At 59.1% G+C, this 57,671-nt stretch carries 47 protein-coding genes, 3 tRNA genes and 1 pseudogene (2 of these 51 running past the window's edge); 16 read left to right on the top strand and 35 right to left on the bottom strand.

The genetic code is table 11. The features are described 5' to 3' along the window. The 3 genes in view from J2Y86_RS21940 to J2Y86_RS21930 are tightly spaced (at most 10 nt apart) and all read left to right on the top strand, a layout consistent with a single transcriptional unit that may run on beyond the window. Positions 1-876 carry the 3' portion of an ABC transporter permease subunit gene (locus tag J2Y86_RS21940; RefSeq protein WP_253440398.1) on the top strand. It extends 48 nt beyond the left edge of the window, so the window shows 876 of its 924 coding nt (coding positions 49-924); its start codon lies beyond the left edge, outside the window; it ends in the stop codon at positions 874-876. Between the two features lie 10 nt (positions 877-886). Continuing rightward, positions 887-1,855, top strand: coding sequence for an ABC transporter ATP-binding protein (locus J2Y86_RS21935; RefSeq protein ID WP_084318076.1), 969 nt, complete (start codon positions 887-889; stop codon positions 1,853-1,855). Then, positions 1,855-2,835, top strand: a complete 981-nt coding sequence (locus J2Y86_RS21930; RefSeq protein ID WP_253436275.1) for a peptide ABC transporter ATP-binding protein — start codon at positions 1,855-1,857, stop codon at positions 2,833-2,835. The genes J2Y86_RS21935 and J2Y86_RS21930 overlap by 1 nt, the downstream gene beginning before the upstream one ends. 128 nt (positions 2,836-2,963) lie before the next feature. Here the strand turns inward: J2Y86_RS21930 and J2Y86_RS21925 are convergent, their stop codons facing one another. Together J2Y86_RS21925 and J2Y86_RS21920 are read right to left on the bottom strand one after the other, a co-directional pair. Beyond that, positions 2,964-3,218: a hypothetical protein gene (locus tag J2Y86_RS21925; RefSeq protein WP_253436273.1), complete on the bottom strand. Its 255-nt coding sequence runs from the start codon at positions 3,216-3,218 to the stop codon at positions 2,964-2,966. A gap of 344 nt (positions 3,219-3,562) precedes the next feature. After that, complete coding sequence (locus J2Y86_RS21920; RefSeq protein WP_253436270.1) at positions 3,563-5,146, bottom strand: peptide chain release factor 3; 1,584 nt, start codon at positions 5,144-5,146, stop codon at positions 3,563-3,565. Between the two features lie 510 nt (positions 5,147-5,656). Here J2Y86_RS21920 and J2Y86_RS21915 point away from each other — a divergent pair. From J2Y86_RS21915 to J2Y86_RS21895, 5 genes are all read left to right on the top strand, one after another. Further along, a complete protein-coding gene (locus J2Y86_RS21915; protein WP_253436267.1) occupies positions 5,657-6,373 on the top strand; it encodes an ABC transporter permease in 717 nt (238 codons plus the stop codon). Between the two features lie 20 nt (positions 6,374-6,393). Next, complete coding sequence (locus J2Y86_RS21910) at positions 6,394-7,287, top strand: glycine betaine ABC transporter substrate-binding protein (protein ID WP_253436264.1); 894 nt, start codon at positions 6,394-6,396, stop codon at positions 7,285-7,287. 12 nt (positions 7,288-7,299) lie between these two features. Continuing rightward, positions 7,300-7,953 carry an ABC transporter permease gene (locus J2Y86_RS21905; RefSeq protein ID WP_007942812.1) on the top strand — a complete coding sequence of 218 codons (654 nt, stop codon included), beginning with the start codon at positions 7,300-7,302 and terminating at the stop codon, positions 7,951-7,953. Continuing rightward, positions 7,950-9,107, top strand: coding sequence for an osmoprotectant ABC transporter ATP-binding protein OsmV (locus tag J2Y86_RS21900; protein ID WP_253436261.1), 1,158 nt, complete (start codon positions 7,950-7,952; stop codon positions 9,105-9,107). Before J2Y86_RS21905 ends, J2Y86_RS21900 begins: the two co-directional genes overlap by 4 nt. 463 nt (positions 9,108-9,570) lie before the next feature. After that, positions 9,571-10,734 (top strand): type III PLP-dependent enzyme, encoded by a 1,164-nt coding sequence (locus J2Y86_RS21895; RefSeq protein ID WP_008024420.1) that lies wholly within the window; start codon positions 9,571-9,573, stop codon positions 10,732-10,734. A 50-nt stretch (positions 10,735-10,784) separates the two neighbouring features. Here J2Y86_RS21895 and J2Y86_RS21890 read toward each other — a convergent pair whose 3' ends face one another. The 4 genes from J2Y86_RS21890 to J2Y86_RS21875 all read right to left on the bottom strand — a co-directional run bounded on the left by J2Y86_RS21890 (position 10,785) and on the right by J2Y86_RS21875 (position 15,739). Continuing rightward, positions 10,785-11,690, bottom strand: a complete 906-nt coding sequence (locus tag J2Y86_RS21890) for a hypothetical protein (protein WP_253436258.1) — start codon at positions 11,688-11,690, stop codon at positions 10,785-10,787. Positions 11,691-11,787: 97 nt separating this feature from the next. Then, a complete protein-coding gene (locus tag J2Y86_RS21885; protein WP_253436255.1) occupies positions 11,788-14,061 on the bottom strand; it encodes an alpha-xenorhabdolysin family binary toxin subunit A in 2,274 nt (757 codons plus the stop codon). A gap of 233 nt (positions 14,062-14,294) precedes the next feature. Further along, the gene (locus tag J2Y86_RS21880) at positions 14,295-15,062 is read right to left on the bottom strand and encodes a tetratricopeptide repeat protein (RefSeq protein ID WP_253436251.1); all 768 of its coding nucleotides are present in this window, start codon (positions 15,060-15,062) and stop codon (positions 14,295-14,297) included. Then, positions 15,059-15,739, bottom strand: coding sequence for a Fe2+-dependent dioxygenase (locus J2Y86_RS21875; RefSeq protein ID WP_253436248.1), 681 nt, complete (start codon positions 15,737-15,739; stop codon positions 15,059-15,061). Before J2Y86_RS21875 ends, J2Y86_RS21880 begins: the two co-directional genes overlap by 4 nt. A 207-nt stretch (positions 15,740-15,946) precedes the next feature. Between J2Y86_RS21875 and J2Y86_RS21870 the strand changes: the two genes are divergently transcribed. Both J2Y86_RS21870 and J2Y86_RS21865 read left to right on the top strand, forming a co-directional pair. Further along, a complete protein-coding gene (locus tag J2Y86_RS21870; RefSeq protein ID WP_253436245.1) occupies positions 15,947-18,208 on the top strand; it encodes a TonB-dependent receptor in 2,262 nt (753 codons plus the stop codon). Between the two features lie 131 nt (positions 18,209-18,339). Next, on the top strand, positions 18,340-20,865 hold the full coding sequence (locus J2Y86_RS21865) for a PepSY domain-containing protein (protein WP_253436241.1): 2,526 nt from the start codon (positions 18,340-18,342) through the stop codon (positions 20,863-20,865). A 130-nt stretch (positions 20,866-20,995) separates the two neighbouring features. On the opposite strand, the gene J2Y86_RS21860 is transcribed toward J2Y86_RS21865, so the two are convergent. Further along, positions 20,996-22,537: an alkaline phosphatase D family protein gene (locus tag J2Y86_RS21860; RefSeq protein WP_253436237.1), complete on the bottom strand. Its 1,542-nt coding sequence runs from the start codon at positions 22,535-22,537 to the stop codon at positions 20,996-20,998. Positions 22,538-22,756: 219 nt separating this feature from the next. Between J2Y86_RS21860 and J2Y86_RS21855 the strand changes: the two genes are divergently transcribed. After that, the gene (locus tag J2Y86_RS21855; protein ID WP_253436234.1) at positions 22,757-22,999 is read left to right on the top strand and encodes a hypothetical protein; all 243 of its coding nucleotides are present in this window, start codon (positions 22,757-22,759) and stop codon (positions 22,997-22,999) included. A 275-nt stretch (positions 23,000-23,274) separates the two neighbouring features. On the opposite strand, the gene J2Y86_RS21850 is transcribed toward J2Y86_RS21855, so the two are convergent. From J2Y86_RS21850 to ptsP, 3 genes are read right to left on the bottom strand one after another with little or no spacing between them, the layout of a single operon-like run. Next, positions 23,275-25,014 (bottom strand): PTS fructose-like transporter subunit IIB, encoded by a 1,740-nt coding sequence (locus J2Y86_RS21850; protein WP_253436229.1) that lies wholly within the window; start codon positions 25,012-25,014, stop codon positions 23,275-23,277. 11 nt (positions 25,015-25,025) lie between these two features. Continuing rightward, positions 25,026-25,967: a 1-phosphofructokinase gene (gene pfkB / locus J2Y86_RS21845; protein WP_253436226.1), complete on the bottom strand. Its 942-nt coding sequence runs from the start codon at positions 25,965-25,967 to the stop codon at positions 25,026-25,028. Then, entirely contained in the window at positions 25,967-28,828 is a 2,862-nt protein-coding gene (gene ptsP, locus J2Y86_RS21840) for a phosphoenolpyruvate--protein phosphotransferase (protein WP_253436223.1), read from the bottom strand. The genes pfkB and ptsP overlap by 1 nt, the downstream gene beginning before the upstream one ends. A 283-nt stretch (positions 28,829-29,111) precedes the next feature. On the opposite strand from ptsP, the gene cra reads away from it, so the two are divergent. Further along, positions 29,112-30,107, top strand: a complete 996-nt coding sequence (gene cra, locus J2Y86_RS21835) for a catabolite repressor/activator (RefSeq protein WP_253436220.1) — start codon at positions 29,112-29,114, stop codon at positions 30,105-30,107. A gap of 3 nt (positions 30,108-30,110) precedes the next feature. Then, a complete protein-coding gene (locus J2Y86_RS21830; RefSeq protein ID WP_253436216.1) occupies positions 30,111-30,887 on the top strand; it encodes a TatD family hydrolase in 777 nt (258 codons plus the stop codon). A gap of 120 nt (positions 30,888-31,007) precedes the next feature. Here the strand turns inward: J2Y86_RS21830 and J2Y86_RS30545 are convergent, their stop codons facing one another. The 5 genes and pseudogenes from J2Y86_RS30545 to J2Y86_RS21810 form a co-directional block, all read right to left on the bottom strand. Further along, positions 31,008-31,712, bottom strand: coding sequence for a methyl-accepting chemotaxis protein (locus tag J2Y86_RS30545; RefSeq protein WP_437180693.1), 705 nt, complete (start codon positions 31,710-31,712; stop codon positions 31,008-31,010). A 153-nt stretch (positions 31,713-31,865) separates the two neighbouring features. Beyond that, positions 31,866-32,069, bottom strand: a pseudogene (locus J2Y86_RS30540) (HAMP domain-containing protein); the annotation flags it as partial. Positions 32,070-33,284: 1,215 nt separating this feature from the next. Further along, a complete protein-coding gene (gene ampE, locus J2Y86_RS21820; protein ID WP_253436210.1) occupies positions 33,285-34,121 on the bottom strand; it encodes a regulatory signaling modulator protein AmpE in 837 nt (278 codons plus the stop codon). Then, positions 34,118-34,678, bottom strand: coding sequence for a 1,6-anhydro-N-acetylmuramyl-L-alanine amidase AmpD (gene ampD, locus J2Y86_RS21815; protein ID WP_253436207.1), 561 nt, complete (start codon positions 34,676-34,678; stop codon positions 34,118-34,120). The genes ampE and ampD overlap by 4 nt, the downstream gene beginning before the upstream one ends. A gap of 64 nt (positions 34,679-34,742) precedes the next feature. After that, the gene (locus J2Y86_RS21810) at positions 34,743-36,959 is read right to left on the bottom strand and encodes a DUF1631 domain-containing protein (protein WP_253436204.1); all 2,217 of its coding nucleotides are present in this window, start codon (positions 36,957-36,959) and stop codon (positions 34,743-34,745) included. A 349-nt stretch (positions 36,960-37,308) separates the two neighbouring features. On the opposite strand from J2Y86_RS21810, the gene nadC reads away from it, so the two are divergent. Beyond that, a complete protein-coding gene (gene nadC / locus J2Y86_RS21805) occupies positions 37,309-38,157 on the top strand; it encodes a carboxylating nicotinate-nucleotide diphosphorylase (protein ID WP_253436200.1) in 849 nt (282 codons plus the stop codon). Between the two features lie 51 nt (positions 38,158-38,208). Here nadC and J2Y86_RS21800 read toward each other — a convergent pair whose 3' ends face one another. Next, entirely contained in the window at positions 38,209-38,514 is a 306-nt protein-coding gene (locus J2Y86_RS21800) for a DUF6388 family protein (RefSeq protein ID WP_140664060.1), read from the bottom strand. 316 nt (positions 38,515-38,830) lie between these two features. Between J2Y86_RS21800 and J2Y86_RS21795 the strand changes: the two genes are divergently transcribed. Continuing rightward, positions 38,831-39,493, top strand: coding sequence for a hypothetical protein (locus J2Y86_RS21795; RefSeq protein WP_253436197.1), 663 nt, complete (start codon positions 38,831-38,833; stop codon positions 39,491-39,493). Between the two features lie 7 nt (positions 39,494-39,500). Here the strand turns inward: J2Y86_RS21795 and J2Y86_RS21790 are convergent. The 16 genes from J2Y86_RS21790 to rlmE form a co-directional block, all read right to left on the bottom strand. Next, positions 39,501-39,576 (bottom strand) — tRNA-Thr (locus J2Y86_RS21790). A 136-nt stretch (positions 39,577-39,712) separates the two neighbouring features. Then, positions 39,713-41,818 (bottom strand): polyribonucleotide nucleotidyltransferase, encoded by a 2,106-nt coding sequence (pnp, locus tag J2Y86_RS21785; protein ID WP_154996547.1) that lies wholly within the window; start codon positions 41,816-41,818, stop codon positions 39,713-39,715. Positions 41,819-42,013: 195 nt separating this feature from the next. Further along, on the bottom strand, positions 42,014-42,283 hold the full coding sequence (gene rpsO / locus J2Y86_RS21780) for a 30S ribosomal protein S15 (RefSeq protein ID WP_003176135.1): 270 nt from the start codon (positions 42,281-42,283) through the stop codon (positions 42,014-42,016). Between the two features lie 117 nt (positions 42,284-42,400). Next, the gene (truB, locus tag J2Y86_RS21775; RefSeq protein ID WP_253436194.1) at positions 42,401-43,318 is read right to left on the bottom strand and encodes a tRNA pseudouridine(55) synthase TruB; all 918 of its coding nucleotides are present in this window, start codon (positions 43,316-43,318) and stop codon (positions 42,401-42,403) included. Between the two features lie 3 nt (positions 43,319-43,321). Further along, positions 43,322-43,723 (bottom strand): 30S ribosome-binding factor RbfA, encoded by a 402-nt coding sequence (gene rbfA / locus J2Y86_RS21770; RefSeq protein WP_008149016.1) that lies wholly within the window; start codon positions 43,721-43,723, stop codon positions 43,322-43,324. Between the two features lie 159 nt (positions 43,724-43,882). Further along, a complete protein-coding gene (gene infB, locus J2Y86_RS21765) occupies positions 43,883-46,411 on the bottom strand; it encodes a translation initiation factor IF-2 (protein WP_084321850.1) in 2,529 nt (842 codons plus the stop codon). 27 nt (positions 46,412-46,438) lie between these two features. Further along, complete coding sequence (nusA, locus tag J2Y86_RS21760) at positions 46,439-47,920, bottom strand: transcription termination factor NusA (RefSeq protein ID WP_008024459.1); 1,482 nt, start codon at positions 47,918-47,920, stop codon at positions 46,439-46,441. Between the two features lie 47 nt (positions 47,921-47,967). After that, complete coding sequence (rimP, locus tag J2Y86_RS21755) at positions 47,968-48,426, bottom strand: ribosome maturation factor RimP (RefSeq protein ID WP_010463487.1); 459 nt, start codon at positions 48,424-48,426, stop codon at positions 47,968-47,970. Positions 48,427-48,564: 138 nt separating this feature from the next. Next, positions 48,565-48,641: transfer RNA gene (locus tag J2Y86_RS21750), tRNA-Met, on the bottom strand. A gap of 96 nt (positions 48,642-48,737) precedes the next feature. After that, positions 48,738-48,823 (bottom strand) — tRNA-Leu (locus J2Y86_RS21745). A 21-nt stretch (positions 48,824-48,844) separates the two neighbouring features. Further along, positions 48,845-49,228: a preprotein translocase subunit SecG gene (gene secG / locus J2Y86_RS21740; protein ID WP_017336473.1), complete on the bottom strand. Its 384-nt coding sequence runs from the start codon at positions 49,226-49,228 to the stop codon at positions 48,845-48,847. A 4-nt stretch (positions 49,229-49,232) separates the two neighbouring features. After that, positions 49,233-49,988: a triose-phosphate isomerase gene (gene tpiA, locus J2Y86_RS21735; RefSeq protein ID WP_253436191.1), complete on the bottom strand. Its 756-nt coding sequence runs from the start codon at positions 49,986-49,988 to the stop codon at positions 49,233-49,235. A gap of 66 nt (positions 49,989-50,054) precedes the next feature. Beyond that, positions 50,055-51,392: a phosphoglucosamine mutase gene (glmM, locus tag J2Y86_RS21730; RefSeq protein ID WP_253436187.1), complete on the bottom strand. Its 1,338-nt coding sequence runs from the start codon at positions 51,390-51,392 to the stop codon at positions 50,055-50,057. A 16-nt stretch (positions 51,393-51,408) separates the two neighbouring features. Continuing rightward, a complete protein-coding gene (folP, locus tag J2Y86_RS21725) occupies positions 51,409-52,260 on the bottom strand; it encodes a dihydropteroate synthase (RefSeq protein WP_253436184.1) in 852 nt (283 codons plus the stop codon). A gap of 8 nt (positions 52,261-52,268) precedes the next feature. Further along, complete coding sequence (gene ftsH, locus J2Y86_RS21720; RefSeq protein WP_017336469.1) at positions 52,269-54,179, bottom strand: ATP-dependent zinc metalloprotease FtsH; 1,911 nt, start codon at positions 54,177-54,179, stop codon at positions 52,269-52,271. A gap of 202 nt (positions 54,180-54,381) precedes the next feature. After that, complete coding sequence (gene rlmE, locus J2Y86_RS21715; RefSeq protein ID WP_007900501.1) at positions 54,382-55,011, bottom strand: 23S rRNA (uridine(2552)-2'-O)-methyltransferase RlmE; 630 nt, start codon at positions 55,009-55,011, stop codon at positions 54,382-54,384. A gap of 101 nt (positions 55,012-55,112) precedes the next feature. Here rlmE and J2Y86_RS21710 point away from each other — a divergent pair, with 101 nt between their 5' ends. Beyond that, complete coding sequence (locus J2Y86_RS21710; protein WP_007942889.1) at positions 55,113-55,421, top strand: YhbY family RNA-binding protein; 309 nt, start codon at positions 55,113-55,115, stop codon at positions 55,419-55,421. 9 nt (positions 55,422-55,430) lie between these two features. Here the strand turns inward: J2Y86_RS21710 and J2Y86_RS21705 are convergent, their stop codons facing one another. The 3 genes in view from J2Y86_RS21705 to carB are tightly spaced (at most 28 nt apart) and all read right to left on the bottom strand, a layout consistent with a single transcriptional unit that may run on beyond the window. Further along, the gene (locus J2Y86_RS21705) at positions 55,431-55,835 is read right to left on the bottom strand and encodes an MFS transporter (protein ID WP_253440395.1); all 405 of its coding nucleotides are present in this window, start codon (positions 55,833-55,835) and stop codon (positions 55,431-55,433) included. Between the two features lie 28 nt (positions 55,836-55,863). Continuing rightward, positions 55,864-56,340 carry a transcription elongation factor GreA gene (gene greA, locus J2Y86_RS21700; RefSeq protein ID WP_150633542.1) on the bottom strand — a complete coding sequence of 159 codons (477 nt, stop codon included), beginning with the start codon at positions 56,338-56,340 and terminating at the stop codon, positions 55,864-55,866. Further along, positions 56,337-57,671, bottom strand: partial view of a carbamoyl-phosphate synthase large subunit gene (gene carB / locus J2Y86_RS21695; RefSeq protein ID WP_253436181.1) — the 3' portion only. 1,887 nt of this gene lie beyond the right edge of the window; only the last 1,335 of its 3,222 coding nucleotides appear in the window; its start codon lies beyond the right edge, outside the window; its stop codon occupies positions 56,337-56,339. The genes greA and carB overlap by 4 nt, the downstream gene beginning before the upstream one ends.

Below are 57,671 nucleotides of genomic sequence, written 5' to 3'. Positions count from 1 at the left end.
AGCCTGCTGTACCCGTCCCCGTACAAAGAATTCTGGCAAGCCTTTTCCAAGAACAAAGGCGCCGTTGCCGGCCTGATGTTCATGCTGCTGGTGATTTTCTGCGCGATCTTCGCGCCGTGGGTTGCCCCGCATAACCCGAGCGAGCAATACCGCGACTTCCTGCTGACCCCGCCGTCCTGGCTGGAAGGCGGGCAGATCCAGTTCCTGCTCGGCACCGATGAACTGGGTCGCGACCTGCTGTCCCGGTTGATCAACGGTTCGCGCCTGTCCCTGCTGATCGGCTTGTCGTCGGTGGTGATGTCGCTGATTCCGGGCATCCTGCTGGGTCTGTTCGCCGGGTTCTTCCCGCGCGTGCTCGGCCCGACCATCATGCGTCTGATGGACATCATGCTGGCCCTGCCGTCCCTGCTGCTGGCCGTGGCGATTGTCGCCATCCTCGGCCCTGGCCTGATCAACACCATTATCGCCATCGCCGTGGTTTCGTTGCCGTCCTATGTTCGTCTGACCCGCGCCGCGGTGATGGGCGAATTGAACCGCGACTACGTGACCGCTGCGCGCCTGGCCGGTGCCGGTCTGCCACGCCTGATGTTCGTCACCGTGCTGCCTAACTGCATGGCACCACTGATCGTTCAGGCGACCCTGAGCTTCTCCTCGGCGATTCTCGATGCCGCGGCACTGGGCTTCCTCGGCCTTGGCGTTCAACCGCCAACCCCTGAGTGGGGCACCATGCTGGCTTCGGCTCGCGACTACATCGAACGCGCCTGGTGGGTCGTCAGTCTGCCTGGTTTGACCATTTTGCTCAGCGTGCTGGCAATCAACTTGATGGGCGACGGCCTGCGCGATGCGCTGGACCCGAAACTCAAGAACGCCGCCTGAGGAGATTCAAATGTCACTGTTAGAAATCAAGAATCTCAACGTTCGCTTCGGCGACAAAAACGCCGTTCCGGTGGTCGACGGGCTCGACATCTCCGTGGACAAGGGCGAAGTGCTGGCCATCGTTGGCGAGTCGGGTTCCGGTAAATCCGTGACCATGATGGCGCTGATGGGCCTGATCGAGCATCCGGGGATCGTCACCGCCGACGCCCTGAATTTCGACGGCAAGAACATGCTCAAGCTCAGCAACCGTCAGCGTCGGCAAATCGTCGGCAAAGACCTGGCGATGGTCTTCCAGGACCCGATGACCGCGCTGAACCCGAGCTACACCGTCGGCTTCCAGATCGAAGAAGTGCTGCGCCTGCACCTGAAAATGTCCGGCAAGCAAGCCCGCGCCCGCGCCATCGAACTGTTGGAAAAAGTGGAAATCCCGGGCGCCGCCAGCCGTATGGATGCTTACCCGCATCAATTGTCCGGCGGCATGAGCCAGCGTGTCGCGATCGCCATGGCGATTGCCGGCGAGCCGAAACTGCTGATCGCCGACGAACCGACCACTGCCCTCGACGTAACGATTCAGGCGCAGATCATGGACCTGCTGTTGGCGTTGCAGAAAGAGCAGAACATGGGCCTGGTGCTGATCACTCACGACCTCGCGGTCGTGGCAGAAACCGCCCAGCGTGTGTGCGTGATGTACGCCGGCCAGGCCGTCGAAGTCGGTCAGGTGCCGCAACTGTTCGACATTCCGGCGCACCCGTACAGCGAAGCACTGCTCAAGGCGATTCCGGAACACAGCCTCGGCGCCACCCGCCTGGCCACGCTGCCGGGCATCGTTCCCGGTCGTTACGACCGCCCGCAAGGTTGCCTGCTGTCGCCGCGCTGCCCGTATGTGCAGGATAACTGCCGTGCGCAACGTCCGGCCCTTGACCCGAAAAGCAACAGCCTCGCCCGCTGCTTCTACCCGCTGAACCAGGAGGTGGCGTAATGGCCGTCGTACTTACCGCCCGCGACCTCACCCGTCACTACGAAGTGTCTCGTGGCCTGTTCAAGGGTCATGCGACCGTACGCGCCCTGAACGGTGTGTCGTTCGAACTGGAAGCCGGCAAGACCCTCGCCGTCGTAGGCGAATCGGGTTGCGGTAAATCCACCCTGGCCCGTGCCCTGACGCTGATCGAAGAGCCGTCCTCCGGCTCCTTGAAAATCGCCGGGCAGGAAGTTGCCGGCGCTGACAAGGCCCAACGCAAGCAATTGCGCAAAGACGTGCAGATGGTGTTCCAGAGCCCGTACGCCTCGTTGAATCCTCGGCAGAAAGTCGGTGATCAGCTGGCCGAACCGTTGCTGATCAACACCCAGCTGAGCGCCGCCGAACGTCGCGAGAAAGTGCAGGCGATGATGAAGCAGGTGGGTTTGCGCCCCGAGCATTATCAGCGTTATCCGCACATGTTCTCCGGCGGTCAGCGCCAGCGGATTGCCCTCGCTCGCGCAATGATGCTGCAGCCCAAAGTGCTGGTGGCGGACGAACCGACCTCGGCGCTGGACGTGTCGATCCAGGCGCAGGTGCTGAACCTGTTCATGGATTTGCAGCAAGAGTTCAACACCGCCTACGTGTTCATTTCCCACAACCTCGCGGTGGTGCAACACGTTGCCGATGACGTGATGGTGATGTACCTCGGCCGCCCGGTGGAAATGGGCCCGAAGAACGACATCTATGAACGCCCGCTGCACCCGTACACCCAGGCGTTGCTGTCGGCCACCCCGACCATTCACCCGGACCCGAACAAGCCGAAGATCAAGATCGTCGGCGAGTTGCCCAACCCGTTGAACCCGCCGTCGGGCTGCGCTTTCCACAAACGCTGTCCGTATGCGACCGAGCGTTGCAGCACGGAAGAGCCGGCCTTGCGCCTGCTCGACAGCCGTCAGGTGGCTTGCCACTACGCCGAGCAATTCCTCGACGGCGCGGCATGACAGTGATCTGAAAAACCTGTGGGAGCGAGCTTGCTCGCTCCCACATGGGATAGGCGACCTGTTCAAAAACCCCTTCTGCCCTGGCTACGCATTAGTCAGGGGCGAAGGGGTTTTCTTTTGCCTGTGACTCAAGCCCCTTCATCTTCATCGGTATCGGCATCGGGGTCCTCGGTGGTCGAGTCGTCATCGTCCGCGCTGCCGCCCTGACCCTGGTCGCCTGGCTCAGACTCAGACGCGGCGATCATCAGCCCGGTGTGCGTCACCTGCCCGCTCGACGCTTGTTCATCATGATCCGGGCACTCAGCCCACGCTGCCGACGACAAGCCTACGGACAGCATTACCAAAACCTTCAGCAACAACACGATGCGTTGAAAAATGCTCATGGCCGATTCCATCCTTTCGCGGGTGAAACGTGAAAGCCCGACGGCACTGATAGACATCCGGTTCCGATGGGGCGGGTTCTCCAGATAGGACCCTGACGATGCGCGGGAAATGCCGTGAATGGGGAGACTGGTTTGGAATAAATCGTATGGCGAACGGTTATTTGCAGGTCGACGAAAATCCCCTGTGGGAGCGAGCTTGCTCGCGATGACATTCTTTCATTCAAAGAATGTGTTGAATGTCACTCCGCTCTCGCGAGCAAGCTCGCTCCCACAGTTAATCGAGTTAGCAATAAAAAGCCCCGGTGCTTTCGCGACCGGGGCTTTTTATTGTTTCAACTCAGCGCTTAGTGATGCTCACGCGTCGCACGGAATTTTACGTCCGGCCAGCGCTCTTCCATCAGTGCCAGGTTGACGCGGGTCGGGGCCAGGTAGGTCAGGTGACCGCCGCCGTCGACAGCGAGGTTTTCCACGGCCTTGACCCGGAATTCCTCGAACTTCTTCTTGTCGTCGCAATCGATCCAGCGCGCGGAGTACACGGTGATCGGCTCGTAGGAGCACTCGACCTTGTATTCCTCTTTCAAGCGGCTGGCGACCACATCGAACTGCAGCACACCGACGGCGCCGAGGATGATGTCGTTGCTGCGCTCGGGGAAGAACACCTGGGTCGCGCCCTCTTCCGCCAACTGCTGCAAGCCCTGGCGCAGTTGCTTGGATTTCAGCGGGTCACGCAGGCGCACGCGACGGAACAGTTCCGGAGCGAAGTGCGGGATGCCGGTGAAGCCCAGGACTTCGCCTTCGGTGAAGGTGTCGCCGATCTGGATGGTGCCGTGGTTGTGCAGGCCAATGATGTCGCCGGCGAACGCCTCTTCCAGTTGCTCACGCTCGGAGGAGAAGAACGTCAGGGCATCGCCGATCCGCACGTCCTTGCCGGTGCGCACGTGGCGCATCTTCATGCCCTTCTCGTATTTGCCGGAGCAGATACGCATGAAGGCGATACGGTCGCGGTGTTTCGGGTCCATGTTCGCCTGGATCTTGAACACGAAGCCGGCGAATTTCTCTTCCACCGGTTCCACGGTGCGCTCGTTGGCAACACGGGCCAGCGGTTTCGGTGCCCAGTTGACCACGGCGTCGAGCACGTGATCGACACCGAAGTTGCCCAGTGCGGTACCGAAGAACACCGGCGTCAGTTGACCGTCGAGGAATTCCTGCTGGTTGAATTCGTGGCAGGCGCCCTGCACCAGTTCCAGCTGATCGACGAAGCGATCGTATTCGTCACCAAGGTGTGCGCGAGCTTCATCGGAGTCGAGCTTCTCGATGATTTTCACATCGGTGCGCTCGTGGCCGTGACCGGCGGTGTACACGATGATGTAGTCGTCGGCGAGGTGATAAACGCCCTTGAAGTCGCGGTAGCAACCGATCGGCCAGGTGATCGGCGCGGCCTTGATCTTCAGGACCGCTTCGATTTCGTCGAGCAGTTCGATCGGGTCGCGGATATCACGGTCGAGTTTGTTGATGAAGCTGACGATCGGCGTATCACGCAGACGGCAGACGTCCATCAACGCGATGGTGCGTGGCTCAACACCTTTACCGCCATCGAGGACCATCAAGGCCGAGTCCACCGCCGTCAGGGTGCGGTAGGTATCTTCGGAGAAGTCTTCGTGGCCCGGGGTGTCGAGCAGGTTGATCATGTGTTCGCGATACGGGAACTGCATGACCGACGTGGTAATCGAGATACCACGCTGCTTTTCCATTTCCATCCAGTCGGAGGTGGCATGGCGGTCGGACTTGCGAGACTTCACCGTGCCGGCAACCGCAATCGCCTTGCCCATCAGCAAGAGCTTCTCGGTGATGGTGGTTTTACCGGCATCGGGGTGGGAAATAATGGCGAAAGTGCGGCGTTTCGCGACTTCGGCGGCCTGTTTGGTCATGGGAAATCGCCTGGCAGGTGATTCAAAAAAGGGCGGCGAGTATAGCGCAAACCGACCGCCCCAGACCACCGTTCGCCCTGTAGCAGCTGCCGACCCTGCGAGTTGTGGCGAGGGGATTTATCCCCGTTGGGCTGCGAAGCGGCCCCTTTTTTTCCAGCCGCACCGCGTCCAATGGCTTACGACGGCTTCGCCGCCGAACGGGGATAAATCCCCTCGCCACAACTCATAGGCTCGGCAGTTGCTACAGGGATAACCGGGATACAGGGTGGCTATCTGCTGTTAAATATGGAACCTTTTAAAAGGTGGAGGCGTCCACTCCCCTGTTACAGCACTCGTACCAGGGGCTGAAAAATCAGCAAGTTGGCCTGACGAGGCTGCGCTTATGGCTCGATCTCATGCGGTTTTACCAGCATGAAGAGCTGCTTCTCGCGAACGTTGTTTTCCCGGCAGCCAGGAATGGCATTGCCACACGGGACTGCGTTCGCCGACAAAGAAAAAAGGAGTCCGCCTGTGGCTATTCGCTATGGCAAGGGGCTGATAGGAGGTGCGGTTGTCGTCGCCCTTCTGGCCCTGCTGATCCACTGGATTGGCATCAACACGATCGAACATTACCGCGACGATTTGTTGTTTTACCTGCAAGCTCATCTGATTCTCGTCCTCGTTTCCATGCTGGCCGCCCTTGTTGTGGGCATCCCCGCCGGCATCTTCCTCAGCCGCCCGACCATGGTGGGCCGCGCTGAACGTTTCATGCAGATCTTCAACATCGGCAACACTGTGCCGCCTCTCGCCGTACTCGCCATCGCCCTCGGCATCCTCGGCATCGGCAGCGGCCCCGCGATCTTCGCCCTGTTCCTCGCCTCGCTGTTGCCGATCGTGCGCAACACCTATGAAGGCCTGAAAAACGTCCAGGGCTCACTCAAGGAAGCGGCCGTCGGCATCGGCATGACGCCGACTCAAGTGCTGTGGCGGGTCGAACTGCCGAACGCCGTGCCGATCATCATCGGTGGCGTACGTGTGGCGCTGGCGATCAACGTCGGTACCGCGCCACTGGCGTTCCTGATCGGCGCCAACAGCCTGGGCAGCCTGATTTTCCCCGGCATCGCCCTGAACAATCAGCCGCAACTGCTGCTCGGCGCGGCCTGCACCGCCCTGCTGGCCTTGCTGCTCGACGGTCTGGTGACACTCGCCAGCCGCCTCTGGCTCGAACGCGGCCTGCGCCCGTCTTAAGCCTCGGCAAAGGAATTGATATGAAAAAAATATGCTTATTTCTAGGCTGCGCCCTGCTGTTCGCAGGATTTGTCCAAGCCGCTGAAAAACCCGTGATCCGCATCGGCGCCCGGGTGTTCACCGAACAAACCCTGCTCGCGGAAATCACCTCGCAATACCTGCGCACCAAGGGTTACGACACCCAGGTGACCGGCGGTCTGGGCAGCAACCTCGCCCGTAGCGCCCATGAAAGTGGCCAGCTGGACCTGATGTGGGAATACACCGGCGTGTCGCTGGTGGCTTACAACCATGTCACCGAAAAACTCGACAGCGCTCAGTCCTACGCCAAGGTGAAAGAACTCGACGCGAAAAAAGGCCTGATCTGGCTCACCCCGTCGAAATTCAGCAACACCTATGCCCTGGCCCTGCCGGAAAAAACCGCGAAGGCGTATCCGCAGATCAACACCATCAGCGAGCTGAACACCGTGATGCAGGCTGAGGCGAAGACCCATCATCTCGTCGCCCTGGACACCGAGTTCGCCAACCGTTCCGACGGTCTGGACGGCATGGTCGACCTCTACGGCATGAACCTGACCCGCAACAACATCCGCCAGATGGATGCTGGTTTGGTCTATACCGCCCTGCGCAATGGCCAGGTGTTCGCCGGTCTGGTCTACACCACCGACGGTCGCCTGAACGCCTTCAAGCTCAAGTTGCTCGAAGACGACAAGCACTACTTCCCGGACTACACCGCCGCGCCGGTGGTGCGTCAGGTTTACCTCGATGCCCACCCGAAACTGGCGGAAGAAATCAAACCGCTGGCCGAGCTGTTCGATGACGAAACCATGCGTGCGTTGAACGCCCGGGTCGATGTCGATCACGAAAGCCCTTCATCCGTTGCCGCCGATTTCCTGCGCCAGCATCCAATCAACTAAGGAGGAAAAGCCATGGAATTCCTGAACGCCTTTTCCCATCTCGACTGGCCGCTGGTGCTGCACCTGACCTGGCAGCACATCACCCTGGTCGGCATCGCCGTGACGCTGGCGATTCTGGTCGGCGTGCCGCTGGGCATTCTGATGACGCGCTTCCCGACGCTCGCCGGTCCGCTGCAGGCCAGCGCCACGGTGCTGCTGACCGTGCCGTCGATTGCACTGTTCGGCCTGCTGCTGCCGTTCTACTCGAAATTCGGCCAGGGCCTCGGCCCGATGCCGGCGATCACCGCGGTGTTTCTGTACTCGTTGCTGCCGATCATGCGCAACACCTACCTCGCCCTGACCGGCGTTGAACCGGGTATTCGCGAAGCCGCCCGCGGCATCGGCATGACCTTCGGCCAGCGCCTGCGCATGGTCGAACTGCCGATTGCGGTGCCGGTGATCCTCGCCGGCGTACGCACCGCCGTGGTCATGAACATTGGTGTCATGACCATCGCCGCGACCATCGGCGCCGGTGGCCTCGGTGTACTCATTCTCGCTTCCATCAGCCGCAGCGACATGTCGATGCTGATCGTCGGCGCCGTGCTGGTCAGTCTCCTGGCCATCTTCGCCGACCTGCTTCTGCAATGGCTGCAACGCACGCTGACTCCAAAAGGACTCCTGAAATGATCGAACTTCAAAACCTCAGCAAGACCTTCCAAAGCAACGGCAAAGATGTGAAAGCCGTGGACTCGGTGAGCCTGACCGTCAATGAAGGCGAAATCTGCGTGTTCCTCGGGCCATCGGGCTGCGGCAAAAGCACCACGCTGAAGATGATCAACCGCCTGATCAAGCCGACCTCGGGCAAGATCCTGATCAACGGCGAAGACACCACTGACCTCGACGAAGTGACCCTGCGTCGCAACATCGGTTATGTGATCCAGCAGATCGGTCTGTTCCCGAACATGACCATCGAGGAAAACATCACCATCGTTCCGCGCCTGCTGGGCTGGGACAAACAGAAATGCCACGACCGCGCCCGCGAGTTGATGAGCATGATCAAGCTGGAGCCCAAGCAGTATCTGAATCGCTACCCGCGTGAATTGTCCGGTGGCCAGCAGCAACGGATCGGGGTGATTCGTGCCCTGGCCGCCGATGCACCGCTGTTGCTGATGGACGAACCGTTCGGCGCGGTCGACCCGATCAACCGCGAGATGATCCAGAACGAGTTCTTCGAGATGCAGCGCGCGCTGAACAAGACCGTGATCATGGTCAGCCACGACATCGACGAGGCGATCAAGCTGGGCGACAAGATTGCGATCTTCCGCGCCGGCAAACTGCTGCAGATCGACCACCCGGACACCCTGTTGGCGCACCCGGCGGACGACTTTGTCAGCAACTTCGTCGGCCAGGACAGCACGCTCAAGCGCCTGTTGCTGGTGAAGGCCGAAGACGCGGCAGACAACGCGCCGTCGGTCAGCCCGGAAACCTCGGTGACCGAAGCACTGGAATTGATGGACGAACTCGACCGTCGCTATGTGGTGGTCACCGATGGTGAGAACAAGGCGCTCGGTTATGTACGACGTCGCGACCTGCACCGTCAGACCGGTACGTGCGCGCAGTACTTGCGTGAGTTCAACGCCACGGCGGCGTACGACGAGCATCTGCGCATCCTGCTCTCGCGGATGTACGAGTTCAACCGTTCGTGGTTGCCGGTGATGGATGCCGAGCGGGTGTTCCTGGGGGAAGTGACGCAGGAATCGATTGCCGAGTATTTGAGTTCCGGCAAGTCCCGTGGGGGCAAGACCAGTATTGTTTCGCCGGCTGAGACTGCTGTCGCCTGATCTGACGCCATCGCGGGCAAGCCCGCTCCCACAGGTTTTTTGGTGTACACGGATTGTGTACGACACAAACCACTGTGGGAGCGGGCTTGCCCGCGATTGGGGGCACCACAAATCCTCCTGATGTGCCGCAAATCTCCCTCCCACGGGAACATCACACCGTCACACAGGTCCGTTACACCAGTAGCTGTCGGGGACCGCACGACGGAAGCGTGCAAAAACGCGACATTTTTTGTTGATCTCAAGCCCCTCACGCCCTAAAGTTCGCGCCGAACGTCCATGCTGGAAACGATCCATCCGGCTCAAGTACTGACGACGAGACAGCAAGGCCAAGGGAAGCACCGCCTCCCGTGGCCTTTTTGCTTTCGGCGACATGCCTTGGGAAGTAGGCGAACCAAAGTGGGGATACGGAGGACGTTCATTTGCACCCATTGATAATTTCAGTTTGCCAGTAGGAGTTCCCAGCATGTCGATCAACGTCGAAGACTATTTCGCGCGCGATACCTTCCAGAAAATGAAGGCCTTCGCCGACAAACAAGAAACCCCGTTCGTGGTGATCGACACCGCGATGATCAGCCAGGCCTATGACGACCTGCGCGCCGGTTTCGAATTCGCCAAGGTCTACTACGCGGTCAAGGCCAACCCGGCCGTCGAAATCATCGACCTGCTCAAAGAGAAAGGCTCGAACTTCGACATCGCTTCGATCTACGAGCTCGACAAAGTGATGAACCAGGGCGTCGGCCCGGATCGCATCAGCTACGGCAACACCATCAAGAAATCCAAGGACATTCGCTACTTCTACGAGAAGGGCGTGCGTCTGTATGCCACCGACTCCGAAGCCGACCTGCGCAACATCGCCAAGGCTGCACCGGGTTCGAAAGTCTACGTGCGCATTCTGACTGAAGGCTCGACCACCGCCGACTGGCCACTGTCGCGCAAATTCGGCTGCCAGACCGACATGGCCATGGACCTGCTGATCCTCGCTCGCGACCTCGGCCTGGTGCCTTACGGCATCTCGTTCCACGTCGGTTCGCAACAGCGCGACATCAGTGTCTGGGACGCCGCGATCGCCAAGGTCAAAGTGATCTTCGAGCGTCTGAAAGAAGAAGACGGCATCCACCTGAAGCTGATCAACATGGGCGGCGGCTTCCCGGCCAACTACATCACCCGCACCAACAGCCTGGAAACCTACGCTGAAGAAATCATCCGTTTCCTCAAGGAAGACTTCGGTGACGACCTGCCGGAAATCATCCTGGAACCTGGCCGTTCGCTGATCGCCAACGCCGGCATCCTGGTCAGCGAAGTGGTATTGGTCGCGCGTAAATCCCGTACCGCTGTAGAGCGATGGGTGTACACGGATGTGGGCAAGTTCTCCGGCCTGATCGAAACCATGGACGAAGCCATCAAGTTCCCGATCTGGACCGAGAAAAAAGGCGAAGTCGAAGAAGTGGTCATCGCCGGCCCGACCTGCGACAGCGCCGACATCATGTACGAAAACTACAAGTACGGTTTGCCGCTGAACCTGGCGATCGGTGATCGTTTGTACTGGCTGTCGACCGGTGCGTACACCACCAGCTACAGCGCGGTTGAATTCAATGGCTTCCCGCCGCTGAAGTCGTTCTACGTGTAAAACGCTGCACGCAGAAATCAAAAAGCCCATGACGTGTCATGGGCTTTTTTTTATTGCAACTTTGATGACAGGCGCAGCAAGCCGTTCGACATCGTCCTGAGTTCCTCAATGGGCTGAACGATCGTGGCCAACGAAAGGTTCGCACGCGCCAGCGTTTGATGCCCATCGTTGAACAGAAGCTCGGTCTTGACGACATTGAGGTAAAAATTCATGCGGTGGCAAAAATCGCCAAGATTATTCGCGGCACTGGTGGCTTGGGCATACATCCCGAACAAGGCTTGCAAATGCTCCCTGGCTTTCTCCAGACGTTGCTCCAGCGAATACCCGGCTTGCGGATCGTAATGCATAACCGGTAACCCGAAGTGCCCCAACGAGTAGTACGCCTCGATCTTCGAAACGGGGCCGTCGCAAATGCAAAGCCTCATCGACAGCGACTCTATAAACCGTACAAAGATGCTGTGAATCGTCTGGGCAATCTGAACGATCTGCGACTTGAACTGTGCGCTCGCCCGTTCGCACCCCTCCAACTGCTGAACCAGGTTGCGCATGATCACCACCACATCGCGTGGACGGTTGGTACCCGCTGAATTGGAGCCCGCCGGGGTAAACCGCCGTGGATCAATGTCCTGGAGCGCCATGCGCCGCGCGGGGCCGCTGGCCTTGCGTAATTCCTCTCGAAACTCTTCCAGGAGCGTGGATACCTGTGTGACCACCCTGCCACTCGCGAACGCCAGCTGCGGGACTGTAATCTGGACGGCCCGCCAGCAGAGCGCATTCATCGTCGCCGCCTGAGTCAGCAAGCTCGCGCTCGGCGGGGTCATCATCACATGCCCTTGGCTCTGAAAGGATTTCGAGAAGCGCTGAATCTCATTCAGCGTCGCCGGAAGGTCATTCAAGAATCGGGTGTATTCATTCAGCGAAGAAAAATTCTTCTCGTTCAGCAAATAATCAAACATCGTCAATCCTTCGACAGGGGCAGTTGTTGACCCGCAACAGCTGCCGTTGCGGACCAAGGCAACTTATCGACGATAAGCTGCCTTGCTTCTCAAGACATCAACTCGCGGTCAGCGGCAACGCCAGGGGCGTCAGGAACGCAACAAAGGATTGCGCCGCATCAATAAACCGCTTGCTGCGCTCGCCATCCTCAACGCCCTTGTCGGCGTCGATTTGCGCAGTGAACTGATGGAAGGCATCGACCACCTTGCTGTATTGCCGAACGTAGACCTGGCGGTGGTCGTCAATCGAATGAATCACACGGATAAACTCAGCCTTGCCCGCGAATGAAGCAACGTCGCGATTCCCGGCCTCGATGCTTCGGGTCAACGCATCAATCGTCTCTACCAACTTGTCGCGTTCGGCCACCATGTCGAGAAAACGAATACCGTCGCCGACAGCCTCGATGGTCTTTTTAAGTTGCTCGATAGCAAACATGATCAGCTGGACTTCAGGTGGGGCAAGACCAAGCTTGGTCACCGCTTCAAGGGTAAGCGCGATATCTTTGCCGATTTTTTCGATTCCACCCGTCTCAAGCTGGCTGATGGCATCGCTGATCAATGTGCGTTGATCCTGGCGCTCCTTCAGTTTCGCGTGCAAGTGCTCGACCTGTCGCTGAGCTGTTTGCTGATCCTTTTCCAGGTCGGCCATGAAACCCAGCGTCAAACGACGGTTCAGGACTTCATTGATCAGGCCGAGGTGCTGACTGACTGCACGGGACTGTCCATCGACAATGGTGCTGCACTTCTCCAGTAAATCGGCACGATCGGCCTTGATGTCCTCGATGTCCTGTTCATTCCCTTCGCTCAATGCCTCGTTCAGTTCCTCATCCAGACTGGACAAACGGCGCATGCAATCTTCCAGCCTCATTTTGCCGGCGAGTGCCGAGTTGCTGAGCTGCGCGGCGCCCTCACTTACGTTACGCACCAGCACCTGGAACCTATTGTGCAGATCACTCAGGTAGTTCCATTTACTGAACAGAACACGCGCTTCGATAGCGCCATCCCTCATCAAACCGATGCGCTCGGACATGACGTTCAGATCAACACCCGGCTGGCCGATGCGTACTGACAATCCGCGCGGCGTAGCGCTGTAGTTGCGCTCATACTCTTCGTCCGCCTCCCTGAACACGGCGATCAGTGCGTCGGCATCGGTTTCGATCTGCTTCCACGGACTGACCACTTCACGAAAGGCCGTCATGAATCGGCGCAGGCTCAGCGCATCATGAATCCCGTCGACGGCCAATTTTGAACTTTTGACATAAAAGTGCATGACACTCCAGACATGCATCAGATTCCGAGTGGCAACGTCCGCATCGACGGCCACCAACTCAAGCCCTTGCAGGTCATGTTTGACCCGGTTCAAGGAGCCTAACGTCTGGTTTTTGTTCTTCAGATCGGTGATGGCCTCTTCCTGCTCCACATACAGGCGATTCCTTTCGGCGCGGATATTCTCGGCTTCCACCCCCAGATAAATGGCCAACGCCAGACCCACCAGGTTCATGCCGGCCGCCGCGCCGATGGATTTTTCGACAGCTGTTTTGTATTCGGCGTTTTTTTCGGTAATTCTCAAGGCACGGTGTTCAATCTGCGCGGTGAGGGTTTCGATGTCCGCCGGTAATGAAATGCTGTTAATCAGGCTAACCCGAAACTTGATATCAGGAAGAACATACTCACGCAGGTCATAACCAAAGTTATCCAATGTAACCTTGATCGACTCCACATTTTTCAGATTATCGTTAATCCTGGAAAATATCTGATCCAGATAATAACCAAGATCACTGACAGTATCCGGCTCCAGATCAATACCCGGAAACTTGTCGCCAAGATTCAGTTCCAGTTCCAGTTTTTTCAGTTCTTCGAGGTTTTTAATATTGTGCTTTTCAAGCAGTCCGGAAGCCCTTACATCCGCATAGACATCTTCAATGGCGCTGCCATAGATCCCCATGCTGGTGGCGAACAGCCTCAATTGACTGCCGGTCAACATAATCGACTCACGCAGTGGCGACCAGCGCTGGGCATGGCGGCGAGTTGCACTGAAAGTCTTGACGAAATCTTCGGCTCTAAGGCCGCTGCCACCACCTGCGTCGTCGCCAAACCGCAGGTAGTCCCGCACATCCTGAACGGTGAAAGGCAGCGCCAGTGCGGCGGCCTCATATTTGCGCAAGTCGATGATCTGCTTTTTCGTCAGGAGCAGACCTTTGCTTCGCGGTCCATCTGGCTGGTCTGGCGCTGAAGCGCTGGCCAGGGTTTTGGGGGCTAACTGAGCAAAGCGGGTAAGGTTTTCAGCTGTGGCATTTTTAAGTGCATCATCCCAGACGGCATTGATACTCATAATTAATCCTTTAATTAATGGCTATTTGATTGAGTTCGCTATATGTAAAAACCCGCTCAACAGATAAGTGAACGAGAACACTAAAAAAATACTAAGTTAGTACAGGTTAACGAGTCAAACGCCACGAACAACAAAAACGTAAAATCAAAATACAACACAAGCAAACCGACCAACTTGCACCAGACAAGCGCCCGTTACTTAGATAGTTCTAAACAATAAAGGGGAAAACCCTGTTACCTATTGATTTCCAGACGTTCAAGTTCAGCGATGCGCAATACATATTCGCGCGTCAATTGCTGTATTTCAGGGTGCGTTGCATTCATCAATGTCGGGGCACTGGCGCGCAAAAAATTCAAGTTACCCCCGAGTAACGCCTTGCGTAGCCAGCCTACTGCTTCATGGGTTTGGCCCGCTTCTGCCAGACAAGCGCCGTAACTGAACTGACCACGAAAATCCCCGCCTTCAGCCGAACGCCGATACCAATCGACAGCCGATTGCGGATCAGCCGGACAAAAGGACCCGTCTTCAAGGTACCGCCCGAGCAGGTTCATCGACTTGGCGTGACCCAGCTCCGCAGAGCGACGATAAAGACTCAGCGCTTGCCGCTGATCCTCCATTACGCCGCGCCCGGTGGCTAATAAATTGGCGTAGTTGTACATCGCCCAATCCAGCCCCGCTTCTGCCGCGACCCGGTAATGCCGCGCAGCAACAGCAGGATCGGCGCCGCAACCCCAACCGTGCTCATGGCAACGACCGAGCATGTTGCGCGCCATCAGATGCCCTCGCTGGGCGGCGATCCCGAACCAGCGCACGGCCAGTGGCTGATCCTGCTCGATCCCTTGCCCGTCCAGCAGGATTTGCCCGAGCAAGGCCTGAGCATCGAGAACCCCTTCGCGGGCAGCGATCAGGATCGCCTGAGCAGCACGCGCCGGACTTTCATTGAGCATGGCTTTGAGTTGATCGCCGTCGAGCACTTCTTCGCGGCGCAATTGAAAACTCATACGTCGACCCAGCGACGCAGCAGGTTGTGATACGTGCCCGTGAGGCGGATCAGCGACGGGTGCTCCGGCATGTCCTGCGTCAGTTGCTGGATCGCCCCGTCCATCTCGAACAGCAGCGCGCGCTGGCTGTCTTCGCGGACCAGGCTTTGGGTCCAGAAGAATGAGGCGTAGCGAGTGCCGCGGGTGACGGCGTTGACCTTGTGCAGGCTGGTGCCGGGATAAAGGACCATGTCGCCAGCGGGCAACTTCACGCGCTGGGTGCCGAAGGTGTCCTGGATCTCCAGTTCACCGCCGTCGTAATCCTCAGGCTCGCTGAAGAACAGCGTCGCCGACAGATCAGTGCGCACGCGCTCGATGCTGCCCTTGGGCTGACGCACGGCGTTGTCGATATGAAAGTCGAAACTGCCGCCCGCCGTGTAGCAGTTCAGCAACGGAGGAAAAACCTTGTGCGGCAGTGCCGCGGACATGAACAGCGGATTTTTCCACAACCGCTCCAGCATCGCCGCGCCGACTTCCTTGGCCAGCGGGTGGCCTTCCGGCAGTTGCAGGTTGTGCTTGGCCTTGGCCGACTGGTAACCGGCGGTTATTTTTCCATCCGCCCAATCCGCCTGTTCCAGCGCCTCGCGGATGCGCTGCACTTCTTCTTTAGCGAACACGCCGGGGATGTGCAGCAGCATGGGAAATACACCTGAAGGCAAAGGAGCGTCAATGGTATTGATTCTTATTGCCGCTGTAAAACCCCCGTGACGGATGAAACAGCAAAAACCGTAAGGGTAAATTGTAAAGAATGTAAATTCAGTGCGAATAGTAACGTTTCGCAATTGATACAAAGACGCGTCTACCCTATATTCCGCGGCCTCAAATCCTTGGGGAGGGGAATTCACATGTCACGCCAACCATCACAATCACCTGCCAGTTCACCGCGTTTGCTCGCTTCCGCGATTGGCGTGGCAATCACCGCTGGCTCTGCGGGCCACATGGTTTTCGCGGCTGAGAAGACCGACGAAAAAGCACCGGGCAACGTGATTTCCCTGGGAGCTACCGACATCACCGGCGAAGCTCAGGACGACACCTCCTACAAGACCGATACCTCGGCCAACAAGAAATACACCGCGCCGCTGCGCGAGACGCCGAAAAGCGTCACCGTGATTCCACAGCAAGTGATCCGCGACACCGGCGCCACCAGCCTGGTCGACGCCTTGCGCACCACGCCGGGTATCACCTTCGGTGCAGGCGAAGGCGGCAACCCGGCGGGCGACCGGCCGATCATTCGCGGCTTCAACGCTGAAAGTGACACCTTCGTCGACGGCATGCGCGACCCGGCGTCCCAGAGCCGCGAAATCTTCAACGTTGAATCGATCGAAGTCAGCAAAGGTCCGGGGTCGGCCTTCACCGGCGCCGGCTCCACCGGTGGCAGCCTGAACCTGGTGAGCAAGACCGCCAAACTGGGCAGCTTCTACAACGGCGGCTTCACCTGGGGCTCGGATCAGACCAAGCGCACCACGCTCGACCTGAACCAGCAGATGACCGATACCTCGGCCTTCCGTCTGAACCTGATGAAGCACGAAGCCAACGTCGCCGGCCGTGACACCGTGGACGTCAGCCGCTGGGGCGTGGCGCCGACGTTCGCGTTCGGCCTGGGCACCGATACCCGTGTGACCCTCGGTTACTACCACGTCGAAACCGATGACATGCCGGACTACGGCATTCCGCTGACCCTGAACCCGGCCCGCAGCAAGTACAACGTCGACAAGCCGGTGAATGTCGACCGCGACAATTTCTACGGCGTGACCAACCGCGACTATCGCGAAACCACCAATGACAGCGGCACCTTCAAGATCGAGCACGATCTGAACGAAGACCTGACCCTGTCCAACAGCTTCCGCATGTCCCGTTCGACCCTGGACTACATCGTCACCAACCCGGACGACAGCAAGGGCAACGTCGCCCGGGGCAGCGTCTACCGTGGCACCAAGAACCGTAATTCGACGTCCAGCGGCTGGGTAAACCAGACCGACCTGAGCGCCAAATTCGACACCGGCGCCATTGAACACAGCCTGGTCACCGGCATTGAATTTTCTTACCAGGACACCCACAACCGTCCGTACATCCTGACGTCGGCCGCCAACGGCACGACGTGCAACCCTGCACTCTTCCGCTCCGGCGACTGCACCAGCCTGTACAACCCGACGCCTGGGGATAACTGGAACGGCCGGATCACCGACAGCGCTGCGTTCACCGATACCGACACCAAGACTGCCGCCGCTTATGTGTTCGACACCTTGAAGTTCAACGAACAGTGGTCCCTGAACCTGGGCCTGCGTTATGACAACTACCAGGTCAAATCCAGCGGCTTCGCTAACGCTGGCCGTACCACACCGGCGGGGAGCTTTGATCGCGAGAACACCAGCGACCTGGTGAACTACCAGATCGGCGTGGTCTACAACCCGTTGCCGAACGGCAGCATCTACGCCGCCTACTCGACCTCCAGCAACCCGGCGGGCGAAACCAGCGGCAACGGCAACCTGGAACTGGCCGCCAACAACAGCGACCTCGATCCGGAAAAGAACCGCAACTACGAGATCGGCACCAAGTGGGACTTCTTCGGTGATGACCTGTCATTGACCGCAGCGCTGTTCCGCACCGAGAAAACCAACGCCCGTATCGACGATCCGGATGGCGCCACCACCCAGGTGCTGGACGGCGAGCAAACCGTCAACGGTCTGGAACTGACCTACACCGGCAAGCTGACCCGTAACTGGAAGGTCTACGGCGGCTACACCTACATGGAAAGCGAAGTGGTCAAAACCACCCTCGCCGCCGATGAAGGCAACCATATGCCGAGCACCCCGCGGAACAACTTCACCCTGTGGTCGACCTACGACCTGGTACCGGAAAAGTTGACCATCGGTGCGGGTGCCACGTTCGTCGATTCGCAGTTCGGCAACATCGCCAACTCGGTGGAGATCCCGTCCTACTGGCGCTACGACGCGATGGCCAGCTACCGCCTGACCAAGAACGTCGACCTGCAACTCAACGTACAGAACCTGACCGACAAGCGTTACTTCGACCAGGTGTTCCAGACGCACTACGCCCACGTGGCGGCGGGTCGTACCGCCCTCCTGAGCGCCAACTTCCACTTCTGATGGAAGTGTGAGGTCAAAGCCCCGTTCATCCACATGAACGGGGCTTTTGTGCGTAAAAAAGAATGCTTCTCGACAGCCCACGGCATAATGCGCGCCGTGATGACAATTTTTGAACGAACAAGGCGAGTGACGTGTTGAAGAAAACCCTGTTCCAGTTGCACTGGTTTTTCGGCATCAGTGCCGGACTGGTCCTGGCCCTGATGGGCATCACCGGGGCGACGGTGTCGTTCGAGGATGAAATCCTGCGCGCACTGAACCCGTCGGTGTTGCAGGTCGAGAAGCAGGTCGCCGGCGTGCTGCCGCCCGCCGAACTGGTGGAAAAGATCGAAGGCGCCTCGGGCAAGAAAGTCGCGATGATCTGGGTCGACACCGACAGCGGCAACGCCGCGCGGGTGTCCTTTACCCCGCCGCCGGGCGAACGTCGCGGTGAGATGCGTTACTTCGACCCGTATACCGCCGAGTTCATGGGCGAGGCCACCGGCCAGGATTTCTTCGGCCTGATGCTGCAACTGCACCGCTTCCTCGCCATGGGCGACACCGGCCGGCAGATCACCGGCGCGTGCACGCTGATCCTGGTGTTCTTCTGCCTGTCCGGTCTGTACCTGCGCTGGCCGCGCCAGTGGAAAAGCTGGCGCGCCTGGCTGACCCTCGACTGGAAGAAAAAGGGCCGCAGCTTCAATTGGGATTTGCACTCGGTGGCTGGTACCTGGTGCCTGGTGTTTTACCTCCTGGCGGCGCTGACCGGGTTGTCGTGGTCCTACGAGTGGTACAACAAGGGCTTGACCCGGTTGCTGTCCGATTCGCCGCAGAACGAGCGGGTTCGCAATCGCGGTCCGGCACCTGCTGGCCCGGCGCCGACCGCCGATTACGCCGCGATGTGGAGCAGCATCTACAGCGCTGCCGGTCCGGCACTGAGCGCCTACAACATCCGCATGCCGCCCGTGGCCGGACAACCGGCGACTGTGTTTTACCTGTTGAACTCCTCGCCACACGACCGCGCGCTGAACCAGATCACCCTCGATCCGGCCACCGGCATCGTCAAACGCCACGACCGTTACAGCGACAAGAGCTTCAAGGCGCAGCTTCTGACCAGCATTTATGCGCTGCACGTCGGCAGTTACTTCGGGATTGTCGGACGGATCATCCTGACGATCAGCGCGCTGACCATGCCGCTGTTTTTCATCACTGGCTGGTTGCTGTACCTCGATCGTCGACGCAAGAAAAAGCAGATCAAGGACGCCCGCAAAGGCTTCGCACAACCGGGCAACGACGCACCGGCGTGGCTGATCGGTTTCGCCAGCCAGAGCGGGTTTGCCGAACAACTGGCCTGGCAGACCGCCGGGCAATTGCAGGCGGCAGGCCTGCCGGTGAAGGTTCAGCCACTGGCGAATGTCAGCGAACAGGACCTGCATGATTCGAGCAACGCCCTGTTCGTGGTCAGTACCTTCGGCGACGGCGAAGCGCCGGACAGCGCTCGCGGTTTCGAACGCAAAGTGCTCGGTCGCGCGTTGAGCCTGGAGAGCCTGAATTACGCAGTGCTCGGCCTCGGTGATCGCCAGTATCAGCACTTCTGCGGTTTTGCCCGCCGCTTGCACACCTGGCTCGGCGAGCACGGCGGCAAGCACCTGTTCGCGCCCGTGGAAGTCGATTGCGGCGACCCTTACGCCTTGCGTCACTGGCAGCAGCAACTCGGCTTGCTGACCGGACAGGCGCCCGTGGACACCTGGCAGGCACCGAGCTACGACAACTGGACGCTCACCCGCCGCGAATTGATGAACCCGGACAGCAGCGGTTCGCCGGTGTACTTGCTGGGCCTCACCGCCCCGACCACCAGTAGCTGGCTGGCCGGTGACCTGGTGGAAGTGTTGCCACGCAACTGCCCGTGGGCGATCGAGCATTTTCTCGACGGCCTGGGCATTGACGGTCGGGCCACGGTGACGCTTGACGGTCTGTCGCAACCGTTGGAACACGCCCTGGCCAGTCGACAATTGCCGGAGAACCGCGCCCATCTGGTCGGCCTGCACGCGCAAGCGCTGGTGGACGCGCTGGTGCCGTTGGCCATGCGCGAATACTCCATCGCCTCGATTGCCGCCGACGGCGTGCTGGAACTGATCGTGCGCCAGGAGCTGCATCAGGACGGCAGTCTGGGTGTCGGTTCCGGATGGCTGACCGAACACGCGCCGGTGGGCAGCACCCTCAGTTTGCGCGTACGACGCAACAGCGGTTTCCATCTGCCGGTCGAACCGGTGCCGATGATCCTGCTGGGCAACGGCACCGGCCTGGCCGGGCTGCGCAGTTTGCTCAAGGCGCGGATTGCCGACGGGCAGCAACGTCATTGGCTGCTGTTCGGCGAGCGCAATCGCGAGCACGACTACCTGTGCCGCGCCGAGCTGGAAGAGTGGCTGATTGCGGGGGACATCGAGCGTCTGGACCTGGCCTTCTCGCGGGATCAGGCCGAGAAGATCTACGTGCAGGATCGCTTGCGTGAATCGGCCACTCTGCTCAAGCAATGGCTGGCCGACGGTGCCGTGATTTACATCTGTGGCAGCCTGCAGGGGATGGCTTCGGGGGTGGATCACGTGCTCAACGAAGTGCTGGGGATTGAAGAGGTCGACCGCCTGATCGAACAAGGCCGCTACCGCCGCGACGTTTACTGACCTACCACAATTAAATGTGGGAGCGGGCTTGCTCGCGAAGGCTGACTAACATTCAACATCTGTGTTGCCTGTTAAACCGCTTTCGCGAGCAAGCCCGCTCCCACATTGATCGATGCCGGTCGGATAATTCTCACACCGGCTGCAATTTCTGCTCAAACACCGCCACCCCATCCAGATCCCGCAACACCACACTCATCTCCCCCGTCGCCCCCTCAATATTCACCTCGCCAAAAAACTGAAACCCGGCAAACGGCGAAGTGTTCTGCGCGGGCGGTGCCTTCTCGAACACCACTTCAGGACCAAAGGTTTTATCCAGCGGATTAGGCCCGAAACTCCCGGCATTCAAAGGTCCGGCGACAAACTCCCAGAACGGTTCGAAATCCTGAAACGCCGCCCGATCAGGGTGGTAGTGATGCGCCGCGCAGTAATGCACATCCGCCGTCAGGAACACGAAATTGCGCACTGACTGCGCCCGTAGAAACCCGAGCAATTCAGCGATTTCCAGCTCACGCCCCTGGGCCGGCCCCGGATCACCATTGGCCACTGCTTCCCAGCGCGCCACGCCGGGGCTGACCTCACCGTCGGGCACGCCGAGGCCGATCGGCATGTCGGCGGCGATGACTTTCCACTGTGCGCGGGAGGCCTTCAATTCACGCTTGAGCCAATCCAGTTGTTCACGCCCAAGAAACGGTTTGGCAGCGCCAAGGTTGTCATCATTGGCCTCACGATAACTGCGCATGTCGAGCACAAACACATCGAGCATCGGCCCGTAACCGAGCTTGCGATAAATCCGCCCGCCGCTGTCGGCGCTCTGCAAACGCATCGGTGCATATTCAAGCCATGCCTGACGCGCGCGGCCCACCAGGCTGTGGATATCCTTGCTCTTGTAGCGCTCATCGAGTTGCTTGCCCGGCGACCAGTTGTTCACCACTTCGTGGTCATCCCACTGCCAGATCTGCGGCACCTCAGCGTTGAAGCGACGGACGTTTTCGTCCATCAGGTTGTAGCGGTAATTGCCGCGATAATCATCGAGGGATTCGGCGACTTTGCTCTTGGCTTCGCTGGTGATGTTGCGCCACACGCGACCGCTTTCGGTGGTCAGTTGCGCCGGCACCGGGCCGTCGGCGTAGATGGTGTCGCCGCTGTGGATAAAGAAGTCCGGCAGGCGCAAACGCATGGCCTCGTAGATGCGCATGCCACCGATGTCCGGGTTGATGCCGAAACCCTGGCCGACGGTGTCGCCGCTCCAGACGAAACGGATGTCACGCCGGGTCTGCGGCACGCTGCGCAAATGACCGAACCAGGGTTCGCTGGTGACACCGCTCTGGGCGTCTTCGAAATGCACACGATAGAAAATCGCTTGATCAGCGGGTAGACCGGTGAGTTCCACACGCGCGGTGAAATCGCTACGGGCGTCGGCCAGAGGCGAGACGAACCGGCGCGAGTTGCCGAACACACTGTGGGTGTCCCATTCCACCACCATCCGCGCCGGACGATCGCTGCGACTCCAGACCATCGCCCGGTCACCCAGCACGTCGCCGGACTGCACGCCATCGGTGAGTTGCGGCCGATCTTTGACCGAAGCGATCACCGCCGGCGCAAGGCCGGGCAACAACAGCCCCGCGCCGACCGCTTGCATGACACGACGGCGACCGAGGTCGAATTCGCTCATGGTGTTCTCCCTGAAAAAGGAAAAACTAAAACATGGCCGTGTGACCCCACCATGACACCTGGGGGCCACATCGCGGCTCCCGGTCCTATCAAAGAATAGGAAATTTCAACACTGCCATTGAGAAACGTCCTAGCGCCAGCGCCTGAGCGCCCCAAGTAACTTCAACTCGAAGACCGGGGCGCAGACAAAGCCCGCAAACAGAACCAGGAAGGTTGAACCATGAAATATGATTTGAAGTTTCAGATTTACGGAATAGATGAAACCAGCGATCTGGCGGTATTCGAGATCGATTTGTCCCCGACCATTACGACGGAGACGCTGATGCCGATAATGGCCTGGCATCAGGAAGAGGATGCCATGGCAAGCCAACGTCTGACCGACGGGCAGATCAGGGCGATTGAGCATCACACGAAGATTAGATTGCCCAGGCATCTAATACTGTATCTCAGCAGCTACATGTGAGCCTTCGGCAGCCGCCGCTTGAGTATTTTATGGCAGCTGTGAGTGGGACACCTTCGGGTGCAACGGGAGGAGTACAAGACTGCGGTTTGATGGTGTTGTCGCTGACGCCATCGCGGGCCCGCTCCCACAGTGATCTCTGTCGTAACAAGATTCGTGTTTAACACCGAACCCTGTAGGAGCGAGGCTTGCCCGCGAAGACGGCCTGACATTCAACGACTATGTTGACTGTCAGGCCGCCTTCGCGGGCAAGCCTCGCTCCTACAGGATTGGTGGTGTCAGGCGCGGACGGGCTCTACTGCCAGCTCAACGACTTCCGGTCGCTTGACCACCGCATACACCACCGCCGTCAGCAAACTCCCGGCCACGATCGCCAGCAAATAAAGCAGCGCATGGTTGATCGCATTCGGAATCGCCAGCACGAACAACCCACCGTGCGGCGCCATCAGTTTGCAACCGAAATACATCGACAACGCCCCGGTCAACGCGCCGCCGGCAATACTCGCCGGAATCACCCGCAGCGGGTCCTTGGCGGCAAACGGGATCGCGCCTTCGGAGATGAAGCACAGCCCCAGCACCAGCGCCGCTTTCCCGGCCTCGCGTTCGGCCTGGGCGAACTTGCGTCGGGCAATGAACGTGGCGATGCCCAGGCCAATCGGTGGCACCATCCCGGCGGCCATCGTCGCCGCCATCGGTGCATAACTCTGCGACGCCAGCAGCCCCACCGAGAAGGCATAAGCGGCCTTGTTGATCGGCCCGCCGAGGTCGACGCACATCATCCCGCCGAGCAATACGCCGAGCAGAATCGCATTGGTGGTGCCCATGCTGTCGAGGAAGTGCGTCAGCCCGGCGAGCATCCCGGCCACCGGTTTGCCGACCACGTAGATCATTACCAGCCCTGTGAACAGACTCGCCAGCAACGGGATGATCAGGATCGGTTTCAGCGCTTCAAGACTTTGCGGCAAGCGCGCATACCGATTGATCGCCTGCGCCGCGTAACCGGCGATGAAACCGGCAATGATCCCGCCGATGAAACCGGCACCCAATGTGCTCGCCAGCAGACCACCGATCATCCCCGGCGCAAGCCCCGGGCGGTCGGCAATCGAATAGGCGATGTAACCCGCCAGCAGCGGCACCATCAGCTTGAACGCGGTCTCGCCACCGATCTGCATCAGGGCGGCGGCGAGTGTGCCTTCCTCCTTGAACGCGGTGATGCCGAACACGAACGACAACGCGATCATCAGACCGCCCGCCACCACCATCGGCAGCATGAACGACACGCCGGTCAGCAGGTGTTTGTAGACGCCGGTCTTCTCTTGTTTGGCCGGGCCTTTGGCACCGGTCGCGGCACTTTCCTGTTTGCCTTCGGCCAGCGCTTTATTCAGCGTTGCCTCGGCTTGTTTCAAGGCGATGCCCGTGCCGCAACGGTAGATTTTCTTGCCGGCAAAACGCTCGGTCGCGACTTCGATATCGCAGGCCAGCAGCACCACGTCGGCGTCGGCAATCGCTGCCGCACTCAACGGATTGCGCGCACCGACCGAGCCCTGGGTTTCGATCTGCAGGTCGTACCCCAAACGTTTCGCCGCTTGCTGCAACGCCTCAGCGGCCATGAAGGTATGAGCAACGCCGGTCGGGCATGCGGTGATCGCAACCAGACGCGGGGCGTTTTTGGTGACGACCACAGGTTCGGCGACGACGTCGGGCGCGACGTAAACCTGAGCCTCTTCGGCACCGCGTCGCAACACGGCTTCGACATCCTGCAGGGCTTGCGCCGGGGTGCTCTGGAATAAGCGTTTGCCGACGAATCGTGACATGTCCACCGGCGTGCTGGTCACCAGCAACACCCACTCGGCCGCCTCGATCGTGGCCGCCGACAACTGGCGTTCCGGGTGCGCCGCGTCGACCACTTCGACGCTGGTGCTCCAGCCCTGCCGCTGCGCTGCTGCGTCGAGCAAACGGGCGCACAGCACACTGGTGACCATGCCGTTCGGACAGGCCGTAACAATGGCTAACTTCATGACAAACCCTCTTATTGTTCTGTCAGGGGACGCACGCGCACACCCTGTTCAAGCCGCGCCAATTGAGTCGCATCGCCGATGCCGAAACCGATCTGGGTCACCGCCATCGCGGCAATCGCCGTGGCGGTGCGCAGGGTCTGTTCCGGCGTGTCGGCACTGAGCAGACCGTGGAGCATGCCGGCCAACAGCGAATCACCCGCGCCGACCGTGCTGGCGACGCTGACCTTGGGTGGAGTGGCATGCATCGCCGAACCGACACTGAACCAGTTCACGCCATCGGCACCGTGGGAAATCACCACGTGCTCGATGCCTTGCGCGTGCAAGCGGCTCGCTGATTCAGCTTGAGCGGCGACCGAAACCACTTCGCAGCCGAGCACTTCGGCCAGCTCTTCGGTGTTCGGTTTGATCAGCCATGGGCCGGCCTTGAGTGCGGCACGCAATGCGTCGCCACTGGTGTCCAGCGCAACGTTCAACCCAAGTTTCTTCAAGCGCACAATCAGCGCCTGCAACCACTCAGCACTGATGCCTTGAGGCAGACTGCCGGCCACGACAACCGCATCATGCCCCGGCGCGATCTGGTCCAGTCGATCCAGCAACGCCTGCTGCGCCGCCTCGCTGACCATCGGCCCCGGGCCGTTGATGTCGGTGATGCGCCCGTCACGCTCCGCCAGTTTGATATTGCTGCGGGTTTCACCAGGAACGCGGATAAACGCGTCGACAAATCCGCGTTTGGCAAACAGGGTTTCGAACGCTTGAAGATTGTCTTCGCCGAGAAAACCGCTGACGGTGAGCTGATGCCCAAGGTCGGCCAACACTTGCGCAACGTTCACGCCTTTACCGGCGGCGTGGGTGTGCATGTCGTCGCTGCGATTGACCTGACCGGGTTCAAGGCGCGGCAACTGCACTGTCAGGTCCAGCGCCGGGTTGAGGGTCAGGGTCAGGATCTTGGCCATTACAGGGCCTCCACTAATGCGCGCACTTCGTTTGCGCTGCCCACGGCAAGCGCCTGTCGGGCGAGGGTTTGAGTCTGGGTCAGGCTGAGTTCGCGGATGCGCGCCTTGACCTCGGCAATGCTGCGACCGGACACACTCAGCTCATCGACACCGAGGCCGACCAGCACCGGCACCGCCAGCGGATCGGCCGCCAGTTCGCCGCACACGCCCACCCACTTGCCATGGGCATGGGCCGCACGCACGGTGATGTCGATCAGTTGCAGCACCGCCGGGTGCAAGCCGTCCGCCTGGGCCGACAAGGTCGGATGTCCACGGTCGATGGCCAGGGTGTATTGAGTCAGGTCGTTGGTGCCGACGCTGAAGAAGTCGACCTCTTTGGCCAGCACCGGTGCCAGCAACGCAGCCGACGGCACCTCGATCATGATCCCCAGTTGCAGGTCCGCCACCGGGATTTCCAGACGCAACCGTTCGGTCATGTCCCGCGCCTGACGCCACTCATCAACGCTGCCAACCATCGGGAACATGATGCGCAGCGGGCGGTTATCCGCGGCACGCAACAGGGCGCGCAATTGCGCTTCCATGATGTGCGGACGCTGCAAGGTCAGGCGAATGCCGCGCACGCCGAGGAACGGGTTTTCTTCTTTCGCGATCGGCCAATACGGCAACGGTTTGTCGCCGCCGACGTCGAGGGTGCGCACCACCAGCGGCCGCCCGGCGAGGCCATCGAGCACGCGGCGGTATTCGACTTCCTGAGTCGCTTCGTCCGGTGCCTGCGAGTGGGCCATGAAAATCAGTTCGGTGCGCAGCAGGCCAATGCCTTCAGCGCCCTGCTCCACCGCGCTGGTGACGCCTGCGCTTTCACCGATGTTGGCGAACACTTCCACCGCGTGACCGTCGGTGGTCAGTGCCGGTTGATGACGCTGTTCGGCCGCTGCTTTCAAGCGTTGCTCGCGGGTATCGCGCTCTTCGGTGGCGCGTTGCAAGGTTGCCGCGTCAGCGTCCACATGCAGACGACCGCGCTGGCCATCGAGCAGCAACGGCGTACCCGGCGCCAGCAACAACACCGCAGCACCTGCGCCGACCAACGCCGGAATACCGAGCGCACGGGCAACGATCGCGCTGTGTGCGGTGGCGCCGCCACGGGCGGTGAGAATGCCGGCAACGCGGGCTGGGTCGAGACGCGCCACATCGGAAGGACCGACTTCGTCCATCACCAGAATGTACGGCTGATCGGGTTCTCTCGGGGTTTCGACGCCGCTCAGTTGCGCCAGCACGCGACGGCCGATGTCGCGCAAGTCGGCGGCTCGCTCGGCCAGCAAGGCATCCTGCAGCGACTCCTGTTGTTTCGCCGCCGCTTCGATCACCGCCATCCACGCCGCTTCAGCGCTTTCGCCCTGTTTGAGGCGAGTCTCGACTTCATCGGTCAATTCCGGATCGTCGAGCATTTCCTGGTGGGTGATGAAGATTTCGCGAATGGCTTTGGACTTGCTGCGCTCGATCAGCACTTCGATGTCGCTGCGCACGTCCGCCAGCGCTTGCTTGAGACGCTCGCGCTCAATGGCGGCAGACTCACCGCGCAGCGGGTAATCGATGGTTTGCAGCACCTGAATATGCGCCGGGCCAATGGCGATGCCCGGTGCGGCCGGGATGGCTTGAACCACGCTACCGGACGCCGGGGCAAGCAACACTTCCGCCACATCCGCGACGACTTCGCGCTGTTGGCTCACCGCCGGCAATGGCTCGACTTCTTCACCGAGGCCTTCTTCGATGGCCGCCAACAGCGCCGGCAATGCATCAGCCGCGATGCTCGGCTCGGCGACAAATTCGAGCACCTGACCGCGACGGGCGCCGAGGCTGAGCAACTTGCTCAAGCTCTTCACCGACACGGCGCTGTCCTGTCCGTCGACGATGCGTACGCGAATCTCGCCTTCAAAACTCTTTGCCAGTTGCGCGAGGATTTTCGCCGGGCGTGCGTGCAAGCCGTGGGCGTTGGCCAGCGCAATGCGCGCGCTCGGCCAGTCCGCCGGCAGTTCACCGCCGAGCACTTCGAGGACTTTGCGGCTGCTGGTGGCGCGCCCCAGTTCATGGCCACGGCCTTCGATCAGCAGCGCGCAAAGGCGTTCGAGCAAGGCCTGATGCGCTTCGCCGAGGCTGGCGAGGCAGAACAAGCCACTCAGCGGCTGACCGAGATAACGCATCGGTTTATCCGGGGTGACGAAGGCCAGGCCCGGGCGCTTGACCGTTTGTTCGCTGTGCAACCACCACAGGCCATCGCCGAGTGGCAGCGCCTCGACCTGTTGCAACACAGCGGAGAAACCGTTGCTCACACAATCGGCCTGACGCAGCAGACGGGCACCGCGCCAGACCAGTTCTTCGAAGTCATCGGCCGACACACCCAGGCCGATCATCTGTGCATCCAGCGCCAGTTCCTGCGGCGCGCCTTGCAGCAGTTTCAGCAAGGCTTCGGCAGAACTGGCGCGACGCAGGGCCTGGCCCAGATCGGTTTCGCCGAGGGCGCGGGTCAGCAGTTGCAGGAGCCGCAAGTGTTCATCGGATTTTGCGGCGATACCGATCGCCAGGTAGACGATCTGGCCGTCGCCCCAATCCACGCCGTCGGGAAACTGCATCAGCCGCACGCCGGTGGAAAACACCTGATCGCGGGTTTCCGGCGTACCGTGGGGGATGGCAATACCTTGACCGAGAAAGGTCGAGCCCTGGGCTTCGCGTGCTTGCAGACCGGCGAGATAACCGTCCGCCACCAGGCCATCGGCGACCAGATGTTGTGCCAGCAGATGCAACGCTGCGGACTTGTCCACGGCCGACTGGCCCATGGAAATCTGCTCTATGGTGAGCTCGAGCATGCTTTCTCCTTTTTGGCACCTAGAGGTGCCAGGTATTGTTTTGAATGAGTCAGCTTAGGCGCTTAATCATCACTTTTGGCGGTTTCACGGCAGAACCGGCCAAATGCACCTGAAACGTAGAAAATACGCTTGCTGAAACGTTTAATCTAGAATGATTGGCACGTTACTCGATAATGTCCCATCCTTGAAGCCCAACTTGTCGGATTGGCTGCGACAATAGTTGCCTGCCTGAATCGGGTAGGATTGGCGAAAATGTCGGCCGACAAACAAGGAACCCCCCGAGTTGAAACTCAGTGATATCGCCCAGCTGGCCGGTGTGTCCGTGACCACCGCCAGTTATGTCATCAATGGCAAGGCCGAACAGCAACGCATCAGCAGCGCCACCGTCGAGCGCGTGCGCGCGGTCGTCGAGCAACATGGCTTTACGCCCAACCCCCAGGCAGCCGGGCTGCGCAGTCGGCACACCCGCACCCTGGGCTTCATTTTGCCGGACCTGGAAAACCCCAGTTACGCACGAATCGCCAAACTGCTGGAGCAAGGTGCCCGGGCCCGTGGCTATCAATTGCTGATCGCCAGCTCCGACGATGCGCCGGACAGCGAACGGCAATTGCTGCAACTGTTCCGCGCCCGTCGTTGCGACGCGCTGATCGTCGCCAGTTGCCTGCCGACCGGTGACGACAGTTACCATCAGTTGCAAGCCAAGGGTGTCCCGATCATCGCCATTGACCGGGTCATGGAGCCTGAGCATTTCTGCTCGGTGATCAGCGATGATCGCGAAGCCAGCCTGCAACTGACGCGCAGCCTGCTCGACCCGTTGCCCAAGCAGATCGCCCTGATCGGCGCACGCCCCGAACTGAGCATCAGCCAGGAGCGGGCGGCCGGGTTCAAGGAAGCGCTGGCCGGGTTCAAAGGCGAGATCCTGATCGAACACGGCGAATCCTTCAGCCGCGAGTGCGGCAAACAGTTGATGGAAGACATGATCCAGCGCCTGGGCCATCTGCCGGACGCGTTGGTGACCACGTCCTACGTGTTGCTTCAGGGCGTGTTCGACGCACTGCACGACTTCCCGTTAAAAACCCGTCCGTTGCGCCTCGGCACATTCGGTGACACGCAGTTGCTGGATTTCCTGCCACTGCCAGTGAATGCCATGGCCCAGCAACATCAGTTGATCGCCGACAAAGCACTGCAACTGGCTCTGGCCGCCATCGAGCAATCCGATTACCAGCCCGGCGTTCAAGCCATCGCGCGGACCTTCAAGCAGCGTATTCGCCAGGACTGAACCGTGGAGCTGATCGACACCCACACCCATCTGGATTTTCCGGACTTCGACGAGGATCGTCAGGCGCTGCTCACCGAGAGCCGCGCCCTCGGTGTGCGGCGGATCGTGGTGCTGGGGGTTTATCAGGCCAATTGGCAGCGCGTCTGGGATTTGGTGCTGAGCGATCCCGATCTGCACGCGGCGTTCGGTTTGCACCCGGTGTATCTGGAGGATCATCGCCCTGAAGACTTGCACGAACTGGGTGACTGGCTGACGCGTCTGGCCGGTCACCACCAGCTGTGTGCGGTGGGCGAAATCGGCCTGGATTACTTCATCGAAACCCTCGACCGTGAGCGCCAGCAGACGTTGTTCGACGCGCAATTGCAACTGGCGGCGGACTTCAATCTGCCGGCGTTGATTCACGTGCGACGCAGCCATGCGGCGGTGATTGCCACGCTCAAGCGCTTCAAATTGAAACGCGCGGGCATCATTCACGCCTTCGCCGGCAGCAAGGAAGAGGCCCGCGAGTACATCAAGCTCGGTTTCAAACTGGGCCTCGGCGGCGCGGCGACCTGGCCGCAGGCCTTGCGCATGCACCGCGTGCTGGCCGAGCTGCCGCTGGAATCGGTGGTGCTGGAAACCGACTCACCGGATATGGCGCCCGCCATGTTTCCCGGCCAACGCAACAGCCCGGCGCACCTGCCGGCAATATGCGAGGCGCTGGCAGAAATCATGGCGGTCAGCCCGGAACAGCTGGCTGCTGTCAGTACAACGAACAGCTGCGATGTCTTTGGTTGGTAACGAGCAAAAATGTGGGAGCGGGCTTGCTCGCGAAGACGGACTAACATTCAACATTGATGTCGACTGTTACGCCGCTTTTCGCGAGCAAGCCCGCTCCCACATTTGATTCAGGTTGTGGCATCAAACCCGAAACGCGCTGATCAGCTGCTTCAATTCCACCACCTGCGCCGACAACGCCCGGCTTGCGTCCTCGGTCTGGTGCGCGCCTTCGGCAGTGCGCTCGCCGGCACGGTTGATTTCGACGATGTTCTGGTCAATGTCGTGTGCCACGGCGGTCTGCTGTTCCACGGCAGCGGCGATCTGCTGGTTCTGGTCGACGATCATTCCCACCGCCCCAAGGATATTTTCCAGCGCCTGCTGGACTTTTTCCGACTGGCCGACCGTGCCGTTGGCCATTTGATGGCTGGTGCCCATGGCCTTCACCGCCGCACCGACACCGCTGTGCAGTTTGGCGATCATCTGTTCGATTTCTTCAGTGGATTGCTGGGTGCGTTTGGCCAGGGTCCGGACCTCGTCCGCCACCACCGCGAAGCCACGTCCCTGCTCGCCCGCCCTCGCCGCCTCGATGGCCGCGTTGAGCGCCAGCAGGTTGGTCTGCTCGGCGATGCTTTTGATCACCTCCAGTACGCGGCTGATGGACTGGCTGTCGCTGGCCAGTTGATTGATCACCAACACCGATTGATCGATCTCGCTGGCCAGTGCGGCAATGCTGCCCTGTTGCGATTCCACCAGACCGCGCCCATTGATGGTTTCGTCGTTGACACTGTGAGCACTGCTGACCGCCGCCGCCGCACTGCGAGCCACCTCCAGTGACGTGGCCGACATCTGATTCATGGCCGTGGCGACCTGTTCGATCTGCGTACGCTGCCCCGCGACGGCCTGGTTACTCTGGGCCGAGACATTCTCGACCTGACCGGCCTGACGCTCGACTTCAGATACCGTGTGGCCGACACGCTCGATCAGGTCATGGATTTTCTTCACGGTGCCGTTGAACACCTCGCCCAACTCGCCCAGCTCATCACGGCTGTTGGCGTTGAATGTCACGGTCATGTCGCCGGCCGCGACCTTGTCCATCATCGCGCCAAGACGCTTGAGGGTGGTGCGGGTCGAGGCGTAGAAGCCGCCGTAGAGGTAGAAAATCAACACAAACACCACCGACAACGCGACGGCCTGCAGGACCATGTGCGTACGGTTCTGAGTCAGGCGCTGTTGCAACTGGGTATCGAGGAATTTCAGGGTGGCTTCGTTGAGTTGGTAAGTCTGGTCCATCAGGCCGGTGACCTGATCATAGAAAGCCTGCCACGGCGCATCGAGCGTGTCGGCCATCACCACTTGTTCTTCGAACAGCTCACTGGCTTTTTTCAGTGTCGCCTTACTGCTCTCGGCCTGGGCGCTCAGGGTTTCACGCGCCGCTTTGCTTGAGCCCAGCGCGTCTTGCAACTTCAGGCTGTACTCGGCCTGCAGCTTTTCGATCTGCGCCAGCAACTCATCGAAACGGGTGCTCGACGACGAGTTGAGGAACCCTTGCCCCAGCGAGTAGGAGCCCATCGCACGGCCATCGCCCAATGTCTGGGTAACGGGCGGCGTGACGTTGGTAATGAGTTCAGTGAGCTGACGCATGTCGCTCTGGCTGTCACGGCTCAACCCTGCCTGGCTGGCGATGATCTGGCTGAAAATCTGCGCATTGCCGAGCAGTTTGCCAATCAACGCACTTTTGCTTTGCAGGGAGTTCTCCGTTTGCTGGGCCTTGAACGCAGTGATCATTTCATCGCGCTTGCCATCGAAAACCGTGATTTGCTCCGGATCGGTGGTCATCGCCGCAAGCCCTTCCAGGCGGGCCAGAACGCTTTGCTCCAACGCAGTGATCTTGGGTTCGACATCGCCGGCCTTGCCGGACTGGCCCAGGATGACGTTGATCTGCACCAGGTTGTTCAGGGTTTCCAGGTCACGTCGCAGCGCCAGGCTGTTGCCCAACAAGTCGAGGCTTTGCAGTTCCACCCGGGTGCCCTGGAATTCACGATAGGAATCGCGCACCAGGTAAAAGTTGGTCACTAGCATCGGCACCAGGAACAGAACGCTGATCAGGCTGAACTTCATGCCGAAGCTCAGGCGATTCATTAGCGCGACGGCGGGATAGAGCAAGCTCTTCACTGGAAGTCTCCCTTTGATTCTTATTTTTATTGGCAGGCACAGACAGGCAGCAGATAGCCACTATTCAGTGCTATCTCTGTATAGCTTAAATCGGCTGGAGGGTTTGTAACTTAAGGTTAACGGGAGAGAGGGCTCGGTCCTTGTAGGAGCAGAGCTTGCTCGCGAAGGCGGTGTGTCAGACAACTTAACAATTGAATGACACACCGCCTTCGCGAGCAAGCTCTGCTCCTACAGAGGTCGGTGTACTTAGGGAAGGACCGTCCACAGTGCAAAACCGGCATACCAGAGCACCGCCGCCCGCAGCAGCAATTCCCAGATCCGGTCGAGACTGTTGATGCCGTCCGGCCCGACCACCGGTGCGGGAATCTCGCCGGCTACCAGACCGACCTTCTCAATCAACTGGGCGGCGCTGATGTTCCAGTTCAGCAGTTCGTGCAGCATCACCCGGCTCACCGCGACAAAGTTGCCGACCAACGCGAAGCTGGCCGCCAGCAGACGCACCGGCACCCAATCGAACGCGTGGCGCAATTGTGCGGCGCGCTCGACGACAGCCAGGTTCTGGCTGTGTTCTTCGGCCAGTGCCAGCAATCGATAGCTCAACGCCGCCACCGGGCCCAGCAGGAAATACCAGAAGATCACCGCAAAAAAGCTCTGGTAGGCCTCCCAGAGCAGATGCCCTTGCACCCGTTCCAGCAGTTGTTCGCCGCTGTCGGCGCAGATATCCAGGTCACGCTTCGCCACATGAGCGGCGGCTTGCAGGTCTTCCCGGCGCCAGGCATCGCGAAACGGCCCGAGACCGGCCAGCAGATCACCGCGTCCCAGGCTGTAAATGACCACCAGCAAATGCACCGGCAACGCCAACAGACCGTAAGCGACGGGTTCCAGAACCAGCAGTAGCAGGCCCAACAGCGCCACTGGCAGCAACACCAGAATCACCAATATCAACCACGGACGATTGGCCAGACGCGGACTTGTTTCAAGCTTGTGCAGCTCGCGTACCCAGCCGCCGTCACGTTGAACCCGATGGCGCAGGGCCGAGAATTTCTCGATCCACACCGCCAACAGCAACACCAGAAAACTCATTCTTGTTCCTCTTTAGCCAGGGCCGCGCGATAACGTTCCCAGTCGAATGCCGGCCCCGGATCGGTCTTGCGCCCCGGCGCGATGTCGCTATGTCCGCAGATGCGCTGTGCGGTAATGGCCTTGAAGGTGCTTTGCAGCTGCAAGGTCAGAGCCGTCAACGCCTCATATTGAGCGTCGGTGAACGGCAGATCATCCGTGCCTTCGAGCTCGATGCCCACGGAAAAATCGTTACAGGTTTCCCGCCCGTCGAAACATGAAACGCCGGCATGCCAGGCGCGATCAAGACAGGAGACAAACTGAGTGACAGTGCCGTCACGCTCAATCAGAAAGTGCGCGGACACCCGCAGGTCAGCGATCCCTTCAAAATAGGGATGTTCTGTGACATCCAGCCGGTTCTGGAAAAATTCCTGCACCTTGCCGGTGGCGAACTGCGCCGGCGGCAGACTGATGTTGTGGATCACCAGCAGGGAAATTTCGCCCGAGGGGCGCGCATTGAAGTTGGGTGAGGCGCAGACATTCACGCCCTGACACCAACCGCTCGCGGGGTCCAACTGCATACAGGTTCCTTCAACGTCGACTGTGTTGGCGCCCAGTATGCCGCGATAGCCCCCCGGCGCGCGATCACTTGCCGCGATTGAGACGCCGCAGGTTGCCGATGACCGACTCAAGGGCCCGGTCGAAGAGCAAGGTGTCATCCAGGGTCCGCACCGCGCCACGGTGAAAATCCAGGGCCAGGGCAATACGGCTGCGCTCCAGCACTTTCATCCCGGTACGGTCGACGAAAATGTAGTTGCCCGTGGCCTCGATGATCGCCGCCAGCTTGCAGCGCAGGTTGTGATCCTCGTCCTCCTGAAACTCGACCCAGCAGCCCACGTGCAGTTGGTCGACCTGAATCAGGCCCGCATCATCTGTCGGCAAGCCTACCGAGGCCGACGCTACCGCCCCTTCGTCGGCAGTGCGCAGGACGATTTCTTCTTGCACTTGCACCATCACCGGCGCCTCGGCCTCGCGAATGGTTGCAGGGGTCTGAGCCGGGCGTTCGAACAGCTGGACGTGCAGGCTTTCCAGCTCACTGAAAAACTCCCCGGTGGCGAACGGATCGAACGCCGAGCTGCTCAAGCCGTCACGCAAGGACTTGAGCAACCCCGGCACCAGCGCCAACAGGCGCAGGCTGGCATCAGGTTCGTCATGACGCTGCACGCTCCAGACCAGTTGCTCCATGGTTTGCACATCGGCAAGCCATTCGGCCGACTGATCGCCGTGCTTGAGGCAGGTCAGCAACAGCACCTGGCTCCAGGCCTCCTGGACAAACGCCACCACCCGCCGCGGCAGAACCTTGCCCAACAGCACCTGGTTCAGCGCCTGTTCGACGCGCTGACGGGCCATTTCGGTTTTGGCGCGGCCTTCTTCAGCGTCTCGGGTGCGTTGTTCCAGCAGCTCGCTGCGACGACGCTCGTCGCTGGTGAACGCGAGAAAATCCGCCAACAGCTCGGAAAAAATAGCCGGATCATCGACAAAATCATTCAGCAAACGCTGAACGACTTGCTCGATACGCAGGTACAGGCTGTCGCGCTGATGGTCATCGCATTCGCCCCAACCCAGGGCCGCAGCGGCGATTTCGTTGAGCAGACGGCGGGCCGGATGACTGCTGCGACTGAAGAAACTCTTGTCGAGCACGGCCACCTTGAGCATCGGAATCTGCAGGCGGCCGATCAGCGCCTTCAGAGAATCCGGCAGGTTGCGATCATCGAGGATGCATTCGAACAGCATGGCGATCAGGTTGATCACGTCTTCATCGGCCACACCCACCACACGCGACTTGCCGCTTTTGACGCTGACCCGGGTCAGCAATTGCTCAAGCTGGTTACGCAGGTCGAAATCGTCCTGGGCGGCTGGCGTCGGCACGTATTGCTGCAAATGCGAGAGCAGGCGCAGCAGGTCGCGGGTGGAAATCGGCTGCGTCGTGGCGCTGACTTCCAGTGTCGGCGCAACACTGCCGCGGACGTGGAACAGCAGCTCCTGCAACGCCGCGAAGACTTCCTGCACGCCGTCGTCGACCTGCGTGCTGCCGGCGTGGATACCGGCTTCGGCGGGCTCGGCATGGACACTCGCCTCCGCCCGATCGGTCGCACGCCGCGCCGGCGCGGGCTTGAGGTCAGGCAATATGCCAGTGGCGATCAGCAGTTGATTGGCTTCGGTATAGAGCTGGTCGGCGTCGCTGAGCACATAGCGCTCGAAAAGCTTCAGGATGATCAGCTTGACCTTGATCTCCACCCCCAGATTACGCCCGGCCTGCATGAAATAATCACACAGCATCGCCGGGCCCAGCGGGTTGTGCTGAGCCACCAGCTTCTTGCCCAGCAACATGCTGAGTCGAGCGGTCAGTTGATCGAGCCCGAAACCGTCACGGCTCAGCACCTTGTTGACCATGGCCTCTACGGCCACGCTGCGTTCCAGGTCATCGCCGGACTGCGCTGCCGACGTGTCGAAGGCCAGTGTCCGGGGCAAGGCCGACTGGGCAGTGTCGTTACGGGTGAGCCCGATAAACGCCTCGAGGAATTGTTCGAGAAAAACCCGCTCGATACTTTTGCGCTTGAGGCGCAAGTCGCGCATGGCTTCGAAATAGAGGTTCTGCTCGACGTCGTTGCGGGCACGGTCAGCCATTTCGAACAGCGTGTCGTCAGCGTTATCGAAGAGTTCCTGCAAACCATGCCGGAGCTGTAGCGCGGCCTTGTCGCGAACCTGAAGCAGAATCACAGGCACACGGGCGAGCGGCGAAGGTGTCGCCTGATCGGTAGCCGCCTTGTGCAAAGGCACTACATTCCCGTCGTTGTGCATCCTGGCCTCCTGAAACGGTGATGCGTCGGTAGATCGGTGCGCCGGCCTCACAACCGCGCCAACGGTGGACACTGCCCATCCGCTGCCATTCAATATTTTGGGATACGAAAGCTACGTCAAAGCTATGACGTCAAATGAAAGGCGCATTATCTTGCAAAAGATGTCCCGTGTGCCAGCGGACTCTGTGCTTCTTATCGAATTAGACATTTCGGATGGATCGCAGCTCGACACCCATTGCCCGGGGAAATCGACCAAATACAGGTTTCAGAGCGACCGGAAGGTGTCTCTCGCCTTGGGTTGCCCCGTGCCATGGCCCTATAATCGGGCCACTTTGTTTGTGGAGTCCGTTATGCCGAATCTACGTCTCGCCGATCTGACCGCCGAAATCGAAGCCAACGTGCGCCGTGCGTTGCGTGAAGACATCGGCAGCGGCGACATCACCGCGCAGCTGATCCCGGCCGAACGCCTGGCCAAAGCCACCATCATCACCCGCGACGCCGCTGTCATCGCCGGTACCGCCTGGGTCGATGCCGTGTTCCGGCAACTGGACCCGCGAGTGGCCGTGCACTGGCAGGTGCGCGACGGCGAACGGGTGAAGCCCAATCAGGTCCTGTTCCACCTCGAAGGCCCGGCGCGCTCGTTGCTCACAGGCGAACGCAGCGCACTGAACTTCCTGCAATTGCTGTCCGGCGTGGCCACGCGCGCGCAATACCTGGCGGATTTCGTGGCCGAGACCCAGGTGAAGCTGCTCGACACTCGTAAAACCCTGCCAGGGCTGCGTCTGGCGCAAAAGTACGCCGTGACCTGCGGCGGCTGCCACAACCACCGCATCGGCTTGTACGACGCTTTCCTGATCAAGGAAAACCACATCGCCGCCTGCGGTGGCATCCCTGAAGCGATCAACGCCGCGCACAAGATCGCCCCGGGCAAACCGGTGGAGATCGAGGTGGAAAGCCTGGCGGAGCTGAAGGAAGCCCTGGCAGCCGGTGCCGATATCATCATGCTCGACGAGTTGAGCCTGGATGACATGCGCGAAGCCGTGCGCCTGAACGGCGGCAAGGCCAAACTGGAAGCCAGCGGCGGGATTAACGAAAGCACGCTGCTGCCGATCGCCGAAACCGGGGTGGATTACATTTCGATTGGTGCGATGACCAAGGATGTGAAGGCTGTCGATCTGTCGATGCGTCTGAGCCTCTGATCACATCTGGTTGAATGAAAAACGCCAGCCTCGTTGAGGCTGGCGTTTTTGTCAGACCACCAGATTGTTCATCTCGCAGTACTCTTCCCACTCGACGCCCAATACCTCGGCCGCCTCCTTGTGCAGCACCAGGCGCGCCGCCTCGAATTCTTCCGGGGTAGAGGTGTACTTGAGCGTCAGCTCCCAAGGCTGCAAGCCTTGTGATTCCGCCTCATCCTCGAACGCCCACTGGATCTGGTCTTTCTGATCGTCGGCGGGCAGGTCCTTGATCTCATCGGCGAGCTGGGGCGAATCAAGCAAGTACTTCTTCAGTGCTTCTTCGTGCCTGGCTTCCTGGGTCAATTCTTTAACGGTCATGTCGTTCTCGCTGATCGGGGGAATGGAAGATGGATCTGGATCATCAAGGATCTCTCTGACGCAGAAAACCGTGTGAAGCCCGGTTTGTCTGGCCTTCAGAACCATTCGTGGATCATTTGAAAACTGCAGGGTGGTACTCATGCAAGGTCCGAATATAGGACGTTTGGAAGACGATTTATATGGACTTTTACATCAAATCTACAAAAAAACCGTTTAGCGGTTTTTCTGAAAATATTCCCTCTCCACCCAGGAACAACCTTCAAAAGGCAAAGTCATAGCGATGTGCCATCTAGGCACTTCACAAGGAATTCAGGTGATGCGTATTTTCCCGAAGCTTCCGTCTACCCTGTTTGCAACCGGCATGGCCGCCCTTCTTCTCGGCAACCTGGCACTGGCCAATACGGCCCAAGCCAGCGTCGAGTACACCTCCGACAATCCTTCGTCCACGGGCAAATTCCTCGTCATCCAGAACATGTACGGCAAAGACGTCATGGTCAGGTCCAATCTCAGTGTTGAAGGGGCGGAAGCACTACAGCGCACCGCCAAAACCAACACGGATGAAATCAAGGAACTGAAGAATGACCTCGAAGCGCAGGCGCGCCTGATTGAAGAACTCAAGCGCAACAACGGAACGAGCGCCAGTTCGAGCACCAGTGAAATAGCCAACCTTAAACGGACCGACACCGAACAGGACAAGGACCTGAAAGAACTCACCAAGCAATTGGACGAGCTGAAACGCAGCAGTGGTTCGAGCTCCAGCTCCAGCGAACTGGCCAACCTCAAGCGCACCGTCAGCGAACGGGAAAACGATCTGAAAAAACTTGCCGGTCAGGTGGAAGACCTGAAGCGTAGTGCCGGGTCAAACTCCAGCGCGAGTTCCAGTGACCTGTCCAGCCTGAAGCGGGACGTCAGCGCTCAGGACAGTCAACTGGATCAGCTCAAGCGCGCCGTGGATGATCTGAGGAGCAAGGTGAAATAACAGGGAATGGTGCCCGAGACAGGAATCGAACCTGCGACCTTCGCGTTACGAGTGCGCTGCTCTACCGACTGAGCTACACGGGCGGTGAGCTAAACCTAGCATCGGGATCGTGAGCGGGCAAATCCACAAACCGTTTCCAGTTTTCGCAGACAAAAAAATGCCCCGCAGTTTTCACTGCGGGGCATTTTTTATAACGTTGAAGCGGTCAGGCTGGGGTGATTAAACGCCCGAAGCCTTGGCTGCTGCGACGTCTTTGATGGACAGCTTGATACGGCCGCGGTTGTCCACGTCCAGTACCAGTACTTCCACTTCCTGGCCTTCTTTCAGGATGTCGGTCACTTTCTCGACGCGAGCATCGCTCAGCATCGAGATGTGAACCAGACCGTCCTTGCCAGGCAGGATGTTGACGAATGCGCCGAAGTCGACGATGCGCTCAACCTTACCGACGTAGATCTTGCCGATTTCAGCTTCTGCGGTGATGCCCAGAACGCGCTGACGTGCTGCTTCAGCCGCTTCCTTGGTTTCGCCGAAGATCTTGATCGAGCCGTCGTCTTCGATGTCGATCGAAGCCTTGGTCTCTTCACAGATCGCACGAATGGTCGCGCCGCCTTTACCGATGACATCACGGATTTTGTCGGTGTCGATTTTCATCGCGATCATGGTCGGAGCGTTTTCCGACAGTTCGGTACGCGACTGGCCAATGATCTGGTTCATCTGACCGAGGATGTTCAGGCGCGCTTCCAGGGCTTGGCCCAGAGCGATTTCCATGATTTCTTCGGTGATGCCTTTGATCTTGATGTCCATCTGCAGCGCGGTAACACCTTTGGCGGTACCGGCTACTTTGAAGTCCATGTCGCCCAGGTGGTCTTCGTCACCCAGGATGTCGGTCAGGACGGCGAACTTCTCGCCTTCTTTAACCAGACCCATGGCGATACCGGCAACCGGTGCCTTCATCGGAACGCCGGCATCCATCAGGGCCAGGGAAGCGCCGCAGACCGAAGCCATGGAGCTCGAACCGTTGGACTCGGTGATTTCCGACACGACACGGATGGTGTACGGGAACACGTCGGCAGCAGGCAGCATGGCTGCAATCGAACGACGGGCCAGACGGCCGTGACCGATTTCGCGACGACCAGCGCCACCCATGCGACCACACTCACCTACCGAGAACGGAGGGAAGTTGTAGTGCAGCATGAACGGGTCTTTTTTCTCGCCTTCCAGGGTGTCCAGCAGCTGCGCGTCACGGGCGGTGCCCAGTGTTGCAACGACCAGTGCCTGGGTTTCGCCACGGGTGAACAGAGCCGAGCCGTGGGTCTTAGGCAGAACACCGACTTCGATGTTCAAAGGACGTACGGTCTTGGTGTCGCGACCGTCGATACGTGGCTTGCCGTTTACGATGTTTTCGCGAACGGTGCGGTATTCGATTTCACCGAAAGCAGCTTTGACTTCAGCGGAAGTCGGCTGACCTTCTTCACCGGACAGCTTGGCAACCACCTGGTCTTTCAGCTCACCCAGGCGAGCGTAACGGTCGGCCTTGATGGTGATGGTGTAAGCCTGGGAGATCGCGTCGCCGAACTCGGCACGGATCGCGCCCAGCAGCGCAGTGGCTTCTGGCTGTGGAGCCCAGGTCCAGGTCGGCTTGGCAGCTTCAGCGGCCAGTTCTTTAACGGCGTTGATCACCACCTGGAACTCGTCGTGAGCAAACAGTACCGCGCCCAGCATCTGGTCTTCGGTCAGCTCTTTGGCTTCCGATTCAACCATCAGAACGGCTTCCGAAGTACCGGCAACGACCATGTCCAGGCTCGACGCTTTCTGTTGTTCGTAAGTCGGGTTCAGCAGGTAGCCGGTGCTTTCGTGGAACGCAACGCGTGCAGCGCCGATCGGGCCATCGAAAGGAATGCCGGAGATGGCCAGCGCAGCCGAGGTACCGATCATCGCAGCGATGTCCGGATCGGTCTTCTTGCTGGTGGAAACGACAGTGCAGACAACCTGCACTTCGTTCATGAAGCCTTCCGGGAACAGCGGACGGATCGGACGGTCGATCAGTCGGGAAGTCAGGGTTTCTTTCTCGGAAGGACGGCCTTCGCGCTTGAAGAAACCGCCAGGGATCTTACCGGCAGCGTAAGTCTTTTCCTGGTAGTGAACGGACAGAGGGAAGAAGCCCTTGCCTGGATCGGCTTGCTTGGCACCGACTACAGTCACCAACACGCTGACGTCGTCGTCAACGGTGACCAATACTGCGCCGGAGGCCTGACGGGCGATACGGCCAGTCTCGAGGGTAACGGTCGACTGACCGAACTGGAATTTTTTGATTACCGGGTTCACGGTGTCCTACCTTCTTTTGTGGCTCTTGGGGAACTTGTCTTCTTGCGAAATTCTTGGGCAATGTCGGGAATCGGCCCAACGCCTGTCCAGGGTAAAACGTGTATCCAGATAAAACTTGAGGCTGGGAGCCTGCCATGCGCCAGCGGGAAACCCACTGACGTACGACAGACAACCAACCTCTAGCGCAATCGCTTATTAGCGACGCAGACCCAGGCGACCGATCAGAGCCTGATAACGACCCAGATCCTTGCCTTTCAGGTAGTCCAGCAGCTTACGACGCTGGTTTACCATGCGGATCAGACCACGACGGGAGTGGTGATCTTTACCGTTGGCCTTGAAGTGACCTTGCAGCTTGTTGATGTTGTGGGTCAGCAGTGCAACTTGCACTTCTGGCGAACCGGTGTCACCAACAGCTTGCTGGTAGTCAGCTACGATTTGAGCTTTTTCTTGAACGTCGAGAGCCATGAGGCAATCCTTTTATCAGGAAACTGTTTCAGAAAAACAGTTTCAACAGGCCAGGGACAAATCCCTGTATCTAAAAATGAGTAGTGACCGTGCCTGTTAACAGCCACCCTCGTCCGGTCATTCTGACCGAATCAGTCGACGCGGCGCGATGCGCCCGTCTTCGCTCACTTCACCGATACCGATGAAGCGACCGTTGTGATCCTGTACCCGTACCATGCCGAACTTCGGTGCATCCGGGGCTCGTACCGGTTGGCCGTTTAGCCAGTAGAACGAGCTGTGCTCCGAGAACTGCAGCAGTGGCCAATCCAGCAGGCCGCTGTCCGATGGCATCAGGAAGCGGTCGACCGCTTCGTTGCCGCCTTCGGCATGTACCGCTTCCAGCTCTTCAAGCGTAACTGTCTGCGCCAGGGTGAAAGGCCCGGCCTGGGTACGTCGCAATTCAGCCACGTAAGCGCCACAACCGAGTTGCTCACCGATATCCTCCACCAGGGTGCGGATATAGGTGCCTTTGCTGCAATCCACCGCCAGCCGCGCAGTATCACCTTCAAATGCCAGCAATTCCAAGCGCGCAATAGTAACAGAACGCGGTTCGCGCTCCACTACTTCGCCTGCACGTGCCAGCTTGTACAGCGGCTGGCCATCACGCTTGAGCGCCGAGTACATCGGCGGTATCTGACTGATTTGCCCACGAAATTTCGGCAGTGCCGCTTCGACATCGGATCGACCAACGGTCACCGGGCGTTCCTGCAAAACTTCACCCTCGGCGTCCGCCGTGGTGGTGGTTTTGCCCAGTTGCGCCAGCGTTTCGTAAGCCTTGTCGGAATCGAGCAGGTATTGCGAGAACTTGGTGGCCTCACCGAAGCACAGCGGCAACACGCCAGTGGCCAGCGGATCGAGACTGCCGGTGTGCCCGGCCTTCTCGGCGTTCAGCAACCAGCGGACCTTCTGCAAGGCTGCGTTGGAAGTGAACCCCAGCGGTTTGTCGAGCAGGATGATACCGCTGACGTTACGACGGATACGTTTGACCTGAGCCACCGATTACTCCTTGGTGTCTTCGGCTTCTGCCGCAACCGGGTGCTGATTGTCTTCAGCCACCGCACGCTCGATCAGTGCCGACAGGTGCGCGCCACGCACGACGCTTTCGTCGTAGTGGAAGTGCAACTGCGGAACGCTGCGCAACTTCATTTCGCGAGCCAACTGCATACGCAGGAAACCGGCGGCGGAGTTGAGCACCTTGATGCTTTGCGCGATGTCTTCGGCATTGTCCTGCCCCATCACGGTGATGAAGATCTTGGCGTGACCGACGTCACGGCTGACTTCAACAGCGGTAATGGTGACCAGGCCGACGCGCGGGTCTTTGACTTCACGACGGATCAGCTGTGCCAGCTCACGCTGCATCTGATCGCCGATACGTTGGGTACGGCTGTATTCTTTTGCCATGTCTTGTTACCTGTTACTGCCCCACGGTGAAACCCGAAGGGTCTGAAAGCGGCAAACGCCCGGCCTGACAAAAGCCAGACCGGGCGTTGCGTTTAGAGTCCTGACGCTGTGCCGCGCATTTGCATGCGGCGGCTTGGCGTGGCCCTTGAAGTGCGCGAGTTAGAGGCTGCGAGCAACCTGAACCTTCTCGAAGACTTCGATCTTGTCACCGACTTTGACGTCGTTGTAGCTCTTCACGCCGATACCGCATTCCATGCCGGCACGTACTTCGGAAGCGTCATCCTTGAAGCGGCGCAGGGATTCCAGCTCGCCTTCGAAGATAACGATGTCTTCACGCAGTACACGGATTGGACGGTTACGGTGAACAACACCTTCGATAACCATGCAACCGGCGATCGCGCCAAACTTCGGCGAACGGAACACATCACGGACTTCAGCGATACCCAGGATGTTCTCGCGAACATCGCTGCCCAACATACCGGTGAGGGCTTTCTTGACGTCTTCGATGATGTCGTAGATCACGTTGTAGTAACGCATATCCAGACCTTCCTGCTCGACGATCTTGCGAGCGCCGGCATCGGCACGCACGTTGAAGCCGAACAGTACAGCGTTGGAGGCCAGTGCCAGGTTGGCGTCGGACTCGGTGATACCACCGACACCGCCACCGACAACACGCACTTGCACTTCGTCGTTACCCAGGCCGTTCAAGGCACCGTTCAACGCTTCCAGCGAACCACGGACGTCGGATTTGAGGACGATGTTGAGCGTCTTCTTCTCTTCCTGACCCATGTTCTCGAAGATGTTTTCAAGCTTGCCGGCGTGAGCGCGGGCCAGTTTGACTTCGCGGAACTTGCCTTGACGGAACAGAGCCACTTCACGGGCTTTCTTCTCGTCGGCAACCACGCTCATCTCGTCGCCAGCGTCCGGGGTACCGTCCAGGCCGAGAATCTCGACAGGGATGGAAGGACCGGCTTCCTTGATTGGCTTGCCGTTCTCGTCGAGCATGGCACGTACACGGCCATAGTTCGAACCGACCAGCACCATGTCGCCTTGGCGCAGGGTACCGTCTTGAACCAGAACGGTTGCAACCGGGCCACGACCTTTGTCGAGACGCGATTCAACCACAACGCCACGGCCTGGAGCCGACGGAGTTGCTTTCAGTTCCAGAACTTCGGCTTGCAGCAGAACAGCTTCGAGCAACTCGTCCACGCCAGTACCGACTTTCGCCGAAACCGATACGAACGGGGTGTCGCCGCCCCACTCTTCCGAGGTCACGCCGTGAACCGACAGTTCGCTACGGATGCGATCGAGATCGGCGCCCGGCTTGTCGATTTTGTTCACTGCAACAACCAGCGGAACACCGGCAGCCTTGGCGTGCTGAACGGCTTCAACGGTCTGCGGCATGACGCCGTCGTCCGCTGCAACCACCAGGATCACGATGTCGGTCGCCTTGGCACCACGAGCACGCATTGCGGTAAACGCGGCGTGACCCGGGGTGTCGAGGAAGGTGACCATGCCGCGTTCGGTTTCAACGTGGTACGCGCCGATGTGCTGGGTGATACCGCCGGCTTCGCCTGCAGCTACCTTGGCACGACGGATGTAGTCGAGCAGCGAGGTCTTACCGTGGTCAACGTGGCCCATTACGGTCACGACCGGAGCACGGGAGAACGCTTCACCTTCAAACTTCAGGGACTCGGCCAGGGAATCTTCCAGGGCTGTGTCGCTGACCAGGGTCACTTTGTGGCCCAGTTCTTCAGCAACCAGTTGGGCAGTTTCCTGATCCAGTACCTGGTTGATGGTCGCTGGAGTACCCAGTTTGAACATGAACTTGATGATTTCAGCAGCCTTGACCGACATCTGCTGGGCGAGATCGCCAACAGTGATGGTCTCGCCGATCTTCACTTCGCGCACAACAGGGCCGGTTGGGCTCTGGAAACCGTGGGCGTTGCGTTTCTTCAGCTTGGCCTTGCCGCGACCACCACGACGGAAGCCATCGCTTTCTTCGTCGGTAGTACGTGGCGCAACACGTGGAGCAGGCGCTTTCTCTTTGACCGAAGCACGATGTGGAGCGTTTTTGCGCTCGCCATCGCCACTGCCACGACGATTGTTATCGTCGGCACGTGGTTTGTCCGGACGACGCTGTTCGTTCTGCTTGTTACGAACGTCAGCAGACGGAGCAGGTGCAGCCGCAACAACCGGTGCGCTTTCACGTACGGGTTCGGCAACTGCAACCGGCGCTGCAACGGCGTCGTTGGAAGCGGTTTGCGCAGCAGCAGGCTGGCGACGCGCTTCTTCTTCGGCGCGACGCTTGGCTTCTTCTTCAGCCTTCTGACGAGCAGCATTTTCTACTGCGCGACGTTCTTCCAGTTCGCGTTTGCGCTCGGCTTCGATTTCTTCCGGGCTGCGCTGTACGAAAACTTTCTTTTTACGAACTTCAACACTGATGCTTTTGCTGCCAGCAACACGCAGGGTGCTGGTGGTTTTACGCTGCAGTGTGATCTTGCGTGGTTCTTCCACTTTCGCCTTGTGGCTGCTTTTCAAGTGAGTCAGCAAAGATTGCTTCTCACTGTCAGTCACATGTTCTTCGGCGGCGGTGTGCGGCAGACCTGCCTCACGCATCTGCTGCAACAGGCGCTCTACCGGTGTTTTGACCTCATCGGCCAGTTGTTTCACCGTGACTTGCGTCATGCACTTCTCTCCTCAGGCCGCGCCTAATTACTCGAACCAGTGGGCTCGGGCGGCCATGATCAACTTGCCGGCACGATCATCGTCAATGCCGTCGATGTCGAGCAGGTCGTCAATAGACTGCTCGGCCAGGTCTTCGCGGGTAATTACGCCGCGCACCGCCAGTTCCATCGCCAAATCCTTGTCCATACCCTCAAGCGAGAGCAGGTCTTCGGCCGGATGGGCGTCTGCCAGCTTTTCCTCAGTAGCGATGGCTTTGGTCAACAAACGATCCTTGGCACGAGCGCGAAGCTCGTTGACGGTTTCTTCGTCAAAGCCGTCGATGTTGAGCATTTCTTCCAACGGTACGTAGGCAATCTCTTCCAGGCTGGTGAAGCCTTCATCTACCAGCACCTGTGCCAGGTCTTCGTCGACTTCCAGCTCGTCGATGAAGTTGCGCAGGATGTCGCCGGTTTCTGCTTGCTGCTTAGCCTGGATGTCCGATTCGGTCATCACGTTCAGGGTCCAGCCAGTCAACTGGCTGGCCAGACGCACGTTCTGACCACCACGACCGATGGCCTGAGCCAGATTGTCTGCGCCAACGGCGATGTCCATTGCATGGGCATCTTCGTCAACGATAATTGCCGCCACTTCAGCCGGCGACATTGCATTGATCACGAACTGAGCCGGGTTGTCGTCCCACAGGACGATGTCCACACGCTCACCGCCCAACTCACCCGACACTGCCTGGACGCGCGAACCGCGCATACCGATGCAAGCGCCTTGCGGGTCGATGCGTTTGTCCTTGGAGCGGACCGCGATCTTGGCACGCGAACCCGGGTCACGGGAGGCAGCCATTACTTCGATCAGGCCTTCAGCGATTTCCGGCACTTCGATGCGGAACAACTCGATCAGCATTTCCGGCGCAGTACGCGACAGGATCAGCTGCGGGCCGCGGTTCTCGGTGCGGATTTCCTTGAGCAGCGCACGCAGGCGCACGCCAACCCGGAAAGTTTCGCGAGAGATGATGTCTTCACGAGCCAGCAACGCTTCGGCGTTGTTGCCCAGGTCGACGATCACGTTGTCGCGGGTCACTTTCTTCACGGTGCCGGAGATGATTTCCCCCAGGCGCTCGCGATAGGCGTCGACGACTTGAGCACGCTCGGCTTCGCGAACTTTCTGCACAATGACTTGCTTGGCAGTCTGTGCAGCGATACGGCCGAACTCGATGGATTCGATCTTTTCTTCGACGACATCGCCAACCTGAGCACCAGGATGCGTTTCGGCAACCTTGCTTGGCCAGGTTTCGATGGCCGGATCGTCCAGGTCTGCTTCTTCGACTACCGTCCAGCGACGGAATGTCTCGTAAGCACCGGTGTGGCGATTGATTTCCACACGCAGATCGACTTCGTCCTCAAACCGCTTTTTTGTAGCGGTGGCCAGAGCCAGCTCCAGCGCTTCAAAAATTACGTTTGCCGGTACGCCCTTTTCATTGGATACCGACTCAACAACCAGCAGTACTTCTTTGCTCATCGTACGCCTCGCCTTTCGCAAGCCATTGGATCCGCGGGATCCGCGTCTCAGTCAAAACTGGGAATAATGTTGGCCTTGTCGATCATATCGATCGGCAACAGGAATTCATGGTCTTCTACCTGCACCACGACGTCCTGCTCTTCTACACCGCGCAGAAGGCCCTGAAAGTTGCGTCGTCCTTCAAAAGGCGAGCGCAGCTTGATCTTCACTTGTTCACCGGCAAATTTTGCAAACTGCTCAATAGTGAACAGTGGGCGTTCCATGCCAGGCGAGGAAACTTCAAGGGTGTATTCAACGGCGATTGGATCTTCAACATCCAGGACACCGCTGATCTGACGGCTGACGATGGCGCAATCGTCCACCAGTACGCCGCCTTCTTTATCAATATAAACGCGCAACATTGAGTGGCGACCTTGAGCCGAGAACTCAATACCCCAGCATTCATAGCCTAGGGCCACGACCACCGGGGCCAACAAGGCCTGCAACTCTTCTAGCTTGCTCGACACCTGAACCCCCTCGTGCATGTATGTGCATGCTATGCAAAATAAAAAAATGGGCGAAACGCCCATCCTTGAAACGCCGTCGAACAGCGGCGTAGAAAGTGTCCAGCTAACAAAAAGCCCCTTAAAAGGGGCTCCTTAAACTGGTTGCGGGGGCCGGATTTGAACCGACGACCTTCGGGTTATGAGCCCGACGAGCTACCAGACTGCTCCACCCCGCGACAAAGCTGGGGCGGAAGTATACGACCGATCCCTGACAGGGTCAATGTAACCTTCCACCTACAAGAAAGCCCGCAACAGCGGGCTCTCCTGATAATTGGTACCGAGAAGGGGACTCGAACCCCTACACCCTATGGGCACAACCACCTCAAGGTTGCGTGTCTACCAATTCCACCACCTCGGCAATACTACGTTTGAAACCTTCTTACTTTTGCTCTTGAGCTGGAGGCACGTCAGTCGCTGGGGTAGCCGACTTTTGCTCTTGAAGCACCGGGACATCATCAGAAGCCGGTTGTTGCTTTGGAACTTCCAACACTGCCGGGTTTGGCAAACCTACTTGAGTCAGCTGGTGAGCTTTCTCTTTAGCAAAGTAACCTAACCCTAAGCTGGTTATGAAGAAACCGGCGGCAAGTATAGCAGTAAACTTACTAAGAAAGGTAGAGGAACCTTGGCTTCCGAACACAGTATTTGAAGCACCTGCTCCGAAAGACGCGCCAGCATCCGCACCTTTACCCTGCTGCAGCAATACCAGAGCAACTACGCCCAATGCACCCAGCAGATGAAAAACGACTACGACTGTTTCCAGCATTTTTTCAGTTTCCCGCGGCGCGAATAATCGCACCGAACTCATCTGCATTCAGGGAAGCTCCACCAATGAGCCCCCCATCGATATCCGGCATGCCGAACAGTTCGACCGCATTGGCCGCCTTCACGCTGCCGCCGTATAGAAGCCGCACACCTTGTGCGACCTCAGAATTCTCTGCCGCCAACTGAGCGCGAATGGCTGCGTGCACATCCTGCGCCTGTTGCGGCGAAGCAGTCAGCCCGGTACCAATGGCCCAGACCGGCTCGTAAGCGATTACTGCCTTTGCAAAAACACCGACACCCAGTTTCTCGATGACGCTGCCGAGCTGATGCCCGACAACTTCAAGCGTTTTACCGGCTTCGCGCTGCTCCAGGGTTTCCCCGATGCATAACACCGGAATCAAGCCACATTCCTGTGCCGCGGCGAACTTGCGAATCAGTGCTTCATCATTCTCGCCGATGATCTGGCGGCGTTCGGAATGCCCGACGAGCACCAGAGAACAACCTTCATCAGCCAACTGACTCGGTGCAACCTCACCGGTCAATGCACCTTGTTTGGCTTCCACCGCAACGTTCTGCGCGCCGACCTTGATCGACTTGCCTTCCAGACCATCAATCACTTGATTGATATGCAAGAAAGACGGGAATACCGCTACATCAACACCGCTCGGCAAGGCCAAATTACGCAAGCCTTTGATCAGCTCAGCGACGCTGGCGCGGGTACCGTGCATCTTCCAGTTACCAGCTACCATAGGGCGACGCATGCTGTACCTCGTCGGTCAAAGTGGGCGCAGATGTTACCCAACACAATCATGGCTGGCAAGCCGAATTCAGGCAGAAACTTCAGTAACCAGTTTTGCCAGCTCTTCGGCGTAGGCGCGAACCTGTGTTTCGTCCTCGCCTTCGACCATGACACGCACCAACGGCTCCGTCCCGGACTTGCGCAACAGCACGCGCCCACGACCCGCCATGGCTTTGGTCACGCGCTCGCTGGCTTCTTTGACCGACGGATGGTCCAGCGGGCTCGCACCACCGCCGAACCGTACGTTGATCAGCACCTGAGGGCACTTGCGCAGCGCCTGCCTGGCTTGACCCAGTCCTTCGGAGCGCGTCTGCAACGCCATCAGCACCTGCAACGCAGCGATGATCGCATCACCGGTGGTGGTGTGATTGAAGCAAACGATATGACCCGAGTTCTCGCCACCCACCAGCCAGTTGCGCTCCAGCAGATCCGCGATCACATAACGGTCACCGACGTTCGCACGCACAAATGGAATCGACAGATCCGCCAGAGCCAGTTCCAGCCCCAGGTTGCTCATCAATGTCCCGACCACGCCACCCTTCAACAGGTCACGCTCATGCAGGTCGCGGGCAATGATGAACAGCAGCTCGTCTCCATCGACAATGGCACCTGTGTGATCGACCATCAGAACCCGATCGCCGTCACCGTCGAAAGCAATGCCCAGATCGGCATGCTCGGCCAGCACGGCAGCCTGCAGTTGGCCCATATGGGTCGAACCGCAGTTTTCATTGATGTTCAGACCGTTCGGTTGCGCGGACAGCACAACGACGTCGGCACCCAGCTCGCGGAATACGCTTGGGGCCACTTTGTAGACCGCGCCGTGAGCGCAATCGATCACGATCTTCAGGCCCGAAAAGCTGGTGCCGGTCGGCACGCTGCTCTTGCAGAATTCGATATAACGGCCCGACGCATCGTTGATACGCGACACTTTGCCGATCTTGCTCGACTCAACAACGGTCATCGGGGTGTCGAGCAACTCTTCGATCATGTGCTCGACTTCATCCGGCAGCTTGGTGCCCTTTCCGGAGAAAAACTTGATGCCATTGTCATCGTGAGGATTGTGCGAAGCACTGATCACGATCCCTGCCTCGGCATGGAACGTCCGCGTCAGATAAGCGATGGCCGGGGTCGGCATCGGGCCCAGGAGCATCACGTCGGCACCGGCCGAAGTCAGTCCTGCCTCAAGCGCCGATTCGAACATGTACCCGGAGATCCGGGTGTCCTTGCCCACCAGCACCTTGCAGGCGCCCATTTTGCGGAATGCCATGCCCGCGGCCCAACCGAGCTTGAGCATGAATTCAGGAGTAATCGGATATTCGCCGACCCGACCACGAATCCCGTCGGTGCCAAAGTATTTCTTAGTCATAAGTGCTCCATCATTCTTATTCGGCTGATTCCACTGCAGCGATCATTCGCACCACATCGACGGTTTCGGCCACATCATGGACGCGCAATATACGCGCACCCTTGAATGAAGCCAGTGCCGCGAGTGCCAAACCGCCATGCAGTCGCTCTCCGACCGGGCGATTCAGGGCCTGACCTATCATGCTCTTGCGCGAAACCCCAACCAACAGGGGCCGACCAAAGCGATGCAGGGCTTCCATATGTTTGAACAAACTTAAATTGTGCTGCAAGGTTTTGGCGAAGCCGAAACCCGGATCCAGGATGATCCGATCAGCCGGAATTCCGACTGATGCACACTGCGCCATGCGCTCGGCGAGAAACTCGCTCACTTCCTTGGTGACGTCCTGATAATGCGGATTATCCTGCATGTCGCCTGGCTCACCGAGCATATGCATCAGACAGACCGGCAAACCAGTGTCCGCCGCAGCGTCCAGGGCACCTTCACGCCGCAATGCACGAACGTCATTGATCAAACCTGCGCCCAGCCGTGCGGTTTCGCGCATGACGGCTGGCGTCGAGGTATCGACAGAGATAATCACATCCAGCTCGCGATTGATGCGCTCAACGATCGGCGCTACGCGCTCCAGCTCTTCCAGGGAGGAAACCGCCCTGGCACCGGGCCGGGTCGACTCACCGCCGACATCAATCAGCGTCGCGCCAGCCAACACCATGGCTTCGGCATGACGCAAGGCCGCATCGAGCTGGCTGTATTGGCCGCCGTCGGAGAAGGAGTCGGGAGTGACATTGAGAATGCCCATGACATGCGTCTGGGCCAAATCAAGAACCCGGTTGCCGCAAGGCAACCGGGTCGAGGACAGAACAGAAGTCATTTCAAACCTTAAACGTCAGCAGCCGGACCGCCGATCGGTGTTTCCGGACGCGGATCCTGCACTGCCGGAGGTGTTCCGGAAGTACCGGTGCCGCCCGACCAGTCACGAGGTTCGCGAGGCGTACGACCCGCCATGATGTCGTCGATCTGATCAGCATCGATCGTTTCATACTTCATCAGGGCATCAGCCATCGCATCGAGCTTGTCACGGTTATCCGTGAGGATCTGCTTGGCCGTGCCGTAGCACTGGTCAATGATGCTGCGCACTTCGGAGTCGATCAGCTTGGCTGTCTCACCGGAGAAACTTGCACTCTGACCACCGCCGCCGCGACCGAGGAACACTTCGCCCTCTTCTTCGGCGTACATCAACGGACCGAGTTTTTCCGAAAGACCCCATTTGGTCACCATGTTCCGTGCAATCTGGCTGGCACGCATGATGTCGTTGGACGCACCGGTGGTCACACCGTCGAAGCCCAGGGTCATTTCTTCAGCGATACGGCCGCCGTACAGCGAGCAGATCTGACTGATCAATGCACGCTTGGACAGGCTGTAACGATCTTCTTCCGGCAGGAACATGGTCACGCCCAGCGCACGACCGCGCGGGATGATCGACACCTTGTAGACCGGATCATGCTCTGGCACGACGCGGCCCACGATGGCGTGGCCTGCTTCGTGATAAGCGGTGTTCTGCTTCTCTTTCTCGGACATGACCATCGATTTGCGCTCGGCGCCCATCATGATCTTGTCTTTGGCCAGTTCGAACTCTTTCATTTCGACGATGCGCTTGCCGGTACGGGCAGCGAACAACGACGCTTCGTTCACCAGGTTGGCCAGGTCGGCACCGGAGAAACCAGGCGTACCACGAGCAATGACCGCCGGAGCAACGTCGTCACCCATTGGCACTTTGCGCATGTGGACCTTGAGAATTTGCTCACGACCACGGATATCCGGCAGACCGACCACGACCTGACGGTCGAAACGGCCCGGACGCAGCAACGCGGGGTCCAGTACGTCCGGACGGTTGGTTGCTGCAATTACGATGATGCCGTCATTCATTTCGAAGCCGTCCATCTCTACCAGCAACTGGTTGAGAGTCTGCTCGCGCTCATCGTGACCACCGCCCATGCCGGCGCCACGGTGGCGACCGACGGCGTCGATTTCATCGATGAAGATGATGCATGGCGCGTGCTTCTTGGCCTGCTCGAACATGTCACGAACACGGCTCGCACCGACGCCGACGAACATTTCGACGAAATCGGAACCGGAAATGGTGAAGAACGGCACTTTGGCTTCGCCGGCAATCGCCTTGGCCAGCAAGGTTTTACCGGTACCCGGAGGACCGACCATCAGTACGCCGCGTGGAATGCGGCCGCCCAGGCGCTGGAACTTGCCCGGATCACGAAGGAACTCGACCAGTTCGCCGACTTCCTCTTTGGCTTCGTCGCAACCGGCAACATCAGCCAGGGTGGTTTTCACCTGGTCTTCGGATAACAGGCGCGCCTTACTCTTGCCGAAGCTCATCGGCCCGCCCTTGCCTCCGGCACCGCCCTGCATCTGCCGCATGAAGAACATGAACACGGCAATGATCACCAGGATCGGGAAGCTCGCGACCAGGAGTTGAGTCCAGATGCTTTGCTGTTCAGGCTGCTTGCCTTCGACTACCACGTGGTTGTCCACGAGATCGCCGATCAGACCGTTGTCCTGGATAGCGGGACGGATGGTCTTGAAGCTGTCGCCATCGTTGCGCTTACCGGTAATCACATAGCCATCTACGGCTACGCGCTCGACCTTGCCATCCTTGACCTGCTGGATGAAGTCGGAATAGTTGAGGGTCTGCGGCTCGTTAGGGCTGGAGAAGTTGTTCATCACTGTCACCAGGACAGCCGCGATGATCAACCACAGGATCAGATTCTTTGCCATATCGTTCAATTAACTACCCTCTGAAGCAAGCTCCGCTAATGGCGCGCGCTTCGCATGATATTCACCGGCCTAACTTACTACATTACCTACGGCTCTGGCAGGCGCCGTCTGTAACCCTTTGTGAAACACTTTCTACACAATATTCGCTAATGCTCACGGGGCGAAATACGAAAATCCTATCGACCCGCAAAAAAACCTCGTTTTACTCACTACGGCCGCGATAGCCCCAAGCCAGCATGTATTGCTCGCGGGAACTGCCACGGGAGGAGTCCGGCTTGATCATCTGGACCTTGTCGAATTTCTGACGAGCGTCCTTCACGTAAGCATCAAACCCTTCGCCCTGAAACACCTTGATCACGAAATTACCGCCCGGCTTGAGTATCCGAGCCGCCAGATCAAGAGCCAGTTCACATAGAAACATGGCTTTTGGCATGTCCACCTCAGGCGTACCACTCATATTGGGGGCCATATCGGAAATCACAAGGTCCACTTGCGAATTACCCACGGCTTCAAGGATCTGAGCGAGCACTTCGTCCTGGGTGAAGTCACCCTGGATGAAAGTCACGTCCGGAATGCTGTCCATTTCCAGGATGTCCGAGGCGATCAGACGCCCCTGACCACCGATCAGCCGGCTAGTGACCTGCGACCAGCCGCCAGGCGCCGCACCCAGGTCGACAACGCTCATACCCGGACGGATCAGCTTGTATTTCTCCTGGACCTCCAGAAGCTTGTAACTCGCACGCGAGCGGTAACCATCCTTCTGCGCCTGCTTCACATAGGGATCATTGACATGTCGTTTCAGCCAACCAAGGCTTGTCTTGGAACGCGCCATTGGGCACCTCGATGATAAGGGTCGTGATTAATTGGGCGGATCCACGAACCCTCGGGTAAAATGGCCGCCATTTTACAGAATCCAGACTAAAGGGTCAGATTATGCCGCTCACTCAAGAGCAGAAGAAACAGTACAAATCCATTGGCCACCATCTGAAACCGGTTTTGATTGTGGCTGACAACGGTTTGACTGAAGGTGTGCTAGCCGAACTTGAACGCGCCTTGGCGGATCACGAGCTGATCAAAATCAAGCTCAACATCCTCGATCGCGAATCGCGCCTGGCGTCCATTGCAGAACTCTGCAAGGTCGGCAAAGCGGATCTGGTTCAGGTCATCGGCAAGATGGCACTGATTTACCGCAAGAACTTCAGCGTCAACAAGCAGCTGTCGAACGTCCATCGCTTCAAATGATGGCAAGGGTCAAGGGTGTGCTTCGCGCACCCTGCCGCTCCATCCAGGCACTGGTTGCAGCACCAGCACCAGCCCGGAAAAGCCCAGAACCAGATAACTGAACACCTGCCAACGCACTGCATCCGGCCAGCCGACACGCGCAGCGGTATACATCCCGCACGCATACAGCGCCATCAGCAGCAGCTGCCCGCGAATATCGCGCCATAGACTGGCAAGGCCCTCGGCCTGAACCAGCACCAAAGCCTGAAACACCACGCACGCTGCGGCGAATCCCACCATCAGCGAGTTAAGCATGCCTGCAATTTCATCGATCAGCAGCGGCGCCAGGCCAATTTGGCCCAGCACCGGCAGCAGACCGATATGTAACAGCCACAGGCCGCCGACCCACAACATCTGAGTCAGTTGCCAAAGCATCGCGCCCGCACGAAGCGGGCGCCTGCGTTCAGATGTGGCGAACTTCGACAATCTCGTACTCGATAACGCCACCAGGCGTTTTCACCGCGACCACATCACCCTCTTCCTTGGCAATCAAGGCACGAGCCAATGGCGAACCTACCGAAATCTTGCCGAGTTTGAAGTCAGCCTCATCCTCGCCCACGATGTGGTAAGTCACGCGCTCGTCCGTCTCGACGTTGGCGATTTCAACGGTGGTGCCGAAGATCACTTTGCCGGTGTGAGGAATGGTCGTGACGTCGATGATGACCTGGTTCTGAATCCGGCCTTCAATGTCACGGATCCGCGCCTCGACCATACCTTGCTGCTCGCGAGCAGCGTGGTATTCGGCGTTTTCCTTCAAGTCACCCAACTCGCGGGCCGTGCCGATGTCCTGGCTGAGCTTCGGACGGACGACCTTGGTCAGGTGAGCGTGTTCTTCTTCCAGGGCTTTCGCGCCCTGGACGGTCATTGGGTATTTGATCATGCCTTCAATCCTGCGTGTAGATCCTGCAAGCGGCGCACGGTCTTCTCGGGACCGAACTTCAGCGCTTCGCAGATGGCTTCGCCAGCAGCAATGGTGGTGGTGCAGTAGATCTTGTGCTGCAAGGCATTACGACGAATGGAGTACGAGTCGGCGATCGACTGACGACCTTCAGTGGTGTTGATGATCAGGGTGACTTCGTCATTCTTGATCATGTCGACCACGTGCGGACGACCTTCAGTCACCTTGTTCACACGACGCACTTTCAGGCCTGCGGCTTCGATCAGCTTGGCAGTACCGGCAGTGGCAACCACTTCGAAGCCCAAGTTGATCAGATCACGGGCCACGCCTGCAACCAGCGGCTTGTCGTCATCACGCACGCTGATGAACGCGGTACCGCCGGTTGGCAGCACTTCGCTGGCGCCCATCTGGGCTTTGGCAAATGCTTCGCCGAAGGTGTCGCCCACACCCATCACTTCACCGGTGGACTTCATCTCTGGGCCGAGGATCGGGTCCACGCCAGGGAATTTGGCGAACGGGAACACCGCCTCTTTCACACTGTAGAAGTTCGGAATGATTTCCTTGGTGAAGCCGATTTCCTTCAGGGTTTTACCGGCCATCACGCGTGCTGCGATCATCGCCAGGGAAACACCGATGCACTTGGACACGAACGGTACGGTACGGGAAGCGCGCGGGTTGACTTCGATGACGTAGATGTCTTCGCCTTGCAGCGCCAACTGAACGTTCATCAGGCCGACCACGCCCAGTTCCAGGGCCATTTTCTTGACCTGTTCGCGCATCTCGTCCTGGATGTGGGCAGGCAGCGAGTACGGCGGCAGGGAGCACGCGGAGTCACCGGAGTGAACGCCGGCCTGCTCGATGTGCTGCATGATCGCGCCGATCACCACGTCGGTGCCGTCGCAGACCGCATCCACGTCCATTTCGATGGCGCAGTTGAGGAAGTGGTCGAGCAGCACCGGGCTGTCATTGGACACTTTCACCGCGTCACGCAGGTAGCGCTTGAGCTCTTCTTCTTCGTAGACGATTTCCATCGCACGACCGCCCAGTACGTAGGACGGACGCACCACCAGCGGGTAACCGATCTTGGCCGCGGCACGAATCGCTTCGTCTTCGCTGCGCACGGTGGCGTTTGGCGGCTGACGCAGGTTCAGGCGCTCAACCATCTGCTGGAAGCGCTCACGGTCTTCGGCACGGTCGATGGCGTCAGGGCTGGTGCCGATGATCGGCACGCCGGCTTCTTCCAGTGCGCGAGCCAGTTTCAGTGGGGTTTGGCCGCCGTACTGGACGATCACGCCTTTCGGCTTCTCGACGCG

The sequence above is a fragment of the Pseudomonas migulae genome (assembly GCF_024169315.1).
In the GTDB taxonomy this organism is placed as follows: domain Bacteria; phylum Pseudomonadota; class Gammaproteobacteria; order Pseudomonadales; family Pseudomonadaceae; genus Aquipseudomonas; species Aquipseudomonas migulae_B.
This window is presented reverse-complemented; position numbering and strand designations above follow the sequence as displayed.

What these genes read in the sequence shown, in the direction of transcription:
- J2Y86_RS21935 (WP_084318076.1), top strand. Translation starts at nt 887, where the DNA reads ATGTCACTGTTAGAAATCAAGAATCTCAACGTTCGCTTCGGCGACAAA.
- J2Y86_RS21930 (WP_253436275.1), top strand. Translation starts at nt 1,855, where the DNA reads ATGGCCGTCGTACTTACCGCCCGCGACCTCACCCGTCACTACGAAGTG.
- J2Y86_RS21925 (WP_253436273.1), bottom strand. Translation starts at nt 3,218, where the DNA reads ATGAGCATTTTTCAACGCATCGTGTTGTTGCTGAAGGTTTTGGTAATG.
- J2Y86_RS21920 (WP_253436270.1), bottom strand. Translation starts at nt 5,146, where the DNA reads ATGACCAAACAGGCCGCCGAAGTCGCGAAACGCCGCACTTTCGCCATT.
- J2Y86_RS21910 (WP_253436264.1), top strand. Translation starts at nt 6,394, where the DNA reads ATGAAAAAAATATGCTTATTTCTAGGCTGCGCCCTGCTGTTCGCAGGA.
- J2Y86_RS21905 (WP_007942812.1), top strand. Translation starts at nt 7,300, where the DNA reads ATGGAATTCCTGAACGCCTTTTCCCATCTCGACTGGCCGCTGGTGCTG.
- J2Y86_RS21900 (WP_253436261.1), top strand. Translation starts at nt 7,950, where the DNA reads ATGATCGAACTTCAAAACCTCAGCAAGACCTTCCAAAGCAACGGCAAA.
- J2Y86_RS21895 (WP_008024420.1), top strand. Translation starts at nt 9,571, where the DNA reads ATGTCGATCAACGTCGAAGACTATTTCGCGCGCGATACCTTCCAGAAA.
- J2Y86_RS21890 (WP_253436258.1), bottom strand. Translation starts at nt 11,690, where the DNA reads ATGTTTGATTATTTGCTGAACGAGAAGAATTTTTCTTCGCTGAATGAA.
- J2Y86_RS21885 (WP_253436255.1), bottom strand. Translation starts at nt 14,061, where the DNA reads ATGAGTATCAATGCCGTCTGGGATGATGCACTTAAAAATGCCACAGCT.
- J2Y86_RS21880 (WP_253436251.1), bottom strand. Translation starts at nt 15,062, where the DNA reads ATGAGTTTTCAATTGCGCCGCGAAGAAGTGCTCGACGGCGATCAACTC.
- J2Y86_RS21875 (WP_253436248.1), bottom strand. Translation starts at nt 15,739, where the DNA reads ATGCTGCTGCACATCCCCGGCGTGTTCGCTAAAGAAGAAGTGCAGCGC.
- J2Y86_RS21870 (WP_253436245.1), top strand. Translation starts at nt 15,947, where the DNA reads ATGTCACGCCAACCATCACAATCACCTGCCAGTTCACCGCGTTTGCTC.
- J2Y86_RS21860 (WP_253436237.1), bottom strand. Translation starts at nt 22,537, where the DNA reads ATGAGCGAATTCGACCTCGGTCGCCGTCGTGTCATGCAAGCGGTCGGC.
- J2Y86_RS21855 (WP_253436234.1), top strand. Translation starts at nt 22,757, where the DNA reads ATGAAATATGATTTGAAGTTTCAGATTTACGGAATAGATGAAACCAGC.
- J2Y86_RS21850 (WP_253436229.1), bottom strand. Translation starts at nt 25,014, where the DNA reads ATGAAGTTAGCCATTGTTACGGCCTGTCCGAACGGCATGGTCACCAGT.
- pfkB (WP_253436226.1), bottom strand. Translation starts at nt 25,967, where the DNA reads ATGGCCAAGATCCTGACCCTGACCCTCAACCCGGCGCTGGACCTGACA.
- ptsP (WP_253436223.1), bottom strand. Translation starts at nt 28,828, where the DNA reads ATGCTCGAGCTCACCATAGAGCAGATTTCCATGGGCCAGTCGGCCGTG.
- J2Y86_RS30545 (WP_437180693.1), bottom strand. Translation starts at nt 31,712, where the DNA reads ATGTCGGCCACGTCACTGGAGGTGGCTCGCAGTGCGGCGGCGGCGGTC.
- ampE (WP_253436210.1), bottom strand. Translation starts at nt 34,121, where the DNA reads ATGAGTTTTCTGGTGTTGCTGTTGGCGGTGTGGATCGAGAAATTCTCG.
- ampD (WP_253436207.1), bottom strand. Translation starts at nt 34,678, where the DNA reads ATGCAGTTGGACCCCGCGAGCGGTTGGTGTCAGGGCGTGAATGTCTGC.
- J2Y86_RS21810 (WP_253436204.1), bottom strand. Translation starts at nt 36,959, where the DNA reads ATGCACAACGACGGGAATGTAGTGCCTTTGCACAAGGCGGCTACCGAT.
- nadC (WP_253436200.1), top strand. Translation starts at nt 37,309, where the DNA reads ATGCCGAATCTACGTCTCGCCGATCTGACCGCCGAAATCGAAGCCAAC.
- J2Y86_RS21800 (WP_140664060.1), bottom strand. Translation starts at nt 38,514, where the DNA reads ATGACCGTTAAAGAATTGACCCAGGAAGCCAGGCACGAAGAAGCACTG.
- J2Y86_RS21795 (WP_253436197.1), top strand. Translation starts at nt 38,831, where the DNA reads ATGCGTATTTTCCCGAAGCTTCCGTCTACCCTGTTTGCAACCGGCATG.
- rpsO (WP_003176135.1), bottom strand. Translation starts at nt 42,283, where the DNA reads ATGGCTCTCGACGTTCAAGAAAAAGCTCAAATCGTAGCTGACTACCAG.
- rbfA (WP_008149016.1), bottom strand. Translation starts at nt 43,723, where the DNA reads ATGGCAAAAGAATACAGCCGTACCCAACGTATCGGCGATCAGATGCAG.
- infB (WP_084321850.1), bottom strand. Translation starts at nt 46,411, where the DNA reads ATGACGCAAGTCACGGTGAAACAACTGGCCGATGAGGTCAAAACACCG.
- nusA (WP_008024459.1), bottom strand. Translation starts at nt 47,920, where the DNA reads ATGAGCAAAGAAGTACTGCTGGTTGTTGAGTCGGTATCCAATGAAAAG.
- secG (WP_017336473.1), bottom strand. Translation starts at nt 49,228, where the DNA reads ATGCTGGAAACAGTCGTAGTCGTTTTTCATCTGCTGGGTGCATTGGGC.
- tpiA (WP_253436191.1), bottom strand. Translation starts at nt 49,988, where the DNA reads ATGCGTCGCCCTATGGTAGCTGGTAACTGGAAGATGCACGGTACCCGC.
- glmM (WP_253436187.1), bottom strand. Translation starts at nt 51,392, where the DNA reads ATGACTAAGAAATACTTTGGCACCGACGGGATTCGTGGTCGGGTCGGC.
- folP (WP_253436184.1), bottom strand. Translation starts at nt 52,260, where the DNA reads ATGACTTCTGTTCTGTCCTCGACCCGGTTGCCTTGCGGCAACCGGGTT.
- ftsH (WP_017336469.1), bottom strand. Translation starts at nt 54,179, where the DNA reads ATGGCAAAGAATCTGATCCTGTGGTTGATCATCGCGGCTGTCCTGGTG.
- rlmE (WP_007900501.1), bottom strand. Translation starts at nt 55,011, where the DNA reads ATGGCGCGTTCCAAGACAAGCCTTGGTTGGCTGAAACGACATGTCAAT.
- J2Y86_RS21710 (WP_007942889.1), top strand. Translation starts at nt 55,113, where the DNA reads ATGCCGCTCACTCAAGAGCAGAAGAAACAGTACAAATCCATTGGCCAC.
- J2Y86_RS21705 (WP_253440395.1), bottom strand. Translation starts at nt 55,835, where the DNA reads ATGCTTTGGCAACTGACTCAGATGTTGTGGGTCGGCGGCCTGTGGCTG.
- greA (WP_150633542.1), bottom strand. Translation starts at nt 56,340, where the DNA reads ATGATCAAATACCCAATGACCGTCCAGGGCGCGAAAGCCCTGGAAGAA.